The following is a 57,671-nucleotide window of genomic DNA, read 5'->3' on the forward strand; positions in this document are numbered from 1 at the left end:
TTGGGATGCTCCGAGAACGGATTTAATTCAATCTGTTCAATTTGATGATAAAGAGCGTATGATCGCGTTTTGTCAAGCGATTCAATATGCATCCCCTATTAATTCGCACTTTACACCGTATCCGAATTATATGCCTGGTTATGAAGATGATGTGATTATGGCTGCGGGTACGTTTATTCAAGGTGCGAGTATTGAGTTATCGGCAGATGGTCCGATTCGTCCGCCATATGTTGCTTATGTGCAAGGTGGTTTAACATATTCTCATGTTAAGATTGCGATTTGTTCTGCAATTGATGCGCTAATTGAAAAAAACTTATTAACGATTTCTTGAGGGGAAGCTGTCGATTTTTTCGGCAGCTTTTTTAGTTTGTTTTTCGATTTTAAAAAAGAATAAAAAATTTACAAAAAAATCATGTAAGAAAAGCTAACATGTATTGACATCAAACATAACATAATATAAAATGAGAAACAGTTAAGGCGAAGGAGGAACTGAAACAATGAAAGAAGATAGACGTTCTGCCCCGCTGTTTCCTATTGGAATTGTAATGGATTTAACACAACTATCTGCTCGTCAAATTCGCTACTATGAAGAACACAATTTGATTTCTCCAACCCGTACAAAGGGAAATCGTAGATTGTTTTCATTTAACGATGTAGATAAGTTGTTGGAAATTAAAGACTTGTTAGATCAAGGGCTAAACATGGCTGGTGTTAAACAAGTATTACAAATGAAAGAAAATCAAACAGAAGCAGTGAAAACAAAAGAAGAAACAAAAGAAATTTCAAAAGCTGAGCTTCGTAGAATTCTTCGAGATGAATTGCAACATACTGGTCGATTCAATCGAACTTCATTACGACAAGGTGATATTTCGAGGTTTTTTCACTAAGGGTTACTGATTCTGAAGGTGATTAGAGGGATTAAGGAGGAATTTATAATGGCAAAGTATACGAAAGAAGATATTTTTCGTTTAGCGAAAGAAGAGAATGTAAAATACATCCGCTTGCAGTTTACAGATCTTTTAGGAACAATTAAAAACGTAGAAATTCCAGTAAGCCAATTAACAAAAGCATTAGATAACAAAATGATGTTTGATGGATCTTCAATCGAAGGATTCGTACGTATTGAGGAGTCCGATATGTATTTATATCCAGATTTAGATACTTGGGTAATCTTCCCTTGGACTGCTGAAAAAGGGAAAGTCGCTCGTTTAATTTGTGATATCTATAATGCTGATGGAACTCCGTTTGAAGGGGACCCGCGTAATAACTTAAAACGTGTCCTAAAAGAAATGGAAGCGTTAGGTTTTACAGACTTTAATCTTGGACCAGAGCCAGAATTCTTCCTATTTAAAGTTGATGAAAAAGGGAATCCAACATTAGAACTGAATGATAATGGTGGATACTTCGACCTTGCGCCGATGGATTTAGGGGAAAACTGTCGTCGTGATATCGTTCTTGAACTTGAAGAAATGGGATTTGAAATTGAAGCATCTCACCATGAAGTTGCGCCAGGACAACACGAAATTGATTTTAAATATGCAAGCGCAATCCGTTCATGTGATGACATTCAAACATTTAAACTTGTTGTAAAAACAATTGCTCGTAAACACGGTTTACACGCGACCTTTATGCCAAAACCACTATTTGGAGTAAATGGTTCTGGTATGCACTGCAACTTATCATTATTTAAAAATGGAGAAAACGTATTTTACGATCAAAACGGTGACTTACAATTAAGTGATGATGCACGTCATTTTATTGCAGGTATTTTAAAACACGCGCCAGCATTTACAGCGGTAGCAAATCCAACGGTAAACTCTTACAAACGTTTAGTACCTGGATATGAAGCACCTTGTTACGTAGCATGGTCTGCACAAAACCGTAGCCCATTAGTGCGTATTCCGGCATCTCGTGGTATAAGTACACGTGTTGAAGTGCGTAGTGTTGACCCAGCTGCAAATCCATATCTAGTAATGGCAACATTATTAGCAGCAGGCCTTGACGGAATTAAAAATAAATTAACTCCGCCAGCTGCAGTAGACCGCAACATCTATGTAATGACAAAAGAAGAGCGTGAAGAAGCAGGTATCGTTGACTTACCAGCAACATTAGCGCAAGCATTACTTACACTACAATCTAACGAAGTGATATGTAAAGCGTTAGGAGAACACTTACTCGAACACTTCATCGAAGCGAAAGAGATTGAATGGGATATGTTCCGCACGCAAGTTCACCAATGGGAACGCGATCAATATATGTCTCTTTACTAATATTTAAAAAATAAAAAACGCGGTTTCTGTACAATAAGGAACCGCGTTTTTTATTGATTTGCAACCATTGACTATCTGAAGATGCTTTTCCGAGAGTTTTTACTGCTTCTTCTTGTGCTCCAGGTAAAATATGCGAGTACTTATTTAAAGTAATGAAAACAGCTTTATGACCTAAACGTTCCGATACAATTTTAGGATGTACACCTTGTTTCAATAATAAGGTAGCATGTGTATGACGTAGATCATGAAAACGAATCACTTTTAATCCAGACTTCTCAATATATGTTTTAAAGTTTACATGGAATTGTGAACGAAATACTAAATTGCCTAATTGAGAGCAGACAACAAAATCTAAATTGCGATAAGCTTGTCCGGCTTTTAATTTTTCTTAGTTTATACGCAATTTATGTTTTTGTAGTGCTTCTATAGTTCCATTGTCAATTGGAATTAGACGTTTAGAGTTTTTGGCTTTTTGTATCTAAAATTAATTTACAGTCGTGAGATAATGATTGATTGAAATCGTCTTGTTTTTGAAATCAATGTCTTGCCAACGAAGACCTAAGATTTCTCCCATACGCATGCCTATAGTGATTGCTAATACATAAGCAATGTGATATCGTGATTTTTGAGATACGTTTATAAAGGGCTTCACCTCTTCCTCATCCCACACTTGGAATGAGATTTTTTCTTTTCTTGGACTTTCTACCATTCTTGCAGGGGTAAATGGAATCAGTTTAAATTTTATGGCTTGATTTAAGGCTGTACTTAGAACTGTATGAACTAAATGAATCGTATTTGCAGCCATAACTTCACTTAATTTGCTATAGAATCGTTGAATGTGCATAGCGTTCGATTTTTCGAGCTTTATTTCACCTGAATGAGGAATTAAGTGATTTTTTATAATTCCTTTATACTCATCATAGGTACTTTTCTTTACATTAATTTTTTTAGCTTCAATCCATTCATTTAAAAAGGTTTTTACTGTAACTTTAGATGGTTGAATGAAAGTCCCCTCATTCGATTCAGTAATTTTTTTCGCAACATCTGCTTGAGCTTCTTTTTTCGTTTTATATCCCGAAAATCATTTCTATCTTCTTTTACCTGTCTCCGGATCTGGCCTGATATCGACAACAATGCACCATTTTGTTCCTCTTTTTTGAATATGTCCTTTCACTTTAAACACTCCTTCATTATGATTTGAATCTTGTGTAAGTCAGTTGTAATTTTTTCGCTATAAAACTACATTTTGGACATATCAGCGATGAGTTTATAACAAAGGCGTTATTTTATAGCAATGTGAAAAGAGCACACAGAAAATGTGTACTCATAACAATATAAATTATTTTAAGGACCATGATATATCATCAAGGGCTTTATAAATATAACTATACATGTGGTAAAAGAGATACTTTGGATTGTATTTTTGTTTCCAGTTCATAATAATTACCTTTCATACAAATAGTTTAATTATATTATACAGTTGTTAATTTGAATGTTAAGAAAACTAGATGTAAATTAAGGTGAATTTAAACAAAATTCTTATTTTATTAAGAAACAAGGAATGGTAGATAAATGAATACATGAATGCTTGGATGTTAGTGGTGTAAAAGCAAAAGAACCCTTTATAAAAAGGATTCTTTTGGCAGTTAACTTAACAATCATAATCATAATCATAATCATGGTCGTGTCTATGGCAATATTCATTGCAATGATTGTTCTGATCATTACAGCAAATACAAAAGGTTTTTTTGATAAATAAGCTCAAAAAACCAGGTTGAGAACTAGAGGTTGAGACGGTGAGGCTTTCAAAATTTTCAACTTGAAAAAATCTTGTAGCTCCTGTAGGTATAGTCACGGTAATGGGTGAATTAGTATTTCTTGATCGAATGGTTACGGTCATAGGAAGTTCCTTTTCAGGTACTAATAGCTGAAGGAAAGTTGAATTTGGATTTTCGGAAAAATCTTCAAAAATAGTTTGAGCGGCTCCAGGTAATATTGTAATGGTTAATGGGATATTACCAGTTAAATTTTCTCTAAAACCGGCTATAGTGTGAGTATCGATAAAGCAATTATTGGTTGATTGAAATGAATGGGAAATTTTTTGGTTTTTATAATACTTTTTACCATCTTTATAAAAGTAATCAGCCATATTTATGTTACTCTCCTTTCTTTGAGATATCTATATAGAGTATTCATTAGAAAGGAGAAAGGCTTATACAGAAAAATAAAATCCGCTTTATCAATTTGAACTAAAACGCTATTAAGTTGAAAGAGTGTAGATATGAAGACAGAAATTGATCTCCAAAATATCGATACAGCTATTCAGGCTTTATTAGAGATTAAAAAGGAATACATGAAAGTAAAGGGATTCAATAAAGAAGCTAAATACTATAAATACAACATGTTAGAATCAAACATTCATTTAATCATTAATCACTTTGATAAGTCACGAAAACTTTGGAATTGCAAATACGGAAAACACGAGCCTTACTTCGGAAACTTGCTTAAACGATTTTCGAATTTAGAGAATCTCAATCACTATATAAAAGAAATGAAACTGTTACGAGAAAGAGGGGGATGAAATGCATCCTAAAAGACGAGATAATCAAGATCGTTATTTACGGGCTGCTCAAGTAAAAGGATTTATTAAAAAGACAGCAGATAATAAAGGATTGACTAAAGAGCAAGTGCATCAAAGATTGACAACAAATTACAAAAAGATGTTCAAAATTGAGGTTCTTACGCACTTTTGGTGAAGGAATACAAGAAATGGTATAGTAAGATAAAAAGGAGTATTCCATTTTATGTATATTGTTATTCCTTCATTTGAAGGTATTGAACTTATGTCTTCGTTTCAAGCGACCCACACTCATGTTTATATCCTAAAATCCATCTGTAAATCATGCCCCTGCCCTTCTTGTGGAAAGATTTCATCACGAGTACATAGTCGTTATACACGTTTTGTTCAAGACTTAGCTATTCAACAAACATCTATTCACTTACAATTACAAGTAAAGAAATTCTTTTGTGATAGTCCAGCATGCTCGACACGGATATTTACCGAGCGATTCGCGTGGCTTCAATCATATCAACGAAAAACGAATCGCTTGCAAGAAATTTTACAGAAAATTGTTCTATCCATAAACTGTACAACTGCATCTAAAGTGACGGAATCACTAGGATTTCAAACAAGTCATGATACACTTCTTCGCTTACTCTATAAAATGGAGCCGTCTACGTACCAAAACTTATTTAACATTGGAATTGATGATTTTGCTTTTAAAAAACGCAATCGCTAGTCTCTCGATCACATCTCTTACGGTCTATATGGAGTGAGGTGGAATATGAAGAGTGGAAAAATAGCATACCAGAAATATTTCGAACAGAGTTTCCTAAGTTGAAAAAAGTTCATCGCATGATTCAAGATTTCCCATCTATTGTTCGTGAAAAACGAGCTAAAGGCTTAGCAAATTGGCTTATAACATATAAAGATATTCCATTTCCTGCTATTCGAACGTTTATAAATTATGTGGAGAAAGATATAAAAGCAATTACTGCAGCATGTTCTCTTTCATTTAGTAACGGCATAACAGAAGGACATATTAATCGACTTAAAACAATCAAACGAATGATGTATGGACGTGCGAGTAGCAAACTATTAACACAAAGAGTGTTAATAACTTTGTAGGAAAACATCCAAATCTCTTTACATGGGGACATATAGATCCTCACCAAAAGTGCGTAAGAACCACTTTAGTTTAGCGGTTACACCTTTATACCCCTTGGCTTGTAATTCTTTAAAAATTCTAGTTCCGATTCATCCTTTACCCACATATTCTCGAACGATTTCTTCAAATGGCGCGATTAACTTATCTTCTTTTTCTTTTCTTTGATAAGTAGGGAATTTCTCTGCCTTTAATGCTTTTCTTACTGTATTTCTTGAAACACTTAATAATTTGGTAATAGATCGAATGGAATGTCCTTCTTGTTTTAATGCTCGAATGGTTGTCCACTTTTCGATTGTAATCATCCCCTTACTTGCAACTCCTCTCATTTTGCTATGAGAGAATTGTATTTTCTGTTTTAGAGGTGGGTCAATTTTCGTTGCGAAAAGTGGATCAGTTTTCATTGTAAATCTACAACTAGCTGATGATGCACACTGCCATCGCAAACTACCGAGGGATATGGGAGGAACTGACGAGTTCAATAACCTAATTATTGTACATGAATTTGTTCACAGACTGATACACGCCACAAATGAAGAGATGATTAGAAAATATATGATAATACTTCAATTGAACGATAAACAATTGAAGAAAATAAACAAGCTCCGTAAAGTTTGTAATCTAGTTGTTTTAGTATAAAAGGATAAGATGGGACGCTGTATGCGATGAAAGTCGCACGTACAGTGTTAAGCGGGGGAAAAGATGGAGATAACTTCAAAGTCTTACCTATCGCAACTAATTGAAAGAGCAGGTCTTGAACAAAGATTGCTCAAGACCTGCTTTTAATATACACGTTTAACTGTTAATAAATGGTGAAAACTGGTCGGCATATTTAGTAGGTGTAAATTATAAAAAGGATCTTCCATTAGTATTTCTTGGACAGCGACCTCATCATCTGAGTTAACTAAAATAACGCCACCTATTCTAGGATCACGTCGTCCAGAAAAAATGAAGCTGTTCCTTTTGTAATGTTTATCTAAGAAATCTACATGCTCTTGCAGAAAATTTTCAACGACATTTAATGGTTTCACATACTTTAAAAGAACTATAAACATAGCTTCATCACCCTTCTAGGTATATCTTTATATATATATATTCATTATACACCTAAAATTTTGAAAAGTATTTTAGTAAACTAAAAAAATCTATTCTTTTTACTTTTATGATTAAACGGTATGAATTTATTTCAAAACTATTGCAAGAGAAATCTTAATAAAATCCTTATTTTGGAGAAGGTGAGGTGAAGGGCTTGGAATTGTTTTTATGGATAATTATCTTCATTTTACTTGGTCACATTGTTTGTATAAATCTTGATTTAAAGCACTTAGAAAAGCGTTTAGATAATTATAATCAAATAATGGATATATAGAATCAAAAGATTGATGAAACGTGGAGGTATATTAATAAACTTTAACCAAAACGCTATTTTGTAGAATAAGATAGTTATGGAAGAGTTAGAAAAGAGAAATCCCTTGACGAGTCTATCAAAGGATTTCTTGTTTACAGAAGTGTATGACTATCAAGGTGTAGTGAATGTGATAGTTCCTGATGAATCAGAGGAACGTATAGAGTCCACCTTTTTTACATACAGCATATAAGTTCCTACGGGAGCTGGCTTATTAGTTGTAAAAGTAAATGAACCAGTACCTTTAAACGTACCAGAACCGAAGATAGTAGAAGAACCATCTGGTTCCATTTTTAAGAAGGCGTACGTTATTCTTTTACCATCAACTGTTTTTTGATCAACATTAAAAGTGATATGTCCTGCATTATTCACATAGATGTAACCGAATTGTCTAGGATCAGATAAACTTGAGAAACTATAAGAATATTGTTCTGAGAGTAATGACGATTGTAGTAGCGGTTTAATTTCTAAGGGGTTATGCGCTTGTTGAGGTGACGCGGCGTGTGCCATGCCTCCAGGTAATAAAATCCCAGTCGCTAATGCTCCAATAGCTAATTTTTTTAACATAAATACATCTCCTATTCTATATTGGTTATCTATCAATTTAGTAATATAACCTAATTGACATACTAAATAATACCAATTAAGAAAAGGAAATGCTGTCATATTTTGTAAGTTGATGGAAATTTTTAAAGAATATGACGAAAATATGAACAAAAATTTCATTTTGTACAGATTAGAAGATTATTCAATAGATAAAGAACAGCTAGCACAAGTTCATCGCTGATCTTCAAATGGACTTTAACGCGGCGTGTATTTGTTTGGAGGAACATGGGGGTATGTGTATGCGAGATAAGATTATAAAAGCAGCCCCCTTATGAACTGCACCCTCTAAATTTGTTTGTATGACTTCATAAACAGTTTGGAGATTAGGATATTTTTCGAAACAACGCTCTCAATCCCTTCTTTCTGAGGTATTCAGATGATTGGGATGAATCCAAAACCATCTGACAAGACGTTTTCTAGCTATTTGATAGGTAGGAGATGGGTGATTCGCATGTTTCTGTGTGCGCCTTATCCCTCCAACAAGTGTGCACACAGCCGAAAAGGTGCCGTTATCCGCCTTCTTACGGATAAGTGGATCAATCGTTTTAAGTGTTTTTCCCTCTTTTTCAAGACGCATAATAGATTCAAGACACCCTTGAGCTGGACTGATGCGCCAACGATTGGTAGTAGGTGGAGTCATCATTTTCATGTATTTTTTAATCGTTCTCCAATTTAAATGATATTCTTTCGTTAGGGAATTGATAGATTTCCCGGAGCGATGGGCTTTCTTTATTTCTTGAATCAAGTCCCACTTTCGTTTCTGGCGTATGAGTTTTATTTTTTCTGCTTTTGTTAACGCTGTTTCAATGGAAATAGATGAAGTTTCATTCCAAGTAATAGTAGAAGGAACGGCTGACAAGAGGAACGTATCTAAATGTTTCCTAGCATTTTTAATAAAATACCAGCGATCATATACTTGAAGAATAGAAGAACTTGCGTCAGAAATTCCTTGACGAAAACTTGTAAAACCATCGTAACTCACGACTTGAATGTGAGGAGGTTGTTTCAACCATTCCGCTAGTGTTTCAGGTGAACGATTCGGTAATAGCGCTAATGGTCTATGATAACGTAGATCACAAATAAGTGTCCCATACTGGACTTAACCAAGAGATAGGGTACATCATGGTTTACTCCTTTTCTTTTATTATATCAATGTAGTACACAAAAGAGCAATTCACCAAAAGTCCGTAAGAACCACTTTCATTTTGCACTAAACAGGATTTTATAAGGACTCTAAAAATTTTATCTGGACAATAAAAAAAGTAAATTAGTATCACTAAATAATATAAGATCTGAAAAATATCAAAATTTTCAGTTGAGTATTTGGAATTTTATAATACGGATAATACACTACTCTATTCAATTATAAATAGTTTACTCCACTTACACTGTAATAGGATAGGATTAGACAAAAGTGTGGAACTAAAAGTCAGAACAATAATAAGTAATTACTTAAAATATGTTATCAATAATAACAACCTTTAATGGATTGTATCGCTATTTACCCATACTATTTTCGTAGTTCAGCCATATTGCGTATTTAGCATTTCAAGATTCTTATAAAACCCACAGAGTCATTGTAATTGTCTCTGTAGGTTTTATGTATTGGCTCAAATCCTTTTGAGAGGAATTATCTTTGTATATTAATTTTAATTTTTTGTTTTTTTTATTTTCAACACCCTATGCGACTTTTTATTTGTTGTAGTTGTATGGTAGCTTTTTCTCTAGCACGACTTGCCCCTTTGTGTAAAATACTTTGCAAGAAGTCTAAATTCTCTATGTACATATGATACTTCTTACGTGGCTGTTCCAGCTCCCGATTTACTACATCAAACACCTCTTGTTTAACCTGTCCCCACCCTATGCCAGTTTGATAGTGCTCTTTCATTTTTTCTATTTCTTCTGATGTGGCGAACTCTTTGTATAATGCAAATAACGGTGAAGTAGTATGGTCTTTGGGTTCTGTTGGTAGTGTAGAATCTGTCTTAATTTTAAATATGAGTTTTTTCAATTTGGATGGGTCTTCAAATAATGGAATCACATTTCCGTAACTTTTACTCATCTTCCTACCATCTAGGCCAGGAAGCATTTCTGTATTTTCCTGTATTATATATTCTGGAAGAGAGAACGTTTCTCCATATGTATGATTGAAGTATGAGGCTATATCTCTTGCTATTTCTACATGTTGAATTTGATCTTTTCCTACAGGGACAAAATTAGATTGAAACATTAATATATCAGAAGCCATAAGGATGGGATATGTATACAATCCCATGTTAATTCCATGATCAATATCTATGCCTTCTTCTCGATTTTTGTTAATCTTACCTTTATAGGCATGGGCGCGATTCATTAATCCTTTTGGTGTTAGGCAAGATAAAATCCAATGCAACTCCAAAATCTCTGGTATGTCGGATTGGCGATAAAAAATTACATTTTCAGGGTCTAGACCAAGGGCCAACCAAGCAGCTGCAATTTCATATGTAAAGTTTCGGAAATATTCTGAATTCTGAATAGCATTTAATGCATGGTAGTCTGCTATAAAATACATTCCCTGTAGATTTGAATTCTTTGCCATTTCTAATGCTGGTTTAATCGCTCCAATATAGTTTCCAAGGTGGGGATGGCCTGTCGGTTTAATTCCTGTTAATACAATAGGTTTATTCATATCGTTTACCTCCCAAGTGTAAAAAAGTAAAATAAAAAAGGATTCCTTATCCAAAGAAGAACGAGAGATCCCATAGTACCACCCTCATTAGTTGTACAAAACAAATCGCTTTGTGCATTCTAAAATACAGTTTCTTTTTTGTAAAGGAGGAATAATTCGTCAAATCTTTTTTCTATAGTTTCAGATTGAGGTTCTATAGCCCGTTCCACAACTTTACGCACACTGATTTTTAGCAACTATCATCTCCCTAAAGTGCTACAAATATGTACTATTCTCTATTCATTATATATAAGAATACCTCTTTCTTTACATTTTAACTATATTTTCAAAAAATTCAATCTATATTATATAGATTTAGATTTCTGGAGGCTTTGTTACAAAGTTTCTTAACAGATAAAAAGTTGGTATGAGTGGTTAGCATTGTATTTAAGCATTCATTATAATTGCCAGTATGAAATATCATAAATAATGAAGGATAATGTTAAAGAATTGATTGAATATGGCGAACGGATTCCACACTACCATAAGGATTTCCTTATAATTTTATTTTGGAGTCACAGAAGCGGTTGCATTTCCCTGGCGAATTGGTTTTTCTTCCAAATTGGATTATAGGAGGAAGCAATGAAATATGCACCGTTCATTCCTTACTATGAATCTGAAATATACAAAAATAAAATTGATTACTACAAAGATTTAGAAATGTAACTCTTGAAACTAAGTAAGGATACCATAAAACTTGTACGCAACCCTTATAAAAGAGCTGTAAGCTCATTTTTAATCCTTTATGACAACCCTTACGCCTCGAAACAGTGGGAACAGATTAGAGAATATTTTTATAATGATAAAAATGATTCGAAAGGAATTTCATTTAAGCAATTTTTATATTATGTCAAAGATATGGATCCGAAGTCCAGTCAGTTAGATCAACATGTTTCACAACAATATATAGAGAGGGAAGAAAAGGTTATCAAACAAAATATAAAATTAGAGAATTTTAATACAATAGTTCCAAAGTTGGAGAAAGAATATAGATTACTTTCTTCTGATATATCACTCCTTACAAACTCCAATCACCATAGGGCACATCAAATGATTTATAAAGGAAACTATGCAGATGATGATAGTACAAACCAACACTTCCCTTCATTACCAACCTATCGAAGTTTTTATGATGAAGAAGCTCTAAACCTTGTTTCAGAAATATTTACTGATGATTTTGAAGCATATGGATATAAGAAGAATGAAATTAATTTTTAACTCATATGCTTATACTCCCACTATGCATAGAGTCCCTTTAAAAAACAATCACTATTAAAAGCCAGCGGTATGGAAGGGGAATTATCATGAGTATTTCTATTATAATGATGGGTTTCATTATAGGAGGATTGGTTGGAGTAACAGGGATAGGCGGAGCTGCATTACTGACTCCATTTCTTCTAACACTAGGTATAAGTCCTTCTGTAGCTGTTGGAACGGATTTAGTATATAATTCTATCACTAAAATGTTTGGAATATCCCAACACTGGAAACAGAAGACCATCAATTTTAGATTAGTAAAATATCTAGCTGTTGGGAGTATCCCTAGTGCGGTTATCGCAGTGGTAACAATTCATGTCTTACCAATTGTTCATTATAATCGAGAGGGAATTATAAAATATATATTAGGTTATGTTTTAATTATTGCGGCAATTTCTATTTTTATAAAAATATTTTTCTATAATGAATCTAGGCAAAATTATTTTCAAAAACAGACTATGAAACAAAAAAAGAACCTAACAGTTATTATTGGCGCAATACTCGGTTTTATCGTGGGGCTTACTTCTGTTGGATCAGGCTCTTTATTCGCTATTGCAATGATATATTTATATCGACTGGAACCATCCGAATTAGTGGGAACGGATATTACACATGCGTTTTTATTAGTGACGGTTGCAAGCATACTAAATATGAATTTAGGAAACGTAGATTATCTTTTATTAATTCACCTACTCATTGGTTCTATCCCAGGTGTCATACTTGGGAGTAAATTCTCCACTAAGATCCCCGTTAAACTTCTTCAAATATTTTTAGCTATCATTATTGGTGTTAGTGGACTAAAGTTAGTTATCGCTTATTAAAAATATTTTATGTTTTTGCTATATAAGAATGGAGGTTCAAAATGAATCATACAGAACTATATAATTTTATACTCAAGCAAGGGCGTATACCTCATTTTCATAAAGATTTTCCCCTAATCTTATTTTGGAGCCAAAAAAGTGGTTGTACCTCGCTAGCGCACTGGTTTTTTTATCAAATGAATTTATTTAAAGAAGCGATAAAATACAACTCGTTCATTCATAACTATGAGCATGAAGTATATAAGAACTCTACACATTATTTAATACGATTAGCTAATGGCTTACAAACTAAAGAGAAAAATACGTACAAACTAGTAAGAAATCCTTATAGAAGAGCAGTAAGTTCTTTTGTTGCTCTGATTCCACCACCAAATATTGAGAATCCTGCATGGAAGCCCATTCGCCTATTCCTGTACGGTGACGAAACCTGCAATAAGCCAATTTCCTTTAAGCTATTTCTGTATTATTTAAAAGCACACATGACCCAATTAGATCAAATGGATTCTCACTTTACCCAACAATACATACAAGGGGAAGAGGAATTTGTTACAAACTATATTTATCTAGAAAATTTCAACACAGAGATTTCAAAACTAGAAGAGGAATATAAATTGAAAAAATCACCATTAGATCTATTATCAAAATCTTGGCATTATCAAGGTAGTAAGATGATTTACAAAGGAGTTTATGCAGAAGCTGATATTACCAAGCCTCTTTTTCCACGATTACCTACTTATGATAGTTTTTATGACGCAGAAACTATTCAGTTGGTTCAAGAGATATTTGAAAAAGACTTTAAGATGTATCATTATGATTTAAATTCTTTTTCTTAAAATAAAAGTGTTCCAAGCCTCTGATTCTATTCAGTGTGTTTGGTTAAAACTGATATGACGATTTTTATGATGCGCAATTAAATTGTAAATGGAGTAATCCGGTATTAGAAAGGGGAATTATTAATTTAAGAAATGCATTTTATGACAAGCTTAAAACGAAACATTCACTCGATATACATCACTTAGATGATGAAGTAATTGAACGGGGATCTTCTATAAAGAAGCCATTAATGTATAGTGTAGATGAAATCCGATCTACAGTTAGTGCGCTGCATCAAATATTGATAGAAGCTGTAAAATTAGTGAATTAAAAAAGTACTATGAGGAACATGTTGAGTCATTGAACAGGGATGAAAATTATATAAATTGGAAGTCAATAAAATACTATGAGTTTTTACTTACTACCTTGACGGATGAGAAAGATATAAAAACAGTGATCAGCCCTTTGTATCTTTTAAATGATTTGAAAAACATATTTTCCTATTTAATGTCAAATAAAAAAGTAGAAGATACGAAAAAGAATATACTGAAGACATTAGAATTAGAAGAGTTTGATTTAAAAAAAGTATATAATAGGGATATTTTTGGATTGAGGGCGTGATTTGAAGTGCTTAATAAAGATGAAAATACGGAAAGAATTTAACATTCTAATAACCATCTATCACTAAAAATGATAGGTGGTTATTGTCTTTCTAAGAAAATGATTAAACACATATTTTATGTAAAGTAACAATAAAATCGTTCAATTAACAATAATGTAAATATGTAACGGTTAAAGAATACATCAAAATTTATATAATCCAGCAGAATATATAGCTGCCAATTGGACAGGAGCAACTAGCCAACGTTTCTATCAAATATTTAATGAAGCAAAGCCCATGATGTTGAATATTCTTCAAGAACTAGATGGGCTGTCCCCCTTATTGATGATTATCAAATACCTAGTCCAGACGAAAAAATTGATTTTTTATCTGCTGGACCTGATGAAAAGTCTATGTCATATGAAGACTTTCAACATTGTATAAACAAAGCAATTGATCACTATAAAGCACAATGATTTACGTACAGCTAGCAACAAGGGCTCTATTCGCTAAGAAAAGAGCTGGTGAGGTATTTACAGGGTTTACAAGTGTTCACGAAACCTGAGCGACTTGTCATTACTTCTGGATCACAACAAGCGTTACATATATTATCAAATATTCCGTTCCCAAATAGAAAGAAAAAATATTAATTGAACAGCTAACATATTTTGGCATGATAGACACCTTACAACTAAATTAATGTGAGATACTAGGAATAGACTTAACGATGGATTAGATTTCGAACGGCTAGAATCTCTATTCTGAAACAATGACATAAAATTCTTTTATATCGTACCAAGATTCCATAATCCACTTGGTCATCACTATTCAAATAAAGAGAAGAAAAGAATCGTAACTCTTGCAGAGAAATATGATGTATACATTGTTGAAGATGATTACTTAGCAGAATTAGATGTTGATTCTAAAGCAGATCCTTTGTTTACTTATGAACCTAATGAAAGAAATATATATTAAGAGCTTTTCAAAGGCATTTTTGTCAGGATTACGCATTGCTACGGTTGTACTTCCTGAAACAATGATCCATTCCGTTGTAAGTTACAAATTCGACACTGATTTTAATACATCGGCACTTTCACAAGGGGCATTAGAAATTTATTTAAAAAGAGGTATGTTTAACTATCATTTAGAAAAAGTAAAACAATTGTATACAAACAAAATGAAGATGCTAATAAATGCTTGTTCAACATACTTACCGAAATGTATATCATTTACAAAACCCAAGAGGGGTTTTTATATGACCATTTTCTTACCTTCATAAATAGATGTAGATAAATTGATTTATCTATTGCAAGAAAGGTATATCTATGTCGATAATGCTTCTAGAATGTATATAGATAGAAAGAAACAGAAAGCAATCCGATTAAGCATTTCACAAGTAGATGAAAAGAAAATAGAACTTGGTATCCAACAAATAGCAACTTGTATAATGGAATTGTATGAGAAAAATAATTATAATTCGGTATCATTTAAGCCTTATCTTTAAACTATCATCTTTATAAAGCGAACTCCCCCCATAGATGTTAGAAACGCCTAACTACTACAGGGGGATTTTTACAACCAAGCTTTTTTTAGAAGTTCTACACCAATCTGAATTTTATCGTAAGAAAGATTACCAAAGCCCAGTTTAATAATTGGTTTTTTGGATGTGTTTTTTATAAAGTAGAGCGTGGTCGGATACACTTTAACACCATACAAATGGGCTTGTTGAATTAACCATTCTTCTGAACGGTTCAAATGGACTTTAATTAATAAATACAAACCCGACTGTTCACCAATAATAGATACATTCTCATTGAAATGTTCTTTTAATACTGATACTAAGTGGTGCATCTTCTTTTTATAAACAATACGCATTCGTTTAATATGACTGTTCCATTCTCCTTCTTCCATAAATTTGGCCATGGTAAATTGGCTAAGAATAGAAGTGGTACTTTCGAAATGAAGAAATTGATTTTTGTAACGATTTAAAATTGGCTGTGGCAATACCATATAACTCATGCGTATACCCGGAAGAAATGCCTTTGAGAAATTCCCTAGATAAATTACCCTTGTAGAATCAATAGAAGCAAGAGCTGGAAATGGTTGTTGCGTGTAGCGAAATTCACTATCATAATCGTCTTCAATAATATATCCTTGCTTTTTTTTCGCCCAATAAATTAATGAATGTCGTTGCTGAATAGGCATACTTACCCCATAGGGACTATGATGAGAAGGCGCTACATAAATTAATCGTGATTTCATATGTTCTAATTGTGAAAAATCAGCACCTGTTTCATAAACTGGTAAAGTTTCAAGAGCAAAACGATTTAATTTAAAAGCTTCTCTAGCACCATCATAACCGGGGTCCTCAACTATAACGCTTTGAAAATCATCCTTAAGTATTTGTCCAAGATATATAAGCATTTGCTGGGTACTTCCCCCAATAATAATGGCATTCGGTTCAGTTTTCACACCACGAGATTGGAATAAGTATGTGGATATTTGTTCACGCAGGCATGTCTCCCCAAAGGGTTCCCCGTATTGAAAAGTTTCCTGTAAAGTTAACACCTTATTAGAAATTCTGCGCCATATTTTTAATGGGAAGTTTACTTGATCTACTGCACCAGCCTTAAAGTCAATAAAAGAAGATAGTAACGATTCTTGTTTCTTTTTATCATAATGGATTAACGTTTCTTGAGATAAAAAAGGTTCAATTTCATTTGCAAAATAACCTTTTCTTCCTTCTCCACGAATGTAGCCTTCAGCTACAAGTTGATCATAAGCCATTAAAGTCGTATTACGGCTCACTTGAAGAGATTCTGCAAGTTGTCGAATCGACGGCAATTGTTCCCCAGCGGATATATCCCCTCGTTCAATAAATACTTTAAACTGCTCATAGATCTGTATATATTTTGGGGAATCGCCTTTAAAAGCAAAAATAGTATTTTTCATTTCCTGACTCCTTTGACATGTATATTTATTAAAAATTGTACCTTTTTATATGTCAGTTTGTATATTACTATCTTTATCAAAGGTTGTTATAATTGTGAACCGCTTGCCTGTTGTACTAAAAAATTTATATACAAATTGAAAGGAGATTTTTTATGTACATTCCTAAAATATTTAAAATGAAAGAACTAAAAGTTGCTTACGATGTAATACATAAAAACAGCTTTGCAACATTAGTTTCAATGCATGAAGATATACCTTTTGCAACACATCTACCACTACTTTTAAATAAAGAGAACACTTATTTATATGGTCATTTTGCTCTTCAGAACCCTCAGTGGAAAGATATTGAAAATAAATCAGTTTTAGCTATTTTTCATGGGCCGCATTGTTATATTTCTCCCTCTTGGTACGAGACCAACCAAGCAGTACCCACATGGAATTATGTGACTGTTCATGTCTATGGAGAATTCGAATTTATTGAAAATGAACATGAATTAATGGATTCCTTACATGACATGGTATTGAAGTATGAAGCTCCTAATAGTTCATATAAATTAAAAGATCTAGACACTACTTATCTCTCCGGGATGAACAAAGGTATTCAAGGATTCAAAATTAAAATTATCAAAATTGAGGGAAAAGAAAAGTTGAGTCAAAACCAACCATTACACAGACGAGAATTAATTGTTAATCAACTAGAAAAAATATCAAATGAAGATGAGCAAAATATTTCCTTTTTAATGAAGGAGAATTTAAAAAAGTAATCGTAATCTTATTGTTTTGATTTCCAATTCCAATTCTTTCAGCTGGAGGAATATTTATAAATATTTTTATTTCATATCAAAATGCAAATAGTAAAGGAGTAAAAAATGAAAAATCCTTTTGGTTCTTTTAGTGTTGCAATGGTTACGCCATTTTCTACTGATGGTAATCTGCATTTAGAAGGTATCCCATCATTAATTAATTATTATAAGAATTACAATGTACCAGCATTGTTAATTAGTTAGTGGTTCTACTGGTGAACAACACTCTATGACTGTTGATGAACGTGTGTCTTTATACGGAAAAGTAAAAAAATACACAAAGCGTAAAGAACAGTTTCAAAATGAAGAGTCAATGGAACGATTCCGAGTCTCGTAATTTGAGCACTATAATCAACGCTTCGCCACGCGTTGCCACATCGGTTTTAATAAGGCACGTGCAGCATTAGTAGCGATGTTTGAGGAACTTGAAGCGTAAAATCAAACCTTCAAATACAGTTATTTTTGTATCAAAAGTGACGTTTTATCTGAAAAGGTTAAAAAGTCATTTACACAAAAACATTGATGGTACCTAAAAAATTCAAATAGAAAATAAAAAGGAGATAATATAATAACAACAATTCAAAATAAAAAAAGAAACATATAAAATTCCAGAAGAGGACGCAGAATTACTGAAAATTATGTCACATCTAGTAAGGATACAAATTGTAGAAGAATTAATGCGTCATAAAATCTGCAATGTAACACAGTTAACTGAACTATTACACATACCTCAATCTACTGTTTTGCAGCATTTATCAAAAATGAAAGGGAAGATCCTAAGCGGTTTAGAGATGTACTATCGTATCCAGAATTTCAAAGTTTGTCAGTTTGGAAAATTATTCCCGGAAATTTTAAAGTTTTTGCACCAGAACCAGTTCACAAGTGCAAGGGAACATTATAACAAAGCCGAGGAACTATTGAATCATATTCCGGATGAAATTGAACATGGTGAATTTTATTTTAAATTATCAACTTTCGATTACAAACGAATCTGAAACGTCATTTTTTTTGAAATGGAAACTTTTTGTGTTGAAAATCATATATACTTTGTTTTCCAACACATCCAATTGAAAAGTCTGTAAAAAAAGTTGCACCAATGATTTTCACTACCCATTGCCATGTGTTTTCCTGTAAAAAATGGTGCGAAACATAGAGACATACCCATGTCCAAATAATGATCCAGATTTCATATTCATCATAATTTCTTTGTTCTAACATTTGTTCATGGAACGGATATACTTGGAGAAATAAAAAGGCTATCAGCAAAACTGACAGCCCAATTCCGAACATGATTATTCTTTATCACCTCATTTTTATTCACTTAAACCTCTTTATAGCGTTTCTGTAACAATTGTTGTACACGTGCCGCATACATTCTAAAATAAGGAATGTTTTGTGCGGCAACCTTTCCAAAATCCATTTGCATTAATGTTTCTTCTAACAGTGTATACTCTAATTTTAAGAATGTATCCCAAAATGCCATTCTTTCTGCATATTTCTACAAGAAAGAATTTTATGAATACAATTTTATTTTTGGAGCTTTAAAATAAAGTCGCGACGTTTATAATAAGGTTTGACTGAAAATTTTAAGTTGATATACAGGGGTTTTTCTTGTTCAATAAACGGTTATATCTTGAATAAAGGGATTGTTAAAGTTTCTAAAATTTGGAATAATTATTATGAGAGGTAGTTTGGTAGAATAATCATTTCATAAAAAAGAGAAGTTAACTTTTTAAATATTATCAACTTTATATAATCAACAATAAGAGGTACGCCTCTCTGATAATAATGTATCTCATATTAAATACAAAAATCATAAATGAGGTCATCGAATTATGAATGGACAAAATTTGAAGCGTAAAGAGCTAGATAAGGTATTAGATTTCTTAGAACAAAATAGGCTATTTAGCGGGGTGATATTATTATCTGAGGAAGGTAAAGCATTTTACAAGAGAGCAATTGGCAAGAGAAATAATTCAAGTCAACAGTCTCTTGATGCAGTATTCGAAATTGCCTCGATTTCGAAGAGCTTTACAGCAATGGCAATTATGATACTAATTGAGGAGAAAAAACTAGAGCTAGATGATAATCTTAAAAAGTTTTTCCCTTTTCTTTCTTATGAAAACATTACTATTAAAAATCTGTTAAATCACACTTCTGGACTTCCAGATTACATGGAATGGTTTGAAAATCCAGCTAACTGGAATCCTAATAGAATTGCAACGAATAAAGATATAGTTGAATTTTTGAAAGTTGAGAAGCCAGAAGTGTTATTTCATGTGAATGAAAAGTGGGAGTATTGTAATACTGGTTATGTATTACTTGCAGAAATCATAGAAATGGTTGCTAAAATGGGGTACGGAGAGTTTTTACAGAAAAGAATATTTACACCTTTAAATATGTTCAATACATCAACACATTCACAATTTTTAAATAACGACATTGAAAATTTTTCGTTAGGTTTTATCTATGATTGGGAACAGGACTTGTATAGGCTTCCAAATGAAATGGAAGAACACAAGTATGTTTACTTCTTCGATGGTGTTAAAGGTGATGGAGGTATAAAGTCCAACGTAGATGATATGCTGAAATGGGAGCGTGCTATTTATCATAATGACCTAGTATCAGAACAAACCAAGGAAAGTATTATAGATTCAGTTTTCATTAAAGGAGAAGCTGCGAATGGATATTGTCCATGTTTGCATGAAAATTCCGGGGGATATGGACTTGGTTGGAAAATAGAAAACCATCCTCAATATAAGAAGATTATTCTTCACGATGGATATTGGGCAGGTTATTATTCAGTTTTAATTAGTTATAAGGATAGTAACAAAGCTATAGTAATGTTAAATAACCTAGACTTTACGAATAACGAGTTAAACAAGATACCATATTTGTTAACTCTTACTTTAGAAAAGATTTTATTCGGTGAAAAAGTAGGGTTACAAGAGTTTGAGCAGCTAATAATGTCAAATCGTTAGAATAAGCAATTGGGATTATTTCGTTAAAGCGAAATTTGATTCTTTTAATGGAGCAATGATTATAAAAAATGTCAAAATCTTTTTAAAACATCTTTTTTCTTCCTGTTAGCCTATTAATATTATAAGTGGTTCTGGTGCAAAAACTTTAAAATACCTGGAAGTAATCTTCTAAACTTGGATATACTGAGACTAGTACTCTAAAACAGGACATGATAATCAGTATGGAAAAGCAAAATCTATTCAAGTGGAACAAGATCATCGTTTCATTAAAGAAGCCTGTGCGTTCTATGTTGGGATTCAAGTCATATGAAACAGCCAATTCTATATTGAGTGGCATTGAAGTGATGCATATGAGGAAAAAGGGACAACTTCACCAACGGGTGAAGTCTGTCCAAAATGAAGTAAAATTCATACATAAGTTGTTTGGAGTTGCATCATAATCTGTAATGGAACAGACCATGTAGGTTCTATGTCTTCATCAAATAGTTTTTGCACCAGAATCAAAAATAGAGAAATCCGAATTGAAGCTAGTTATGTCCCAGCCTCTTTAAGGTGTGTGTGTATTATCATTGAAACCTAATGTTTCTTTTAAGGCTTCAGTAAGCAATTTTGATTGATTGATGTTTTTATTTACAGCTTCTTTGTCGATCCATTCTGGGATAGTTAATGTTTTCTTTTTCAATTTAACATTGTCGGTCGTTCTATACGGTGGCATTCTGACATCGACTAATAAAACATACTCATTATCGTTTAAATCTGTTATACCTGTTATATGGGTTGGCGAAGGGATAGGGGTATTATCTTCTTCCATTATTGATAAAGAACCACCTAATACATCTCTAGCCATTTTTAAGGCTTCTTCTTGACTAAAACCGTTTGTAATAACATTTGGCAGATCGGGAAATGTTACTAAAATTTCTTTATTATCAAGAAATTTAAAGACAGCAGGGAATGCATAATAATCTTTTTTCATTTGTGTTTCCTCCATTAGTTTTATGAATTTAAAATTAATATATAATATTTATTAGCGTTCATTTTATAAGCAGGGGGGCTATTTCAGCTCGGTTTGTTTCAAGATTTCTTGTGTAAGTCCAACGTCTAAATCTTTACGGGGATGTGGAACGGAGATTTTTTTATAAATATTATAACACGTATTTTTATGCGTGCAAACGACAGTGGACAGTTTCCTTGTGTTTTTTATAAAATGCTAAGAAACTACATAAAAAGTACGGTTATAGAAATGTTGAATCGAGTATTTAGTATGGACTGCTTGGAAGGTATGAAAATAATTAAGAATAAATCAATTGATATGATTTTGTGTAACTTGCCTTACGGAACTACTGCATGCAACTGGGGTGGAATTATTCCATTTGAACCATTGTGGGAATAATATGAACGCATCATAAAAGACAACAGGGCTCTCCTTTTAACAGCAAGTCAACCATTTATGGCGAAGTTAATTGCTTCAAATCTTAAATTGTTCCGTTATGAATGGAGTTGAAAAATTTGATGATGGCGTAAAAAAATTCAAGATATCAGTGGAGTTACGCGTTACTAAACTATGTAGCGATGCGATTGGTTTTTCTGCAGGTGCATTTCGTTTTTTTGCCAACCTTGGAAGGATGTTTGAGATGGCATCTATCATGCCTTTTAAGCCATCTGAAATATCCTTTACATCACGCGATCTTTGCGTTCTTCTAAAAGCTCTTGCCAGTTATACGCTGATTCAGTTGGCGCAATCGTGTACGCAAGCACTTCTTTTGATCCGTTTTCACAAATACCAACAGCGATATAAATAGCTTCTTTTGACACCGTTTCACGACGTAATGTGATATAGGTTGCATCTACCTACACCGCATATATAGCGAGTAGGTAAAGGATGTTGATGAAACGTTTTAACTTGTTTAGAAACAGATTTTGTCATATTTGAAATCGTTTGAGGTGTGTAATGATGACGGTACATGTTCTCGATTAAATGTGCGATTTCTGTCATTGTAATTTCTTTTCTATCCCATTTGTATTTGATTTTCCGTGACTTAACGGTATTAACACTGACCTTATATTTTTCAACCAGATCCAATTTGCATACTTCCTCCTTACGGTAATTTCTTTATAAAATAAAAAAGCAGCGAATTCGCTACTTTAAATTCGTTTTATCCCCAAGAGAAATAATAGGTATATTCTCCTGTTATACTTTCATTAATTCCAATAATCTGAGTAAATCTCACATACTCCGCACCTTGCAGAAAATACATTACAATCATCATTGGCACTCGTGACCACATAAATTGATAAAACGCTTCTACTCTCTGCTTGGTTGAAACAATTAAATCATCCACAGGTCCAATATGCCATCTGGAAGTTCTAACTGAAGTAAAAGGAAGGTCTTTCCCATTAACAACTATTCTGGCCATACTTTGAGTTATATCCACATCAAGTCCTCCGCCATTACATAAAGTTGATTTCATACTCATATTTTTATAAATATTCTTGACTGTAATAAATGTTTAATGTAATCACCTTTTTTTTGCTTTTATTCAAAAAACTTTGCACTTTTTTGTACTTAACAGAATCGTATTTCAAAAAATCCATAACGAAAATGAATTTGTGCAGGGAAATGAATAATATATTCACAATCACTGCCTATAACGAAATTTGCGTCAACTGGCATGCCCTGAAAGGAAAAACTAGTTATTTCTTTGTTTTGATGTTATCTTTTGGTCTTCCATTCCTTTTTGTTTGGCATGCTAGCTCGTCGTGTGGGGGTGAAACTCTATGGTTTGGGGGAGTGAATAAAAAAGGAATATTAGAGAGTGTTGAAAAATTTCTGGGAGTGGAGAGAAGTTTGAACGGTTTGTAATGTATATAGGAGATTAAATGATAAATGTAAATCATATTCTTGAAAAAGTAAATCGAATTTCAAAGGATTCTAATTTAAAAATGAAGAATTTTTTTATGGTAAGTAGATTCGCTGGAGACAACCAAAAGGCCACTTTATAACATTCATATTATCCACCCGTATGGCTATGAGCATATTGTACAATTTTGTCCTCGCTAAGCGCTTTCTGTGTATTAGTTACATGGCTAGAATTAAACGCAAATGTGAATGCAGCTGTTAATCCAATTAAGCTAAAAATTACTTTTTTCATTTTAAAGCCTTCTTTTCAAAGTTTTGTTCTTTTGCTAGATGGCTAAGATAAAAATAGTTACTTGCTTTTGAACAGTTATTGTCTTGATGGAATAAAACCACTAATTCTTTAGCCGATTCTTGTACATATTCATGTAGGTCTTCTCTATCAAAATACGAGATTTCTGTTTTCATTGCCTTTTTGAATTCGTCAGCAATTCCTTTTTGATTTAATTTTTCTGAAATTAGAAAGTGATGTTCATGCTTTCAGTGCCGTCGGGAATCCCCCAAGTCGCTTTTACATTCCTTAGCGTACAAAAATCAGGGTTTTCACTTTCTAGAAAATGTCTTAACGTGGGTTTTATGTCGTGTGGTTGGTGGGATCCCATGAACCAGTTATTATTCAAATTGCCTTCTTTCTAAACGATCAACAGCCTTACGTTTTTTATCTTTATTAATATTTGTATAGATACTAGTAACCTCGACTGAGGTATGACCAAGTTGATCACATAGCAATACTAAATCCTTGTTTTCTTTATAGTGATTCGTAGCATATTATGGCGTAATTTATGGGACGGCGTTTCTCCTCAAATGCACTTGTATATTTCATCTCGTTACTAACATACACTTTTTTCTTTCACACTCCCCTTGAGTAAAATAAAAAACTACATGGAAAGATCAGCCTTTATATAAACATATACTCAAGTAGAACTTCCATAGTTGAGTTCTTCTAAGTGTTAAGGCGATTAGTGAGTGCACAAAATGGACATTTGAATAGGTAATGCTTTCTTAAAATAACCTTAGTTAAACTATAGGTTTAATAATACATAGAAAATGGATGCTATTATTTTCTAAAAACTTAAACCAAGTTTCGTTTAGAAAAGGGGGATATGAAAAATGTTTCAGAAGCTCAAGTTTTATTTAATGAGCATATTAATTAGTTCAATACTAGGTGGAATGATTATAGGCGCTAATTTCTTGGTCCATAACATTTATAATTTAATTGCAAGTAAAGAATATCATTTTAATATGTGGTCTTCTATTATTATATTTAATGTCGTATTTATTTTGAGTTTCTCGTACATGTTGAAGAAGGGGACGGATATACTTGTTAATGATTAAACCAATAGCAATTCTCGTAGGCGCTACCGTAATCTGGGTGGAGTCTTATTTGTTGTTAAGGAAAAAAAGAACAGTTCCGAAACGAAAAAGCAATGGATCGCTTCTTAAGTCGCGCAAATTTCATAACTTAAAGTGTAAGTTATGAAATTTGCGCATGGGGAGGGCTAGCTCTCCCAATAAAATCAATCTCTAGTAAGTACCGGAACTTCGAGGTATGAATTTTAATTTTAAACATATACATGTATAGAGTTTATTTCTATGGACAAGGAGTGAGTGGGGTGAACAGGGTAGGGAAGGTTGATTTTGTTTCTGGATTTGTACCGAGTCATAATCAGGGGTCTGTAGATTATACATCTGTAGATGTAGGGCATGTACATCAATGTTTAGATGTATCTTCTCCCCCAATTCAAACGCAGGATAGACATGTACATTATACAGAAGGTTATGTTGTATTTGAGGATGGGCATACTCATTACTATAAAGCGTACTCAGGGCCGGCGATTCCAGTTGGAAATGGAATGCATGTTCATTATTATGATTTTTATACAACAGAAGATAATGGTCATAAGCATCGTAAGCCTGCTCCGGGTAATAAATAATTAAGGAACGCTTGCTGAGGTGTGAACGTTTTAAAACAATATATTTGGAAGTTTTTAAGTGGATGTTGAAAGGTATAGGAAATCATAATCTTTCATATATATCATGTTGGAATGGTGTTTTTAGGGGATAGGGGGGATTTTTATGACGAACGAGGAACAACAATCGATTCCTGGTCATTTTGTTATGGATACGCAGAGGGCGATGTTACTTCCGCCAGAATTGAAAGCTGCACCTTCTGAATCATTAACAGAACAATTATTTATTGAGAGATCGTTAACTGAAAATCGCTTTTGGCTAAGGATTATGAAGGAGCACGCACTTTTTCTTGGTGAAGGATTTAACCGAAAAGACACTAACTTAATTCAACAGGTGGATCAATTTTTTCATCTTTTTGATCGACATTTACAAAAAGCGTTTTCTATCCCTCAAACTGTTCAAGCAGTCAGGCAATTAAATGAAGAAAGTATCCAGCTCGTTTATGCATTTCGTAATTATAAAAGAAATCTTTTAATTTTAATTATTAATTGTAAAGTAAGTGGGTTTAACTTTCCGTTATTAGTAGATCATATTGCGCGAGAAGCAGAGTATTTTATACGAACACTTCAGAAATTTAATGAAGGGAAAATGGATCCAATTCAAGATGCGATCATTAGTGAAAATGTATTTTGGTTAAGAATTATGATGGAACATTCTCGTTTTATTGCCTCATTACTTGATCAATCAGAACGAAATTTAGTTCATACTGCTTTAAAATTTGGTGATGATTTCGAAGTTCTTCTTAGTCAAGCTAGAGATGTAGAATCAATGTTATATCAGAAACAACCAACATACCCCATTATCGGAAAGATGAATAAAGATAGTGAAAACGCTACAGTTGAATTGAGAAATTTCAAAAAAGCAGGATTGGAACTTATTCAAACATGTCAAATTCGCAATGTAATTAATCCACTATTAGCGGATCATGTTGTAAGGGAGGCGGAGCATTTCTTATTTATGATTCATGTGTTAGAAGAAAGGTTGAAGCAAAAACAGGTGCAACAGTCGATGGGATGAGGGGTATACCAGTATGAACGATATATAGTAAGAAATATATTTATCAGGAGTTTTTCAAAACATGAAATTTTTAATATACAGTTACGAATAGTATTTTTAGTGAAAAACGGTAAGTCCTTCATTAAGGAATTATCGTTTTTTTTTTTTTTTTGAGGTGTTCTTTCGACCTATAATAATGGTCATGCAATATTCCTGTAAAATAGTCAACAGTACCTTGTAATAAATAGTAGTAAATGGTATATTATGGTTAGTGTAAGTACCTTGCATTAATTAGTACTGATAAAAAGGAGGATTGTCTTTGAACGTCCAGTTTAAGAAAGGTGTGCTGGAGCTTTGTGTACTGGCACTTGTTAAAAGAAAAGATTGTTATGGGTATGAACTTGTTCAAGAGATTTCTAATAAATTTTTAATATCAGAAGGTTCCGTTTATCCGTTGTTACGCCGATTAACGAAAGAAGGGTATTTTCAAACATATTTAAAAGAATCAACGGAAGGACCACCGCGTAAATATTATCAATTAACAGATCAAGGAGAAGAACAACTACATTTACTTGTAACGGAATGGCGTGATTTCGCTAAAGGGGTACAGGAAATTATTGAAGGGGTGTAATGATATGAATCAAGAGCAATTTCTTCAGGAATTATCAACACATCTTAGAAAGCTACCAGAAGAAGAAAGAAGAGATATTCTATATGACTATGAGGAACATTTTCGATTTGGGTTAGAGGAAGGGAAGACAGAAGCAGAAATTATAAAGGGACTTGGCTCGCCAAAAGCGATTGCAAAAGAGATGTTAGCCTTATATCGTTTTGATGAGATGAAAAAAGATCCGTCTGCATCAAATATAACAAGAGCTGTTACGTCGGTAGTTGGGCTTAGTTTATTAAACTTCATTATTGTATTAGGACCTTTAATTACAATTGTAAGTTTTATATTCTCACTGTGGATTGGAGGGATTTCCTCCGTTATAGCACCATTCCTAGTCGTGATTAAGATACTAACTGGCACTTTTTTATGGCTTGATATATTTGTTTCTATTACATTTTTTGGGATTGGATTATTAGTATGTATCGGTGCTTACTACTGTACAAAATGGTTTAAAAATCTTTGTATACGTTACGTCAATTGGAATCTCAAAATGATTAGAGGGGAAAAATAAGATGAAAAAAATAATGTTAGTAGCCATTGTTTGTATTGTAGTTGGCATTATTGGTATATCACAAACATATTCGGAGATGGTAGATGCGGCGGAGCAGAAAGAAACGGAAAAAGTTATAAAAAATGAGGCAATTAAAAATGTAGATATTGAATTAGATGCTGGAGATATTGTGATTCAAAAAGGAAAGGATTCTTCTTTCTATGTGAAACAGTCAGGAAATATTGAAAAACAAAGAGTGAGTGTTAATGAAGAAGGAGATGTTTTGGGAATAAAAGGGGAAACAAAAGAAGGATTTTTATTTGACTTTTCATTTTTATCTTCGGGGTTTAAAGCAACAAAGCTAACGGTTGTTGTTCCTGAGCGTACTTATCAAGAAATAAAAATGAAATCATCTGCAGGTGAGATTACAATAAGTGAGGTGAAGAGTGAACGTGTAGAAGCCTTAACTCTTGCTGGAGATGTTGCAATGGAGCGAGTGTCAGCAAAAACAGTAGAAGGCTCTTCAAAAGCAGGAGAAGTGGAAATAAACAGAACGAACGGTAAAGTCGTTGCCAAAACAGCTAGGGGAGATGTAAAGGTTATGGATCATGATGCAAAATACGATTTAGAAGCAAATTCAGAAGCGGGAGACATAGATATTCGTTTACTTGAGAAGCCTCAGAATGCAGTTGTGAGCGGTAAGACGTATGCAGGAGAAGTAGAAATTTTTCAAACAGAGGACAGGAATGTTACATTTGGCGATGGTAGTGTGAAAATCACAGGAAAAACAGCTGCGGGAGATGTTAGCATTCAAGTGAATTAAACATAGACAAGTGAAGATCATTTTCGTTTTATATAATGGAAAGGAAAGAACGTTAAAACGCGACTGTTCATGCAAAGTACAGATTTTTAAGGAAGATGCCAGAGACGTCACATTTAGAAATGACGGTGTGCAAATTGAGAGGAAAACAGCTATGGACGATGGTATAATTAACGTACATTAAAAAATAGACCATTTTGGTCTATTTTTTAATGTAGGTCACGATATACACCAATTACTTTTCCGATAACAGAAACGGTATTTAAAATAATTGGTTCTAAAGAAGAGTTTTCTGGTTGTAGACGGAAGTGATCTTTTTCTTTATAAAAGCGTTTAACTGTGGCTTCATTATCTTCTGTTAGAGCGACGACAATCTCACCATTGTTTGCGGAATGTTGCTGACGAACAACAACTAAATCTCCATCAAAAATACCAGCTTCAATCATACTATCTCCAGATATTCGTAGCATGAATACTTGATCAGCTCCAGCAATGATACTTGCAGGGAGTGGGAAATGTTCTTCCACACTTTCTACAGCTGTAATCGGTAATCCAGCTGTAACTTTTCCGACAATTGGTACTTGAACAACAGATTGTGTACCAATTTCGATTCTTTCTTCTCCTAAAATTTCAATCGCTCTCGGTTTCGTTGGATCGCGTCGAATATATCCTTTCTCTTCTAGACGTGATAAATGTCCGTGCACTGTAGAACTAGAAGCAAGGCCGACTGCTTGACCAATTTCACGTACGGAAGGCGGGTAACCTTTTTCCTGTACTTTCAGTTTAATGAAGTCGAGAATGTCTTGCTGGCGTTTTGTTAACTTTTCCATTTTTTAACACCTCGTTTTTTCGTTTTTCTTATTCATAAGTATACCATGTGAAAAAACATTCTACAAACATAAGTTCGAACATGTAAGAGATTTATGCTAAACTAATAAAAAAATCAAAAAGAGGAAGTGGGTTTTAAATGAATGCAATCATTTATGCTCGTGTAAGTACAACGAAAGAGGCACAAGAAACATCATTGGCACGTCAAAAAGATGAATTGTTGCATTTAGCTGAGCGATATCAAATGAATGTTATAAAGGTGGTTGAAGAACAAGCAAGTGGTTACACGATTGAACGTGAAGGAATATTGGAAATATTAGATATAATACGGGACGAGCAAATTGAGGTACTTCTTATTCAAGATGAAACAAGGCTTGGCAGAGGAAATGCGAAGATTGCTTTAATGCATTGCTTATATAAAGATGGAGTAAAAGTGTATACGCATACACATAACGGTGAATTGCAGCTGTCTGATTCTGATTCAATGGTACTTGATATTATTAGTATCGTGGAAGAGTATCAAAGGAAAATTCATAACTTAAAGATTAAACGTGGCATGAAAAGAGCGGTAGAAAGAGGATTTCGACCGGAGAAAAACTTGAAAAACCGACACTTGAGTACGGGGCGTGAGAAAAAAGAAGTGCCGATTGAAGAGATTGTTCGTTTGCGCCGCAATGAATTAACTTTTGAAGAGATTGCTGCGACACTTCGTGGATTTGGATATGATGTTTCTAAAGCTACTGTGCATCGCAGGTATGTGGAATATACGAAGCAATTGCTTGATAAACAAGACTAACTATTGTATGATAATAATCAGTTTTTAGTAGAAAGGGGATTCGAGATGCTAAGTCACGAACTCATTGAACGCATTAACTTCTTAGCGAGGAAAGCGAAGAATGAAGGTTTAACTGAAGAAGAACAACGGGAACGTCAATCGCTCCGTGAACAATATTTAAAAGGATTTCGCCAAAACATGTTAAACGAATTAAAAGGAATTAAAATCGTGAATGAAGAGGGGAAAGATATTACCCCAGCGAAATTAAAAGCGTTAAAAAAGAAAAATAATGTCAAGCTAAATTAAAAGATGGGACAAGCCCATCTTTTTTATTTTCATAGAAATATATAGTGGTGTAGTTTCTTTAGATCTTCATTTTATTACCGTCCAGTTCTGATTGAGAGTTGCTTCAACCACTTTTCTTTTCAATATATAGTTTGCAATGATTTCAGACATATCAATCGGTATGTCTTTTATAACCGGTTTATTTTGATACATAAAGTAGTTCCCGCCACCGCTTGCCCGGTAATTATTCATAACAACATCATACTCATCCGTAAGAGAAAGAGGCTTTCCTTTGTAATGTAGGGAAACAACTCTTTCTCCAACTGGTTTTGAAATGTTTAGTATGTATGAAATACCTTCCCACATATCATAATTATAATGTTGTGGCTTTGGCTTGATATAGGCAGGGGTTACAACAATCTCTCCGGTTTCATTCAATGAGAAATATTCAGCAGATCGTTCAAGCGCTTCCAGAATATTTTGTCCTGTAATGCGAATGACTTTTAATGTGTTTGGATAAATGTAATTAGAAACAATATCGCGCATTGTAATCTCATTTGGGAATCCGGGAGATGCATTGTGAAATAAACTTGTACAAGAAATATCAACTTCAGCTACGTCCATTTGTACTTTATTGATAAATTCGATAAAAGGATGATCCTGTAAACGAACTTGCATCGGATCATGAACTTTCATATCGCCAACAATTGTACCAATTGGTTGATCAAGCCATTTTTGCGTTCGCTCTTCATAGTCAGATACGAGTGAAAGTAACGTATGATCTGCCGGAACATCTTCTACAGATAGCAGTTCAGAACGACATGTTTTGATGGTCCACCGACTATTATTTTGTTCCAATTCTATTTGAACTTTCCCTAATGAATGGCCATTACATCCAGGTTGTAACACAGTTACACCATTTATTGTTTCGTTTTCGATGAAGCGGTGTTGATGACCAGTTAGTAAGATATCGATTCCCTCTATTTCATGACACATGGCAAAACCTTGATTTTCCCCTGTTAAAGTTTCCGTTGGTGCGCCGGACTGTAAATCTCTTTCAAATCCACCGTGATAAGCTACAACTAATACATCAGGTGCTTCATGCTTATAAATAAAAGAAACCCATTTTTTTGTTGTTTCTAATGCGTCTTCAAACTGTAAATCTTGAATATGATGCGGTTGCTCCCAATTTGGAATGTAATGTGTTGTAACTCCTAAAATAGCGATTTTTATATTTGGTTCGATATGCTTGATCAAATAAGGCTTCCCAAAATAAGGTTTTTTTGTTCTTTTATCTAAAATATTTGCACAGAGATAAGGCATATTAGCATGTGAAACGGCTTTATTTAGTATGTCCATTCCGTAATTAAACTCGTGATTTCCAATAATGGCTGCATCATAGTGGATGTAGTTAGCAAGTATTGTCATCGGATTATCTTTATCACTTTCGTAAGTGGCATAGTGGTAAGTAAACGGTGTCCCTTGAATGAAGTCACCGTTGTCAATTACGATGACATGTTTATGCTGTGAACGCTCCTGCTGGATACGTGTTGCGATTTTTGCTAATCCAATTTCTGCGCTTTCGTTATTTCGGTAATGAAGTGGATAAACGGTTCCATGTATATCGCTTGTAAGTAGAATATTGACTTGTACAGTATGATGTTCTTTCAATCTCAATCATCCTTTTATATTATTTATACATTTATCATAACAAATAAATATAAATACGATTGTATATAATGTTTAGAATGTGTAAAGATTCTGTAAATAATACTTTGTGTTAGGAATTTTATGGTATATTTCTACGTGTTTACAGCTCGTCATTTTATGAATAAGAAAATGGAGGATTTCACATGTTAAAAAAAGTTTTCATGATGGGGGCGACGGCCATACTAGCAGCCAGTCTACTAAGTGGTTGTGGGACAAAGGAATCAAGTGCAACGAAGAGTGAAGAGAAGAAAAAAGGATATGTACCGAAAACATTAAATGTTCAGTTTGTTCCTTCACAAAATGCAGATACGTTAGAGGCGAAAGCAAAGCCGCTTGAAAAGTTGTTAAGTGATAAGCTCAATATTCCTGTTAAAGTTAGCGTTTCCACGAATTACAATACGATTGTCGAAGCGATGGCATCTAAACAGGTAGATGTAGGCTTTTTACCACCAACTGCCTACGTGTTGGCACATGAGAAGAAAGCAGCCAATGTCATATTACAGGCGCAACGATTTGGAGTAGACGATGAAACAGGTCAACCTACAAAAGATTTAGTAGACTTTTATAAATCTGAGTTTGTCGTGAAGAAAGAGTCAAATATTAATAGTATTAAAGATTTGAAAGGGAAAAAAATCGGATATCAAGATGTTACATCTTCTGCGGGATATGTTTGGCCAGCTGCAGTTTTAATGAAGGAAGAGATTGACCCATTAAAAGATGTGAAACCAGTTACATTAAAGGGACATGATCAGTCTATTATTGCTCTTTTAAACGGTGATGTTGACGCGGCAGTTGTATTCCAAGATGCTCGTAATATTGTTAAAAAGGATTATCCAGATGTATTTGATAAGACAAAAATTATAAAGTTCACTGAAAAAATTCCAAACGATACAATTGCGGTGCGTTCTGATTTAGATGCAGAATGGAGCAAAAAGCTGCAAGATGCCTTTATTGAAATTGGAAAAGATGAAGAAGGGCATAAAATTATAAAGGAAGTCTATTCACATGAAGGATATGTTAAGTCTGATGACAGTAAATTTGATATCGTTCGTGAATACGGAAAGAAAGTAAAAACACAGTAACTGAATAGGTGAACTGCCAATGTTGAATGGCCGACTAACGAAGCTGTAACGTAGTTTTTGTTAGTTAGCCGTTTTTCTGTTTCGTAAAACAAGTAGAAAGTAGGTAAGAAGTGTGATTGAGTTTCGAAATGTTTCGAAAATATATCCGAATGGTACAAGAGGTTTAAATAAGATCAACATAAAAATTCATAAAGGCGAATTTATTGTTATGGTTGGGTTGTCTGGTGCAGGGAAATCGACGCTCCTTCGTTCTATTAATAGGCTGCATGAAATTACAGAAGGTGAAATTATCATTGATGGACAATCGATTACGAAGGCGAAAGGAAAAGAATTACGACATATGCGCCGGGATATCGGAATGATTTTTCAAAATTTTAATCTCGTAAAACGGTCTACCGTGTTGAAAAATGTGTTGGCTGGACGCGTTGGGTACCATTCAACATTGCGTACCGTATTGGGACTGTTTCCGAAAGAAGATGTAGAACTTGCATTTCGAGCGTTAGAGCGGGTGAACATTTTAGAAAAGGCATATATGCGTGCTGATGAGTTATCAGGAGGACAACAGCAACGCGTTTCAATTGCGCGAGCCTTGGCACAAGAAGCAAAAATTATTTTAGCTGATGAACCAGTTGCGTCGCTAGATCCCCTGACTACAAAACAAGTGATGGATGATTTGAAGCAGATCAATAAAGAGTTTGGGATTACTACAATTGTAAATTTACATTCGATTGAATTAGCGAGGGAATATGCTACGCGGATTATCGGGTTGCATGCAGGGGAAATCGTATTTGACGGGACGGTAGAGGAAGCGACAGATGAAACATTTGCTGAAATTTATGGATCTTCTATTGAGCGGCATGAATTGCTAGGAGTGGCGGCGAAATGAGAGATGTAACAATGACTCATACAAAAAACATTCCGAAGCCGCCGAAGAAGTTAAAGCACATATTCACAGTGACTTTAATGATTGTATTACTTTGGAGTAGCGGCATACAAGTGAATGCATCATTTATGAAGCTTATAACAGGCTGGCCGAATATGATCGATTTATTAAAGGAAATGGTACCTCCAGATTGGAGCTACTTTCAAGTCATTACGACTGCTATTTTAGAAACAATTCGCATGGCGATTATTGGTACAACTTTCGGAGCTATTCTATCTATTCCACTTGCTGTATTAGCAGCCAATAATGTGTTTACAACTGCTCTTTTATATGGCCCAGCTCGGTTTGTGCTAAATTTTATTCGGACGATACCAGATTTATTATTAGCAGCCATCTTTGTTGCGATTTTTGGAATTGGTCCGCTTCCGGGAATTTTCGCTCTTATCTTTTTTTCAGTTGGAATCATTGCTAAATTATTGTACGAATCGATTGAAGCAATTGATCTAGGTCCGTTAGAAGCGATGACAGCTGTAGGAGCGAATAAAATGCAATGGATTGTATATGGAGTGATGCCACAAGTAATGGCGCAATTTGTTTCCTATGTATTATATACGTTTGAAGTAAATGTGCGAGCAGCAGCTGTTTTAGGCTTAGTTGGTGCGGGCGGTATCGGATTATATTATGACCGTACACTTGGTTTTTTACAGTATCAACAAACGTCTTCTATTATTATTTATACACTTATTGTTGTGTTGTTAATTGATTATATAAGTACAGTATTACGGGAGAAATTATGATGAACAAACCTACAGTGATTGTGCCAAAACCGAAGCAAATGAGTTTATATCGTTGGATGATCTTTATTGCATTGATGCTCTTATATATATGGGCATTTTCAGGAATACCTGTTGAGGGGATAAAAGATACAGCGGGACAAATTACAAAAGCGATTTTATCTGGGATCGTGAATCCAGATTGGACATATGTCTCTTTACCAGGTGGTGAAGATTTATTGCATGGTTTAGTGGATACATTAGCAATTGCCATATTAGGTACGTTTGTGTCTGCTTTTCTTTCTATCCCATTTGCATTTTGGGCAGCTAAAAATATGAATGCAGGGAAAGGAATGTCATCAATAGGAAAGTTTGTGCTTAGTTTTATTCGTACATTCCCTGAATTAGTTATGGCACTGCTATTTATAAAAGCAGTGGGACCAGGGTCTTTCGCAGGTGTTTTAGCATTAGGATTACATTCTATCGGTATGCTAGGGAAGTTGTACGCAGAGGGAATTGAAAATATAGAGAAGGGACCTATTGAAGCCTTGGTGACGAATGGAGCAAATCGTTTTCAAATCCTTTGGTATGCGGTATGGCCACAAGTATTACCCGACTTTTTATCTTATACGCTCTATCGTTTTGAGATTAATGTCCGATCTGCGGCGATTTTAGGTGTTATTGGGGCGGGCGGAATAGGTACACCACTTATTTTTGCATTAAGCTCAAGAAATTGGCCGAGGGTAGGAATCATTTTACTTGGAATTATTATTATGGTAATTATTGTTGATTTTCTTTCAAGTTCAATAAGAAAACGAATTGTATAGCAGTCGGATATGTATTGTTTCAGTATGCAGAAACAATACATATTTTTATAGGGGAAGAGGTAGGTGAAAAGATAAAAAATGAAGCAATAAGATATTTGTGTATAAATATACGGATAATTTATTTTATTTTTAATATAAAAACAAGGAAAAAGTATGACAGATTGAATGCCCATACATTCAAAGGATTGCGTTGTTTTTTTATAAAAAACAAAAAAACATCAACATATTTGTCGATACATGTTGTATAATCTTGCGTGGGAAGCTATCATATAAATGTATAAAACGTTTACTAATATAAGCGAAGGGAAGAATAGCATGTCACATTCAATCGAACAACTTTCTATCAACACGATTCGCACATTATCCATTGATGCGATTGAAAAAGCAAACTCTGGTCATCCAGGAATGCCAATGGGGGCAGCACCAATGGCTTATACATTATGGACTAAGTTTATGAAACATAATCCAAATAATCCAACTTGGTTTAACCGCGATCGTTTCGTATTATCTGCAGGTCATGGTTCTATGCTGTTATACAGCTTACTTCATCTATCTGGTTATGATGTAACAATGGATGATTTAAAGAACTTCCGTCAATGGGGAAGTAAAACACCAGGACATCCAGAATTCGGTCATACACCAGGTGTAGACGCAACAACTGGTCCACTTGGACAAGGTATTTCAACTGCTGTTGGGATGGCGATGGCAGAAAGACATTTAGCAGCGAAATATAATCGTGATGCATACAATGTTGTAGATCATTATACATACGCAATTTGCGGTGATGGTGATTTAATGGAAGGCGTGTCTGCTGAAGCATCTTCGTTAGCAGCACATTTAGGCTTAGGACGACTAGTTGTATTATATGATTCCAATGATATCTCATTAGATGGTGATTTAAATCGTTCATTCTCTGAAAGTGTAGAAGATCGCTATAAAGCATACGGATGGCAAGTAATCCGCGTTGAGGATGGCAATGATATTGAAGCAATTGCAAACGCAATTGAAAGCGCGAAAGCTGACGAAAAACGCCCAACGCTAATTGAAGTAAGAACAACAATTGGTTTCGGTTCTCCAAACAAATCAGGAAAATCAGCTTCGCATGGTTCTCCGCTTGGTAAAGATGAAACAAAATTAACAAAAGAAGCATACGCTTGGACTGCACAAGAAGATTTCCACGTACCAGCAGAAGTATATGAAAACTTCCGTAAAACAGTGCAAGATGTTGGTGAAAGAGCACAAGCTGAATGGAACACAATGTTCGGTGAATATGCAAAAGCATACCCAGAATTAGCAAATGAATTACAAATGGCGATGAAAGGTCTGCTTCCAGAAGGCTGGGAACAAAATCTACCAACTTATGAAGTAGGATCAAAAACAGCAACTCGTTCTTCTTCAGGTGCTGTTATTAATGCAATTGCAGAAGCTGTACCATCATTCTTCGGTGGATCTGCAGACCTTGCTGGTTCTAACAAAACATATATGAATAACGAGAAAGATTTTACAAGAGCTGATTACAGCGGTAAAAACATTTGGTATGGTGTACGTGAGTTCGCAATGGGTGCAGCAATGAACGGTATCGCACTTCATGGCGGTTTAAAAACTTACGGTGGTACATTCTTCGTATTCTCTGATTACTTACGCCCAGCAATTCGTCTTGCGGCATTAATGCAATTACCTGTGACATATGTATTCACGCATGATAGTATCGCTGTTGGTGAAGATGGTCCAACACATGAACCAATCGAACAATTAGCAGCTCTTCGTGCGATGCCGAATGTTTCTGTTATCCGTCCAGCTGATGGTAACGAATCTGTAGCGGCTTGGAGATTAGCTTTAGAATCTACAAAAACACCAACGGCATTAATTTTAACTCGTCAAGATCTTCCTACATTAGAAGGTGCAAAAGAAGATACTTATGAGAAAGTGTCAAAAGGTGCATATGTAATTTCTGCAAGCAAGAAAGAAACAGCTGATGTCATCTTACTTGCAACTGGATCTGAAGTAAGCTTAGCAATTGAAGCGCAAAAAGCGTTGGCGGCAGATGGTATAGATGCATCTGTTGTCAGCATGCCATCTATGGATCGTTTTGAAGCACAATCTGCTGAATACAAAGAATCAGTATTACCAAAAGCAGTAACAAAACGTTTCGCAATCGAAATGGGTGCTACATTCGGATGGCATCGTTACGTTGGTCTTGAAGGCGACATATTAGGTATCGATATGTTTGGTGCATCTGCTCCTGGTGAAAAGATTATGGAAGAGTACGGATTCACTGTAGAAAACGTTGTACGTAAAGTGAAAGAAATGCTTTAATAGCTTTGAAAAATCTCTCCGATATGGAGAGGTTTTTCTATGTAAATGACTGAATTCGACAGAAAAAGTTTTTTCTTTTTCCGTAGTCAGACAATCATTGCACATATTCTTCTATATAATGTAGAGAAAAAGATTGTCCAGATCGGGAGGAGAAAAATGAAAACGTATGAATTGTATTTAATTCAAGAAGATATTGCGAAGACATACTTTGGTCGTGAATCTTTGCTTTTTGATTTATTTGTTCGATTTTCAGAATCTGAATCCCTTTCGGAAAAAAAAGTACTATATAAGCAGATGATGTATATTACGATGCCTTTACAAGTCATAAAAATTCATCATAAATTAGAACAAGCTTTACACCATTTAGGGAAATATAATAGAACATATCATACACATATGCTGTATACAGGAACGGAATACGGAGAAATAATGGTGAAACCACAGTACATTCGAATGAATACCTCTGGAAATGTTTCAATGGAGACAACTTTTTTTGAGGTGCTCAGAAAATGTGAATTAACATTTTTAGCAATGGATTATGAAAATAAGAAGTATGGTTGGCTAAATCCTCTCAAGCAAGCACGAACATATGTATAAAAAATGTCGAATATCATCTTGTCTTATTGAAAAGGTTTTAGTACACTGTAAGGTAGACAACATGAAGGAGGAAAATATATGCCAATTTGGTCAGGTATTCTAGTTGGTGTAGTAGCATTACTAGCAGGCGTAGCGTTAGGTTTTTTTATCGCTCGTAAATATATGATGAACTACTTACAAAAAAATCCACCAATTAATGAACAAATGTTAAAAATGATGATGATGCAAATGGGACAAAAACCGTCTCAAAAGAAAATTAATCAAATGATGAGCGCGATGAACAAGCAAATGAAATAAGCGCGAAAAGGACATCCGGCACGGATGTCCTTTTCATTTGAAGGTACTAATTTTAAAAACTTTTAAAAATTCTGTATTTTTGATAAACTGAACACATCGCTTATTTTAAGAGAGGAGGATAACATGAAAGTATTTTTTAAGTTAGCTTGGTTTTTTAAACAAGAAAAGCGAGCGTACATAACGGGAATTATTTTATTATTTGGAGTAGCATTATTAGAGCTTGTGGCACCAAAAGTAATTGGAATTATTGTTGATGAGATTAATAATCAAACATTAACTGCCGAAAAGTTATTACAATGGGTTGGGCTTTTAATCATTGTTGGAATTACAATGTATATATTACGTTATATATGGCGTATTATGATTTTCGGTTCTTCTTTAAAATTAGCACGTCAATTGAGGAGTAGGTTATATGAACACTTTACAAATATGAGCCCTTCGTTTTATCAATCGCATCGTACAGGTGATTTAATGGCTCATGCGACAAATGATATTCAAGCGATTCAACAAACAGCTGGCTCTGGTGTATTGACACTTGTTGACTCTCTAGCTGTAGGAGGGTGTGTATTAATGGCAATGGGGTTTACGATTAGCTGGAAGTTAACGTTAATTAGCCTCCTTCCTATGCCAATTGTAGCAATTTCTACAAATTATTATGGTACATTGTTACATAGACGATTTCATAAAGCACAACAAGCATTTTCGGAAATTAACGATAAAGTACAAGAAAGTATGAGTGGGGTGAAGGTAATTCGCTCACTTGGTCAAGAAAAAGAAGACTTACAAGCATTTCGAAAAAAGTCAGAAGATGTAGTATATAAAAATATGTTAGTTGCTCGTATTGACTCATTGTTTGATCCAACAATTGCCCTTATTGTTGGTTTTTCATTTCTAATCGCAGTTTGTTACGGATCACTTTTAGTTGTGCGGGGAGAATTGACAGTAGGTGGGTTAATTACTTTTACAACATATTTAGGAACTCTCGTTTGGCCGATGTTAGCGTTTGGTTGGCTTTTTAATATTATGGAACGCGGGCGAGCGTCATATGATCGCGTTGAAAAAATTTTATCTCAAACTTCAGCTGTCGTGAATAAAGAGGATGCAATACAGCGTGTAGCGAGCGGTGATGTATCATTTGCAATCGATACATTTTCTTATAAGAAAAATGAAGTGTTGAATTTGAAAGATATTCATTTTGAATTGAAAAAGGGAGAAACATTAGGCGTTGTTGGCCGAACAGGTGCGGGAAAAACGACGTTATTAAAATGTCTGATTAGAGAGTATGATCATTTTAATGGTGAATTAAAAATTGGAAATCAAGATATTCGCAATATGACACTTCATAGTGTTAGGGCAGCTATTTCTTATGTTCCGCAAGACCATTTCTTATTTTCAACAAGCATAGGAGAAAATATTGCATTTGGAAAAACAAATGCGTCATATAAGGAAATTGTGCGTGCTGCTGAAATTGCATGTATTCATGATGATATTGTTCAATTTCCTGAAGGGTATGATACAGTAGTAGGGGAAAGAGGAGTTTCTTTATCAGGTGGGCAAAAACAGCGAATTTCTATTGCGCGTGCATTATTAACAGATGCTGAAATTTTAATTTTAGATGATTGTTTATCTGCGGTAGATGCCAAGACTGAGGAAAACATTTTAACAGCTTTAAAACGAGAAAGAGCACAAAAAACAACGATTATAACAGCACATCGGTTAAGTGCGATTCAACATGCCGATCTTATTCTTGTTATAGATGAAGGAAAGATTGTAGAGAGAGGGACGCATGAACAATTGATGAAGCAAACGGGGTGGTATAAAGAGATGTATGAAAGTCAACAGTTAGAGGCGCTAGTTGAGAAAGGAGGCATATAATGGCTGAGAAAAAGAGAAGTGACTTATGGCGATTACTTTCTTATATGAAACCATATAAAGGGTTGTTATCACTAGCGTTTCTATTTTTAGTTGGTGCAACGGTTACTGAAATGATGGGGCCATTTTTAATTAAACAATTTCTAGATGAACACTTAGTTCCACGTAATTTTGAACAATCGGCATTAATAACGTTATTTGTTATATATATGGTCGCCCATTTATTAAAAGTTTTATTTACGTATTTAAACCTATTGTACTTTCAAAATATTGCATTTAAAATTGTGCAAGATATGCGTGTAGAAGTATATGAACATGTGCAAAAGCTGTCGCTAAGTTTTTTTGATCGTACCCCAATTGGGACACTTGTATCGCGCATAACGAATGATACAGAAGCAATTAAAGATTTTTATGTGAGTGTATTATCGACGTTTGTGAAAAATATTGTATTTTTAATTGGAATATTAGTAGCAATGTTTTTGCTGGATGTAAAACTAGCTTTATGTTCTCTTATCATGATTCCAATTATGGTGACGATTATGGCAGTATATCGCCGGAAAAGTTCAGCTTTTTATTTAGAATTACGCAGTCAACTTAGTATTTTAAATGCGAAGTTAAATGAATCGATTCAAGGTATGAATATTGTGCAAGTATTCCGGCAAGAAAGACGGATGAGAAAAGAGTTTGAAGAGATAAATGGTAAGCATTATAATGCTGGTCGCCGAACGTTAAAGTTAGATGCATTGCTTTTACGTCCAGCAACAGATCTTGTGCACATTATGGCAATTGCATTCGTACTTGCATTGTTTGGGATTCATGCATTGAATAGTCCTGTTGAAGTTGGAGTATTATATGCTTTTGTTAACTATATTCACCGTTTCTTTCAACCTGTAAATGAAATGATGATGAAGCTTTCGTTCTTTCAACAAGCACTCGTTTCATCTTCCCGTGTGTTTCATTTAATGGATGAAAATGATTTGGCACCCGTTCAACAAGGGAATGAAAAGCCACAAGTGCATGAAGGGGAAATTGAGTTTCAAAATGTTACTTTTTCTTATGATGGGAAGCGAGATGTGTTAAAGAATGTGTCGTTTCATGTGAAGCCTGGACAAACGGTTGCTTTTGTTGGGCACACTGGTAGTGGAAAAAGTACCATTATGAACTTATTGATGAGATTTTATCACATTAAGTCAGGAAATATTCGAATAGATGGTGTAAATTTAGAAGAATTTGAGGAACAGGAAATTCGACAAAAGATTGGTCTTGTTTTGCAAGATGCATTTTTATTTGTTGGAAATGTGAAGCAAAATATTCGTATGTATGATGAAAGTATTACGGATGAAGAAGTAGAAGCAGCAGCCCGCTTTGTTCAAGCGAATACGTTTATTGAAAAGTTGCCAGAGCAGTATCATACAGAAGTAGTGGAACGGGGTACGGCTTTCTCGAGTGGGCAAAGACAATTGATTGCTTTCGCAAGAACAATTGCAACGAATCCGAAAGTACTTGTATTAGATGAAGCGACAGCAAATATTGATACGGAAACAGAAGAAGCAATTCAAACAGCATTGCAGCGTATGCGTAAAGGAAGAACTACAATTGCGATTGCGCACCGATTGTCCACGATCCAAGATGCCGATCAAATATTTGTAATGCATGAAGGAGAAATTGTCGAACGAGGAACACATCAAGAACTGCTAAGTAAGCAAGGACTCTACTATAATATGTATTTGCTTCAGAATAAAGGAAGTCTGCAAAAAGCCTTGTAGTAGCAAGGCTTTTTGCAATTTTATCCCGCTATTTTAGGGCAGTAAGACTCCCGCCTCAAGATTCAGGGAGAAGCAAGGAAGATAGGTGGGAGTAGGGCTGCCCGTAACAGCTCGATTGGTGAGGGTTCATAATCAGTGGGGATGAAGAAAACCCCCACTGATTAAAGTTTCACTTTATAGTATAATAGGATAAAAATATTTTAGAATCAGAATCTGATAAGGAATAAAGGAGAGGGAAAATGGAATATGTGCTTATATGTGTCATTTTGGCTTTATTAGCTGTAGCATTTGTATTGTTTTATAAAAATAAACAGCTAGAATCTGAGAAGCAACAAGTGGATTTTGAAAAAGCACAAGTTATAGAAAACTATCAAGGGGAGATTGCTGCTACAGTTGAAAATTATGAACAGCAGCAAGAAACGATAAAAAATATAGAAAAACAAAAATACAATGATTTAAAAGTGAAAGCAGCTCGTGAAATTGAAAATATGCGAATGATGAAGAGCGAACTCACAATGCAACATAGTAAAGAGCGCAGTGAAATGCAGCAGAAACATAATCATGAAGTACAAATATTACAAAATTTTATTGCAGATTTAAAGGTGTATTCAAAAAATGTAGCGGAAATACATACGCATGAACTATTACATAACATGAAACAACAATTTATTCAGCAGGAAATTGTAAAAGAAAATGAGATATACATGATTCCAAATATATTTTTGCCGAAAATATCAAGCAGAACAAAAAGGAAGATGAAAAATCGCCGTATTCATCATGTGTTGTTATTAAGAACAGGCATATATGTGATTGAAACAGTAGAATGTAAAGGAAGAATCATACACGGTTTAACAAAAGATAATGCAGGGATCTTTTCATTTATGGTTGATGAAATAGGAAAGTATCAATATGAGCATAATCAAGAAGAAACGTTCATTTTTATAAAAGAAGAGCAAACGGGAACTTTGAAAGTAGTAAATGAAGGCAATGTTGTTTATAAGATACAATATCTTTCGGAAAGTTTATATGAGTATTTAAAAGAGAAAAATGCAGAAATTATAAAAGAAGAAGTAAAGCCGGTTATATATTTTGAGAATGAGAGAAATCAATATGAAATAATAGACTGTTCTCATGAACGAGTCCCAAGATTGAAAGATAGAGAACAATTTATTATGTATTTTAAAAATGTGCTGTTAAATGAAAAAGTGTTATATACTGCAAAAGAATTACAAGAAATAAAAACCGTGATAGAACAGATAGACAAGGTGATTGCTCAAAAATGATGCCATAAAGGAGACGCGTTATTGAAAACATATATGAAACCTTTATTATGGGGAACATTGTATTTATATACTTTTTTCTACTTATTCATTTACCTAGCTTTTATATGCATAATTGTTATAGCTCATTCATCCTATAGTATAGTGAGTGTTTTAGCGGTATCAATTCCATTTATAATTTTGCTTTTGTTTCGGCGGGTGATGTTTAAACTTGCTTTAAGTGATGAGCAAGAAATATATCGTAAGAAACTGAAAAGTATTACAGTTGTTGGTGCGGCATTATTTACTGTATGTATCATACAACTAGGGGTTAATGAATATCAGTCGAGGTTTCACCAAGAAACATGGTTAAAAAATGATGGCAAACGAGTGTATATGATAGATGATTTACTAGCGAAACATAAACTAGTTGGAACATCCAAGGAAGAGGTTATCACGTTATTGGGTACACCAACAGAAATAAGACAATTTGAAACTGTCCATCAAATGATATATTATTTAGGAACTGAAGGAGGATTTATCCCGATTGATAGTGAATGTCTCATTTTATATTTAAATCATAATGATAGGATAATAGATTATAGAATTGAAACGGACTAAAATAGCGGAATATAAAAAACAGAAGGTATGTTGGCACCTTCTGTTTTTTTACAGTTTTCATATATGTACAATAACGATAAATGATGTCGAATCTTATCTATACGAATAAGAAAAAAGTCGTTATAATTTAAGGTAGTTAAGTAATTTAGTAGGTTGCTAAAATATAATTGTATGAGAAAAGGAGGCGTAAGAACACGAAATGTTGTTGGACATAACGTGTTAAGAAGTAGAATGAAAAAAGGACTTTATAATGTTTTCGCAATGTCAATTGCATTGCAGGTGGTAATGATTCCAAGTGATTCTTTTGCAGCACCGTTAGAAAAAACGATAGAGTTATCAACAGATGAGCAAGCGTTGAAAAGTATTGAGAATCATATGAAATATGAAGATGGACGTGGTGATAGTCAAGAAGCTAATAGTGAAGTACAAGGGGATTTTCTGGTACATATAAAAAAAGAAACGTCAATATATGAATCATCGGACTTAAAGGAATGGACTGGGAAGAATTTTTCTAAGCAAGTGGTGAAAGCTTCAAAGAGAAAAGGAAATGCTTATTACATTCAAACACGAAATGAAGCAGGGTGGATACAACATATAGATAATCATGTTGAAGTTCGAAATATTTATCCATTATCGAATAAGAGACTCGTTATTCATGAAGAAACTGCTCTGTATTCTTCACCTTTCGATTCATTTCAAGAAGAAAGTACATTACAACCTCAAACAGTTGTAGCGATTGGACAAGCGGGAGATTGGTTCCAAGTTGAAACAAATGAAGGGAAGAAGTGGATTCATTCCTCAAATGTAGCGTTTGAAGGGACAAAAGCATCCCTTATTCAAAATAACGAGATGCCAACTCATAAAAAACGTGAGGCAGGTCTATATTATGCAGCACCGTCTGCTTTAAAAATAGGATCTATTTATGGGGTACCATTTACAGAATGGATTGTCCCAAAAGGAAATGATAATATTCGTCCTGGTTATGCAATGGATCCAAAGTATATTACCATTCATGAAACGGATAATTATAGCGTTGGCGCAGGGGCTAGAAATCATGCTCAATATTTATATAATCAAGCAACAGGGGATACAGATCGCTCAGCATCTTGGCATTTTACAGTGGATGATAAAGAGATTTATCAGCATCTTCCGTTAAATGAAAATGGTTGGCATGCAGGAGATGGATCCAATGGAACAGGTAATAGACAATCCATTGCGATTGAGATTGCTGTAAATCAAGATGGGAATTACGATAAAGCGGTAGAAAATGCTCGGAAATTAACAGCTTATTTGATGGGAGAGTTACACATTCCTATAGAAAATGTGAAAAAACACCAATATTGGAGTGGGAAAATTTGTCCCGCAATTATGATTCAACGCGGTGCGTGGAATGCTTTCTTACAAGGTGCAAAAAGTTACTATGATGAAAATCATCAAGATGATATTACAGGTGGATGGTATGAACAAGATATTCGCGAATTAGCTGCGAAAGGAATTATGGTTGGGGATGGAAATGGTTCCTATTGGCCAAATCGTCTTGTGACGCGCGGAGAATTTGCAAATTTCATTTCGCGATCATTACAGCTGCCAGAAGGAAGTTCAACGCTTACAGATTTAAGTGAAGCTCATCCATCATTAGTAGACGGTATTAATCGTGCAGCAAGTGCAGGAATTATTAATGGTCGAGGAGACAATACGTTTGATCCAAATGATACAATTAAACGTGATGAAGTTGTCATTATGATTGATCGTGCTTTACAGTATAAAGGTATCACAGGAACTTTAGTTGAAGTACCATTTTCTGATCAAAACTTAGCATATGACAAGCAAGCATTAAAACGTGTCTATGGATTAGGAATTGTAAAAGGAAATGAAAATAATGAATTTATGCCAAAAGGAACAGCTACTCGTGGCGAATCAGCAGCATTTATAAATAGAATGTTACATGTAATAGAGGGGTAATAAGCAAAAAGTACTCACGTTTGTGGGTACTTTTTCTTTTTCAATATATCTGAAACAGGAATTGCATATTTTGTATGGAATAAGGAATAAAAGTGGAGTGAATCTAATATATTTAGATGATTTGTTCTACTTTTCATGAAAATCATAATGGATTTTAGAACAAGAATGAAAAGGAGGTAAGACGGTGGGAAAAATACCGACTGAAGTCCTGAGTAAAGAATTGATGGAAAGAGAAGGGATTATATCTATTACCGTAAGAGAATTTGAAAAAATCGAGGTAGCAGGGGTTGTCGTATCTGGGCCAGCTCTTATTTTAATTAATCAAGACTAGCTGTACATATTATGAGTAAAAGCATCCGTATAGGATGCTTTTTCGTTTGCAGGAAAAGAATTTTATTAGATAATAGAGCTACTGGAGGGAAAAAAGTGGCTATTATTCTTACAATGTTTGCAATGGGGATTTTATTAGGGTTTGTTGGAGCTGGTGGAGCAGGGTTTATAATTGGAGTTTTAACTCTTATATTCCAAGTGCCCATTCATATAGCTCTTGCAACTTCGCTAACAGCAATGGCATTTACAACACTTTCAGGTGTAGTAAGTCATTATAGAGAGGGGAATGTTTCTTTAAAAATAGGAGGGGTTGTAGGAATATTTGGGGCGATTGGATCGTATGTTGGCTCTCAGTTTGGGGCAGTAATTCCAGCGCAGCTTCTTCATTGGTTTACTGCTAGTATGCTATTTTTATCAGCCATATGTATGTGTATTCGATTACTCTATTTCCACAATCAATCGAAAATGAATCATGAAAAAGGATTATCTATCACTATATTAGTGAAAAGTATGTTACTAGGTTTAGTAACTGGAAGTTTAGCGGGTGCTTTTGGGATAGGATCAGCACCATTTATTCAACTAGGATTAATGGTATTATTAGGTTTAACAATTCAGCAATCGGTTGGAACGACAATGCTCATTATTCTTCCAATTGCAATTGGAGGTGGGATTGGTTATAGTTCAGCCGGATATTTAAATTATGTATTATTGGTACAAGTTTTAATAGGAACGATGTTAGGTGCCTATTTAGGAGCGAAATTTACTAACTTTGCTCCACGTATTGTTTTGAAACTGTCTATGATTATGACACCGATTGCAGCAGGATGTCTGCTGTTAGTAGAATAGGATTTGGGTCTTATTGCCTTTACATAAAAGAGATAAGGAATTGTGGAACATATATAACAAGCTATTAATATGTTTTACATATGAATTATGTAAGTAATTCATATTTCAAATATAAAGGGATTTGCTATAATATAATGAGTGTAACGTTCGAGTATTCGACGTATTACTAGTATTATATCCCTATCCCTTTTCTAAAAATGCGAACAAGTTTTGCCCTATTCTATTTCATTTCTCAATGAATAGAAATATATTGTTCGATGACCATTATAGAACGTACATAATGGTGAAATCCCGATCCTTAAAGAGGATGCCCCTAATCTTCATATGAAAATATGATCGGAAGTAGAAAGCTGCCCTATTTAGGTCAGCTTTTTTTTTGATATGCACTATATTCTTCAGTAATTTCTGTTTGTAATAGAAGAGATTTCCCAAAGCGGCGTTTACATTCATTCGTTACTTTCTCAATGGCGAGAGTATGAGAAGTAGCAGATACCGTAACCGTTGTCCTTCTCGATGTTCGATTTTGTTCACAAAAGACACATTCCACAACATATTTAGAAATCATATTTTCATCCTTTCTTATGAATGATTAGGAATGAATTGTCTTGGAAGTTGATATAACCTTTCGATGTAAAATGTATTTCCCCTCTATTTCTGAGGGGAAAATGTAGGGGAAAGACTTTATTTTTCTTATAACTTTTGAATATTGAGATGGAACCAAGTGAAACTTTAATCAGTGTGGGCTCCATCCCCCGTTTGATTAATCGGGCTTGTTACTTCCCTAAAATAGAGAAGAAGAGTAAGGGGGGAATACTCCGAGCCCATTACAGTTTCATAACGGGCTGGGATCTATTATTTTTCTATTACGTTATAAACTTTTTGAGTGTTTTCGCTTTCGAAGTTATTATTCTTTCTTATTTTCATGTAATAGTATGTGTAACAAAAGATAATAAATGGGATTGTGCAGTAGATTCCTAATCTTTGATTCGGGATGAAGAGTAAGCTAACTAATATAATTCCATACAGTCCGAACCCTAGAATTGGTATAACGGGATACAATGGAGTTTTAAACTTCAAATCTGTTAATTTCCCGCCATTTGCTACATATTGTTTGCGGAAAAGAAGCTGGGAAGCACAGATAGACATCCAAACAATAATAGTTATGACTCCAGAAATGGAAATTAACCATAAGTACACTGTTTCAGCAGCTACAACACTTGTGAGTAAAGATAATCCGGAAATAGATATTGTCATGATGAGGGCATATAGTGGGATACCTCTAGATGATAATTTCTGTAAAAATGCCGGGGCCATACCATTTTTTGATAGGGACCAAAGCATTCGAGTTGCGGCATACAGACCTGAATTTGCAACAGAAAGAACCGCAGTAAGGATAACGAAATTCATTATATCAGCTGCATACGGAATACCTATACGATCAAACACAGCAACAAAAGGACTTTTCGTTAATCCAGCTTCTTGCCAAGGGATTAAAGCGACTAGAACGAAAATTGCTAAAACAAAGAAAAACATTGTCCGCCATATAATATTTCTAATAGAACGCGGTAATGTTTTTGCAGGATTTTCACTTTCACCAGCTGCAATCCCAACAAGTTCTGTACCTTGAAAAGAATAATTTACAGTAACCATTGTTAATAAAATGGCACCAATACCATTTGGAAATAGGCCGCCATGCTCGATAAAGTTAGAAAGCAGCGGGGCAGGTTCATTTCCTTTCAACTCAATAATGCCCAACATAGCTGCGCCTCCAAGAATAATAAAAGCTACAATAGCGGATACTTTAATACTTGAAAACCAAAATTCAGTTTCAGCATAACTACGAGCAGATAGGGCATTTATCGTAAAGATTGTGACACCAAATATGAGGCACCATACCCATACAGGAATACCTGGAAGCCAGCGTTGCATTGTAATACCTGCAGTTGTAAATTCGAGTCCAGTCGTATTTGCCCAGCTTAACCAATATAGCCAACCAATTGTAAAGCCGGTGGCTGGGTTTATAAATTGTGTTGCATATTCTTGAAAAGATCCAGAAACGGGCATTGCTACAGCAAGTTCACCGAGACATAGCATAACAAAGTACATTAACAATCCGCCTGCAATAAAAGCAAGTACAGCCCCACCAGGTCCAGCTTGACTAATAATAAAGCCAGATCCATTAAATAATCCGGTTCCAATTACACCTCCAAGTGCAATCATAAATAGATGTCGGCTTTTCATCGTGCGTTTTAATTCATGATTTTGTTTATTGAGTTCTGTCATATTCTTCCTCACTTCCCCATGTAATAGATTCAAATACAATTTTCTGTATAGTGGAATATATTTCATCATACGGAATATAGTTTTAATTTTCAGATAATTATAGTGAAAAGTCAATCTTTTTATTTTTTTGAAAATTAAATAATTTGTTTGATTTCTTGAGAAGATTTTGTTAAATTGGTAGATAATTAAGGTTAGTTAGATATTATGAGTGAAGTTGAGGAGCATGCCTGTGCAATCTATTGATCGAGCAATCAGTATTATAAAACTATTGTATTCAGAAAATGATAAGGAACATTGGGCTATTTCTGATATAGCTGATAGAACACATCTGCCAGTTAGTACAGTGCATAGAATATTAAATTCTTTAATGGAACATGGATTAGTTACACAGATTCCGGAAACGAAGCATTATACAATCGGACCGATGTGGATGGAAGTAGGTCTACGGCAATTAGAAAAAGTAGACTATCGATCTGTCGCAAGAGAAGTAATGAAACGCTTAGCATATAAAGTGGAAGAAAGCGTATACTTAAATATTCCAAATGGGACACATTCTATTATTATTGAGAGAATAGATAGTCCTTTAAAGATTCGTGTTATCGATAATTTAGGAGAACAAATTCCACTTTCCATCGGTGCTGCTAATAAAACGATACTTGCGAATATGAAAACAAATGAGGTAGAACATATTGTAGATCAGCTATTGCCTTCTATATCAGAGCAAAAACAACGGCTATTTGATCAGCTTACTGTGATAAGAAGAGAAGGATATGCGGTAAGTTATGGTGAGAAGACAGAAGGAACCGCATCAATTGCTGCACCCATTATAGGTTTTAATCATAAAGTGGTAGGAGCAATCAGTATTGGATTAATTAGTGAACGGATTAATGAGGAGCGATTGGCTTTTCTTGTTAATCAGGTTATAAATGCTGCGAATGAAATATCAATAAAAATCGGCGGAACAGGAAAGGAATAGGGGAATATTCTGTCGTTTTTTATTCATATATTGGAATTGATTTTCATAATACGGAAAACAGGAGGATATATATGGCAAAATGGCAGACAAAAGAAGAGTTAGTACAATTATTGAGTAATCTTGTTGAAATTCCTAGTATTACTGGATCAAAAGCTGAAACGGTATTACCAGACTTTGTTGTTGAACAACTATCTAGTCTATCGTACTTCAAGGAGAATCCTAGTCATTTAGAAAAACATCCAACAGGGGATGGACGCTATTTTATTACAGCTTTAGTAAAGAAAGAAAAACATTTGAAAAATACAATTGTTTTAGTGAGTCACTTTGATGTTGTAGATGTAGAGGACTATGGCATATGGAAAGAATATGCATTTCAACCTCAAAAACTCACATCTATGTTTTATTCACATAAAGATGAAGTGCCACATCCTGTTCAGCAAGATATAGAACAAGGTGATTGGCTATTTGGTAGAGGGATAATGGATATGAAGTGCGGTTTAACTTTGCATATGGCAATGGTTGAACAAGCTTGTGAAGGGAGTTTTGATGGGAATATTCTTTTATTAACTGTCCCAGATGAAGAGGTGAACTCTGTAGGAATGAGAACCGCTGTTCCAAAATTATTAGAGCTTGCAAAAGAACACGATCTTCAGTATAAAGCGGTCCTCAATTCTGAACCAATGTTTACATGTTATCCAGGAGATCAAAATAAATATATTTATACAGGATCTATTGGAAAAGTATTACCTGGTTTTCTTTGTTATGGAAAGGAAACGCATGTAGGAGAACCGTTTGCGGGATTAAATGCGAATTATATGGCTTCATTATTAACTGCGGAATTGGAATTAAATACGGAACTTTGCGATATTGTAGAAGGCGAAGCAAGTCCACCTCCGACAAATTTATTGCAAAGGGATTTAAAAGAAGAGTATTCGGTACAAATTCCTCATCGTGCAGTGACATTGTTTAATTTATTTTTATTAGAAAAAACGATGCCAGATGTTGTTTCGTTGCTATATAAAAAGGCAATGGGAGTAGCGGAGAAAATCGAGGAAACGTATGCGAAACAGGCATATCATTTTTCTAAATATAATCCGTTTATACCGCCCAGTCTAAAAGTGAATGTACTCACTTATGAGGAATTGGTTGCTTATGCCATTGAACAACATGGAAAAGAAGCAATTGATAAAATGCAAGCGATTGTTTTGGAAAATCGCGGGGGAAAAGATGACCGTGCAATTACGATTGAACTTGTGGATAGGTTAGCCATTTTATGTAAAGAAAAAGGGCCAATGATCATACTGTTCTTTGCGCCACCTTACTATCCGGCTGTAAGTTCTCGTAATAATCCATTCATTCAAAGCGCAGTAGCAGAACTAGAAAGTTATGGACATGACCAACATGGAGTTACATTTAAAACTCAAAATTATTTTGGCGGAATTTCTGACTTAAGTTATGTAGGATTACAATATCCAGTTGAAGCAATGACTTCACTTGTAGAAAATATGCCTTTATGGAATAAAGGGTATTCGATTCCACTACAAGAATTAGCAGAGTTTAATGTTCCTGTATTAAATGTTGGACCTGTAGGAAAAGATGCGCACCAGTGGACTGAGCGTTTAGATGTAGATTATGCGTTTGAAACATTATTGGATATGTTACCAGTATGTATTGATAGATTACTCGCTAGGAATCAAATGTCACAAGTATAGTTGAAAAGTAGAAAAAAGCTAGCAATTGTAACACAATTGCTAGCTTGTTCTCATTTTTTAATGTATCCAAGCCAAGAAAAGCGGTACAATGACTAAACTAGCTCCAGCGGTTAAGAGCATAGATAAACTTGCAATGGTACCTTCAACAGGACCGATTTCAAATGCTTTCGATGTTCCTGTGCCATTTGCGCTCGTTCCTAACATAATTCCTTTCGCAATCGCTGTTTTAATGCGGCATAATCTAATAAGAGAAGGGCCTAACAGAGCTCCTGTCAATGCCGTCAATACTACGAATACAGCTGTTAATTGGGACATGCCGCCAATCATTTCTGAAATAGCCATTGCAATCGGTGTTGTTACAATGTGTGGCGCTAAACTATGTTCTAGTGATGCATCAATCTTAAAAGCATTTGCTAACAATGCAGAAGTAATAACTGATAAAAAGGAACCTACAACTACATTAATTAAAATAGCACTTGCATGTTTCTTTAATAAATCAAAATATTTATAAATTGGCCATGCAAAAGCTACAGTTGCTGGTTTTAATAGTTCAGTTAACCAATGACTTCCAGAATTATATGTTTCATACGATGTATCGAATCCTAGTAATAAAGCAATTAAAATGATTGGACAAACGAGTAAAGGAGAAAGTAAACTCCAATTCCAACGTTGATACATTTTTTTAGAAATCCAATATGTGAATAGTGTCAATAGTAAACAAAAAAAGCCAATCATTGTACAGATCCTTTCCGCTTCAATAGCAATTCTGTCAAGATTCCTGTAACAAGAGTTACACAAAGAGTACTAATCATAATAATAAAAATGAGATCGATGCCATATTGTGATAATGTATCTTTGTAGCGGATAACAGCGACAGCAGAAGGAATAAAAAATAAAATGAGTTCTTTTAATAAAAAGTCTGCACCATCTTGAATCCACTCTTTTTTCACTAGGTTAAATTTTAACGAAATTAATAATAGGAAAATGCCGATAATACTTCCTGGGATTGGGAGGTGTACTTGCTTTGCAATCCATTCACCTGTCCAAGCAAAACAAAATAATAATAAAATTTGTCCGCTTAATTTCCACCATTTCATACAGTAACCCCCCTTTCATTTCTTTGCATAAAAATGATAAACAAGAATTCATAATTTCTACTATACGTTCTTTCAAAAAGTTTGTCTAATATATAAATTATATGTTATTAATTTATTATACATATTAATTGAAAAGGGTGTCCAAGATGGAATTACGGCATTTGCAATATTTTATTGTTGTGGCAGAAGAGCTACACTTTGGACGAGCAGCGGCTCGTTTACAAATGACACAGCCACCACTTAGTCAACAAATCCAACAGTTGGAGCAAGAAATGGGAGTTATGTTATTTGAAAGAACGAAGCGGAAAGTTGAGCTTACAGAAGCGGGAGAAATGTTTTTAAAAGAAGTAAAGAAAGCTTTTGATCAAATTGAAAAGGCGGTAGAAGTGGCGCAAAGCGCACAAAGAGGGGAAGTAGGATCTCTTTCGATTGGATTTGTGGGAGCTGCTATATACGATATTTTACCTTCAATTGTAAGAGAATATCGAAAGAAATTTCCAAGGGTATCGGTTGCGCTTCATGAATTATCTACACCGGAGCAAGTGCATGCACTTCATGAAAATCGAATTGATGTCGGCTTTTTACGTCCGCCGATTTCAACGCAATTATTAGAACTTGAACCGATTCAAAAACTACCTTGTACACTATGTTTACCAAAAGCACATCCACTTGCGGAGAAAGAAGAAATTCACATTGAAGATTTGAGAGATGAGTCATTTGTCTTTATCACAAGACCAGTATGGCCTGCACTCTATGACACTATATTGTCATTATGCCGCGGAGTTGGTTTTAGTCCGCGCATTGTTCAAGAGGCAACAGAATACCAAACAGTAATGGGATTAGTAGCAGCAGGAATTGGAATCACTGTTATTCCAGTTTCGGCTAATAAGCTATACAAAACAGAAGTTGTATATAAAGATATATATGATTCTAATTTTGTAGCTGAGATGTCAGTTGCTTACCGAAAAACGAATAGTAGTCCTGAACTATTAGAGTTTTTAAAAATTGCAAGAGATAAAAAACGAATTGAAGTTGAAAATGAGCTGCCCGCAAAAAACTGCTGATTAAAGTTTCACTTTATAAAAGGAAATGGAGCTGTTTCGTAAGTCGAATTTCTGACAACGAGACAGCTTTTTTCATATTTTGTGAATGAATTTCTAGTAAATCAGTCTAAAGGCGTTAAGTGCATACTTAACGCCTTTTCATTATGAGTTTGTCTAGTGCTTCTTCAGCTAGTAAAGCAAAATACTGTGCACTAATTGGTAATGCTTTTTCATCTAAAGTAAAGGAAGGGTGATGCCATTCATGTGTTCCGTTTGTCCCCATAAAGACGAATGAACCTGGAATTTCTTGTTGATAAAACGAGAAATCTTCTCCTGCCATAGAAGGCTTTGGTGAAATAACTTGCAGCCCCATTGTTTGAGCTACATGAGTAGATAGTTCAGTAAGGTATCCATCATTTTGAACGGCGGGGGGGCCAGGATACCAATGCAGTTCCACTTCAACTCCTAGTGCATCAGCAATACCTTTCACAATACGTTCCATTCGCTGTGGGATTTTTTGACGCGTATCAGCTTGAAACGTGCGAACAGTACCTTCTAACGTTGCTTTTTCAGGGATAACATTCCACGTATTTCCTGAGTGAATGTTTGTTACACTTACAACAGCATTATGAAAAGAACTAATATTTCGACTTACAATGGTTTGCAGTGCCATGACGATTTGAGAAGAAGCTACGATAGGATCTACTCCTGCATCAGGTACAGCAGCATGTGTTCCGACGCCTTTAATTGTAATTTGAAACCGATCTACTCCCGCCATAAGTGGACCTTCTTTAATACCAATTGTACCAACTGGTAAGTCGGGCTTATTGTGCATACCAAAAATAGCTTGTACGTTTTGTAAATGCCCCGCTTCGATTACTTTACATGCGCCGTTTCCACTTTCTTCGGCGGCTTGGAATATAAAGCGAACGGTTCCGCGTAATGAAGATTCTTTCTCTTTTAATAAGTAAGCAGCACCAAGGATCGATGCGGTGTGAAAATCGTGTCCGCACGCATGCATTTTATTAGAACTTTTTGATGCGTAAGGTAAGTCGGTTTCTTCTTGAATTGGGAGCGCATCGATATCGGCACGAAGCGCAATGGTTGGGCCGCCTCTATTACCAGAAACTTCTGCGATGACTCCAGTTTTTAAATTTGTGTCCTTTATTGTGATATTCGCTTCCTGTAACAAATTTTTAATGAATTTTGTTGTTTTAAACTCCTCATAAGATAGCTCTGGATATTGATGTAAGTGACGACGAATCAAGATTAATTTCTCTGTTAATTGATTTGTAATAGCGTTCATTTCGTTTGCCCTCTTCCTCACAATATGTAACTTTTGCATTTTGTTCCGTATAAACAAAAGATATACTACAAAATGTAGCATAAATATATATAATTCGAGAAAAGATTAGAACAGTAAAAAGGGATTTCTCATTTTGAGAACCCCCTTTTTACTAAATTATGCAGCAACTTTTTTATGTGTATGATGTTTGCGAGATTTTCCGCGTATTGTGTATGCGATTTGTGGGATTGCGATGCCAATTAAAATAAATGCCACACCAAACCATTGAGAAGCAAGTACCGCCTCTTTTAAAACGAACACGGACATAATGGTTGTAACGGGAAGCTCAGCTGCTCCAAGAATTGTTGCTAACCCAGATCCAATTTTGGGAATGCCAATTGTAAAGGCAATAGATGGAATGACAATACTAAACGTTCCTAGACCTAATCCATATTTCCAAAGGCCTTGTGAAATCGCACCGTTAAAAAGGAATGTTGGTGGGAATACAATCATGACTAAAGTTAATGCACCGGCCATTAATAGAACACCGCGTGGTAATGATGGTACTTCAACCGCCACTTTCCCACTGACAAAGATGTATGTTGCGAATGCAACCGCAGATAATAATCCTAATAAAATTCCTGTTATGTCAAAATCGCCTATGGATTTTTCGACTAATCCGCTCGATAAGAATGTACCCGTTAACAAAAAGATAACCGAAATAACTTTTTCTCTTGATGGCAATGTTTTTGTTGCGATTGCCTCAATAATAATGCCAACCCAAACGAATTGGAATAAAAGGATAATAGCGATGGATGCCGGTACGGTCTGTAATGAAGCGTAATAAAAAATCCCTGTAAAGCTAGCTGAAGTACCAGCGATAAATAAAATGAACATTTGTTTTAACGGGACATGATGTCTCGCAAATAAAAGTGTAATACTCAGTAAAATAAGCCAACCGAATAAATATTGACTACCGACTACTTCCCCAAGTGAAAAGCCTTCCGCGTACGCGAATTTAACAAAGATTGCTAAAACCCCATAGCTACATGCTCCTAATAAAACTAAAAGTGAATAGCGAAGCATAAACAACTCCTCCCATCTATATGAAATTGTTCCTAAACGGACATATATAACTAGATGGAAGTATACAAAATTAAAAATGAAGGGTCAAATGAAAGAAAAGTTCGACATTTTATGGAATAATAATAAAAATATGATATTTATGCATAATCTTTAAATTTATAATAATAAAAGTATTGTAAAATAAGTGTAGAAGTGCATAGAACTATCATTTAAAAAATTTTTTTATAAGAAATAGGTGTATGCATGCGAATGGTTTGTGAAACGTAGAAAGCTTTGTTATGTTATGGGTAACGAGCATCTTAATAATAGAAGGAAAATGAAAACGTTTTATAGAAAAGTGATTGTGCGTAACAATAAT

General features: G+C 34.5%; 57 protein-coding genes and 12 pseudogenes (1 of these 69 only partly in view). 43 read left to right on the forward strand and 26 right to left on the reverse strand.

Translation table 11 applies throughout. The features are described 5' to 3' along the window. The 3 genes from MR056_RS11470 to glnA all read left to right on the forward strand — a co-directional run. On the forward strand, positions 1-331 hold the end of the coding sequence (locus MR056_RS11470) for a methionine gamma-lyase family protein (protein ID WP_012094818.1). The gene continues 941 nt to the left of window position 1, outside the view; the window shows 331 of its 1,272 coding nt (coding positions 942-1,272); its start codon lies off the left edge, out of view; it ends in the stop codon at positions 329-331. A gap of 166 nt (positions 332-497) precedes the next feature. Beyond that, positions 498-887: a transcriptional repressor GlnR gene (glnR, locus tag MR056_RS11475; RefSeq protein ID WP_012094817.1), complete on the forward strand. Its 390-nt coding sequence runs from the start codon at positions 498-500 to the stop codon at positions 885-887. A 48-nt stretch (positions 888-935) separates the two neighbouring features. Then, positions 936-2,270: a type I glutamate--ammonia ligase gene (gene glnA / locus MR056_RS11480; RefSeq protein ID WP_012094816.1), complete on the forward strand. Its 1,335-nt coding sequence runs from the start codon at positions 936-938 to the stop codon at positions 2,268-2,270. Here glnA and MR056_RS22665 read toward each other — a convergent pair. The 4 genes and pseudogenes from MR056_RS22665 to MR056_RS11495 all read right to left on the reverse strand — a co-directional run. After that, positions 2,185-2,613 (reverse strand): annotated as a pseudogene (locus tag MR056_RS22665) (tyrosine-type recombinase/integrase); the annotation flags it as partial. The gene glnA and the pseudogene MR056_RS22665 sit on opposite strands and share 86 nt — an antisense overlap. Positions 2,614-2,754: 141 nt before the next feature. Beyond that, entirely contained in the window at positions 2,755-3,075 is a 321-nt protein-coding gene (locus MR056_RS22875) for a tyrosine-type recombinase/integrase (RefSeq protein WP_472926858.1), read from the reverse strand. Between the two features lie 21 nt (positions 3,076-3,096). Beyond that, positions 3,097-3,300: pseudogene (locus MR056_RS22880) on the reverse strand (N-terminal phage integrase SAM-like domain-containing protein); the annotation flags it as partial. A 621-nt stretch (positions 3,301-3,921) separates the two neighbouring features. Next, a complete protein-coding gene (locus MR056_RS11495) occupies positions 3,922-4,419 on the reverse strand; it encodes a hypothetical protein (protein WP_048723339.1) in 498 nt (165 codons plus the stop codon). Positions 4,420-4,551: 132 nt separating this feature from the next. On the opposite strand from MR056_RS11495, the gene MR056_RS11500 reads away from it, so the two are divergent. The 3 genes and pseudogenes from MR056_RS11500 to MR056_RS22885 all read left to right on the forward strand — a co-directional run bounded on the left by MR056_RS11500 (position 4,552) and on the right by MR056_RS22885 (position 5,958). Beyond that, positions 4,552-4,851, forward strand: a complete 300-nt coding sequence (locus MR056_RS11500) for a hypothetical protein (RefSeq protein WP_048723341.1) — start codon at positions 4,552-4,554, stop codon at positions 4,849-4,851. 1 nt (position 4,852) lies between these two features. Then, positions 4,853-5,026, forward strand: coding sequence for a hypothetical protein (locus MR056_RS11505; protein WP_164468637.1), 174 nt, complete (start codon positions 4,853-4,855; stop codon positions 5,024-5,026). A gap of 48 nt (positions 5,027-5,074) precedes the next feature. Next, positions 5,075-5,958, forward strand: a pseudogene (locus MR056_RS22885) (transposase). 129 nt (positions 5,959-6,087) lie between these two features. Here MR056_RS22885 and MR056_RS11520 read toward each other — a convergent pair. Next, on the reverse strand, positions 6,088-6,399 hold the full coding sequence (locus MR056_RS11520) for a helix-turn-helix domain-containing protein (RefSeq protein ID WP_049759257.1): 312 nt from the start codon (positions 6,397-6,399) through the stop codon (positions 6,088-6,090). Between the two features lie 13 nt (positions 6,400-6,412). On the opposite strand from MR056_RS11520, the pseudogene MR056_RS22425 reads away from it, so the two are divergent. Beyond that, positions 6,413-6,634 (forward strand): annotated as a pseudogene (locus MR056_RS22425) (group II intron reverse transcriptase/maturase); the annotation flags it as partial. A gap of 143 nt (positions 6,635-6,777) precedes the next feature. Here the strand turns inward: MR056_RS22425 and MR056_RS11525 are convergent. From MR056_RS11525 to MR056_RS11540, 4 genes are all read right to left on the reverse strand, one after another. Continuing rightward, entirely contained in the window at positions 6,778-7,050 is a 273-nt protein-coding gene (locus MR056_RS11525) for a YciI family protein (protein WP_235436423.1), read from the reverse strand. Positions 7,051-7,514: 464 nt separating this feature from the next. Then, entirely contained in the window at positions 7,515-7,967 is a 453-nt protein-coding gene (locus tag MR056_RS11530; RefSeq protein WP_087095096.1) for a hypothetical protein, read from the reverse strand. 388 nt (positions 7,968-8,355) lie between these two features. Next, positions 8,356-9,087 carry a transposase gene (locus MR056_RS11535; RefSeq protein WP_048723391.1) on the reverse strand — a complete coding sequence of 244 codons (732 nt, stop codon included), beginning with the start codon at positions 9,085-9,087 and terminating at the stop codon, positions 8,356-8,358. Between the two features lie 591 nt (positions 9,088-9,678). After that, a complete protein-coding gene (locus MR056_RS11540; protein ID WP_048723346.1) occupies positions 9,679-10,674 on the reverse strand; it encodes a tryptophan--tRNA ligase in 996 nt (331 codons plus the stop codon). Between the two features lie 468 nt (positions 10,675-11,142). Between MR056_RS11540 and MR056_RS11545 the strand changes: the two are divergent. The 4 genes and pseudogenes from MR056_RS11545 to MR056_RS11560 all read left to right on the forward strand — a co-directional run. Continuing rightward, positions 11,143-11,931, forward strand: a pseudogene (locus MR056_RS11545) (sulfotransferase family 2 domain-containing protein). An 86-nt stretch (positions 11,932-12,017) separates the two neighbouring features. Further along, positions 12,018-12,791: a sulfite exporter TauE/SafE family protein gene (locus tag MR056_RS11550; RefSeq protein ID WP_012094809.1), complete on the forward strand. Its 774-nt coding sequence runs from the start codon at positions 12,018-12,020 to the stop codon at positions 12,789-12,791. 41 nt (positions 12,792-12,832) lie between these two features. Then, on the forward strand, positions 12,833-13,624 hold the full coding sequence (locus MR056_RS11555; protein WP_048723347.1) for a sulfotransferase family 2 domain-containing protein: 792 nt from the start codon (positions 12,833-12,835) through the stop codon (positions 13,622-13,624). A gap of 779 nt (positions 13,625-14,403) precedes the next feature. Beyond that, a pseudogene (locus MR056_RS11560) lies at positions 14,404-14,541 on the forward strand (WXG100 family type VII secretion target); the annotation flags it as partial. A gap of 1,236 nt (positions 14,542-15,777) precedes the next feature. On the opposite strand, the gene pdxR reads toward MR056_RS11560, so the two are convergent. Next, complete coding sequence (gene pdxR / locus MR056_RS11565) at positions 15,778-17,157, reverse strand: MocR-like pyridoxine biosynthesis transcription factor PdxR (protein WP_048723352.1); 1,380 nt, start codon at positions 17,155-17,157, stop codon at positions 15,778-15,780. Positions 17,158-17,309: 152 nt separating this feature from the next. Here pdxR and MR056_RS11570 point away from each other — a divergent pair, with 152 nt between their 5' ends. The 4 genes and pseudogenes from MR056_RS11570 to MR056_RS11585 form a co-directional block, all read left to right on the forward strand. Next, the gene (locus MR056_RS11570) at positions 17,310-17,921 is read left to right on the forward strand and encodes an FMN-binding negative transcriptional regulator (RefSeq protein ID WP_048723354.1); all 612 of its coding nucleotides are present in this window, start codon (positions 17,310-17,312) and stop codon (positions 17,919-17,921) included. Positions 17,922-18,026: 105 nt separating this feature from the next. Then, the gene (locus MR056_RS11575) at positions 18,027-18,164 is read left to right on the forward strand and encodes a hypothetical protein (RefSeq protein ID WP_162208215.1); all 138 of its coding nucleotides are present in this window, start codon (positions 18,027-18,029) and stop codon (positions 18,162-18,164) included. A 58-nt stretch (positions 18,165-18,222) separates the two neighbouring features. Continuing rightward, positions 18,223-18,396, forward strand: a pseudogene (locus MR056_RS11580) (IS256 family transposase); the annotation flags it as partial. 202 nt (positions 18,397-18,598) lie between these two features. After that, positions 18,599-18,787: pseudogene (locus tag MR056_RS11585) on the forward strand (ArsR family transcriptional regulator); the annotation flags it as partial. 172 nt (positions 18,788-18,959) lie between these two features. Here MR056_RS11585 and MR056_RS22430 read toward each other — a convergent pair. Then, on the reverse strand, positions 18,960-19,256 hold the full coding sequence (locus tag MR056_RS22430; protein ID WP_087098957.1) for a hypothetical protein: 297 nt from the start codon (positions 19,254-19,256) through the stop codon (positions 18,960-18,962). Positions 19,257-19,281: 25 nt separating this feature from the next. Then, positions 19,282-19,443 (reverse strand): hypothetical protein, encoded by a 162-nt coding sequence (locus MR056_RS11590; RefSeq protein WP_012094800.1) that lies wholly within the window; start codon positions 19,441-19,443, stop codon positions 19,282-19,284. 352 nt (positions 19,444-19,795) lie between these two features. Between MR056_RS11590 and MR056_RS11595 the strand changes: the two genes are divergently transcribed. Next, positions 19,796-20,941 carry a serine hydrolase domain-containing protein gene (locus tag MR056_RS11595; protein ID WP_048723357.1) on the forward strand — a complete coding sequence of 382 codons (1,146 nt, stop codon included), beginning with the start codon at positions 19,796-19,798 and terminating at the stop codon, positions 20,939-20,941. A 244-nt stretch (positions 20,942-21,185) separates the two neighbouring features. Beyond that, positions 21,186-21,381 (forward strand): annotated as a pseudogene (locus MR056_RS11600) (DDE-type integrase/transposase/recombinase); the annotation flags it as partial. Between the two features lie 107 nt (positions 21,382-21,488). On the opposite strand, the gene MR056_RS11605 reads toward MR056_RS11600, so the two are convergent. Then, entirely contained in the window at positions 21,489-21,914 is a 426-nt protein-coding gene (locus MR056_RS11605; protein WP_048723359.1) for a type II toxin-antitoxin system HicB family antitoxin, read from the reverse strand. Between the two features lie 267 nt (positions 21,915-22,181). Between MR056_RS11605 and MR056_RS11610 the strand changes: the two are divergent. Then, positions 22,182-22,436 (forward strand): annotated as a pseudogene (locus MR056_RS11610) (site-specific DNA-methyltransferase); the annotation flags it as partial. A 117-nt stretch (positions 22,437-22,553) separates the two neighbouring features. Here the strand turns inward: MR056_RS11610 and MR056_RS11615 are convergent. The 5 genes and pseudogenes from MR056_RS11615 to MR056_RS11635 all read right to left on the reverse strand — a co-directional run. Further along, a pseudogene (locus tag MR056_RS11615) lies at positions 22,554-23,024 on the reverse strand (transposase); the annotation flags it as partial. 70 nt (positions 23,025-23,094) lie between these two features. Then, positions 23,095-23,415 carry a hypothetical protein gene (locus MR056_RS11620; RefSeq protein WP_048723361.1) on the reverse strand — a complete coding sequence of 107 codons (321 nt, stop codon included), beginning with the start codon at positions 23,413-23,415 and terminating at the stop codon, positions 23,095-23,097. 534 nt (positions 23,416-23,949) lie between these two features. Further along, complete coding sequence (locus MR056_RS11625; RefSeq protein WP_164468638.1) at positions 23,950-24,090, reverse strand: hypothetical protein; 141 nt, start codon at positions 24,088-24,090, stop codon at positions 23,950-23,952. Continuing rightward, the gene (locus MR056_RS11630) at positions 24,087-24,263 is read right to left on the reverse strand and encodes a hypothetical protein (protein ID WP_012094793.1); all 177 of its coding nucleotides are present in this window, start codon (positions 24,261-24,263) and stop codon (positions 24,087-24,089) included. The genes MR056_RS11625 and MR056_RS11630 overlap by 4 nt, the downstream gene beginning before the upstream one ends. 204 nt (positions 24,264-24,467) lie before the next feature. Beyond that, positions 24,468-24,675, reverse strand: a pseudogene (locus MR056_RS11635) (tyrosine-type recombinase/integrase); the annotation flags it as partial. A gap of 290 nt (positions 24,676-24,965) precedes the next feature. On the opposite strand from MR056_RS11635, the gene MR056_RS11640 reads away from it, so the two are divergent. The 6 genes from MR056_RS11640 (at position 24,966) to MR056_RS11665 (ending at position 28,805) form a co-directional block, all read left to right on the forward strand. Then, entirely contained in the window at positions 24,966-25,190 is a 225-nt protein-coding gene (locus MR056_RS11640) for a hypothetical protein (protein WP_041809877.1), read from the forward strand. 278 nt (positions 25,191-25,468) lie between these two features. Further along, on the forward strand, positions 25,469-25,789 hold the full coding sequence (locus MR056_RS11645) for a YmaF family protein (RefSeq protein ID WP_012094791.1): 321 nt from the start codon (positions 25,469-25,471) through the stop codon (positions 25,787-25,789). 142 nt (positions 25,790-25,931) lie between these two features. Next, on the forward strand, positions 25,932-26,843 hold the full coding sequence (locus tag MR056_RS11650; protein ID WP_048723363.1) for a DUF2935 domain-containing protein: 912 nt from the start codon (positions 25,932-25,934) through the stop codon (positions 26,841-26,843). A gap of 298 nt (positions 26,844-27,141) precedes the next feature. Further along, entirely contained in the window at positions 27,142-27,453 is a 312-nt protein-coding gene (locus tag MR056_RS11655; protein ID WP_012094789.1) for a PadR family transcriptional regulator, read from the forward strand. Positions 27,454-27,457: 4 nt separating this feature from the next. Beyond that, the gene (locus tag MR056_RS11660; protein WP_012094788.1) at positions 27,458-28,003 is read left to right on the forward strand and encodes a DUF1700 domain-containing protein; all 546 of its coding nucleotides are present in this window, start codon (positions 27,458-27,460) and stop codon (positions 28,001-28,003) included. 1 nt (position 28,004) lies between these two features. Then, on the forward strand, positions 28,005-28,805 hold the full coding sequence (locus MR056_RS11665; protein WP_048723364.1) for a DUF4097 family beta strand repeat-containing protein: 801 nt from the start codon (positions 28,005-28,007) through the stop codon (positions 28,803-28,805). Positions 28,806-29,011: 206 nt separating this feature from the next. Here MR056_RS11665 and lexA read toward each other — a convergent pair whose 3' ends face one another. Beyond that, entirely contained in the window at positions 29,012-29,632 is a 621-nt protein-coding gene (gene lexA / locus MR056_RS11670) for a transcriptional repressor LexA (RefSeq protein ID WP_048723366.1), read from the reverse strand. A gap of 137 nt (positions 29,633-29,769) precedes the next feature. Here lexA and MR056_RS11675 point away from each other — a divergent pair, with 137 nt between their 5' ends. Together MR056_RS11675 and MR056_RS11680 are read left to right on the forward strand one after the other, a co-directional pair. Further along, positions 29,770-30,426 carry a YneB family resolvase-like protein gene (locus MR056_RS11675; protein WP_048723369.1) on the forward strand — a complete coding sequence of 219 codons (657 nt, stop codon included), beginning with the start codon at positions 29,770-29,772 and terminating at the stop codon, positions 30,424-30,426. Positions 30,427-30,471: 45 nt separating this feature from the next. Continuing rightward, a complete protein-coding gene (locus MR056_RS11680; RefSeq protein WP_012094784.1) occupies positions 30,472-30,711 on the forward strand; it encodes a DUF896 domain-containing protein in 240 nt (79 codons plus the stop codon). 66 nt (positions 30,712-30,777) lie between these two features. On the opposite strand, the gene MR056_RS11685 is transcribed toward MR056_RS11680, so the two are convergent. Beyond that, a complete protein-coding gene (locus MR056_RS11685; protein ID WP_087098953.1) occupies positions 30,778-32,361 on the reverse strand; it encodes a bifunctional metallophosphatase/5'-nucleotidase in 1,584 nt (527 codons plus the stop codon). 182 nt (positions 32,362-32,543) lie between these two features. Between MR056_RS11685 and MR056_RS11690 the strand changes: the two genes are divergently transcribed. The 14 genes from MR056_RS11690 to MR056_RS11755 all read left to right on the forward strand — a co-directional run bounded on the left by MR056_RS11690 (position 32,544) and on the right by MR056_RS11755 (position 47,831). Beyond that, entirely contained in the window at positions 32,544-33,482 is a 939-nt protein-coding gene (locus MR056_RS11690; RefSeq protein ID WP_012094782.1) for a phosphate/phosphite/phosphonate ABC transporter substrate-binding protein, read from the forward strand. A 112-nt stretch (positions 33,483-33,594) separates the two neighbouring features. Continuing rightward, positions 33,595-34,368, forward strand: a complete 774-nt coding sequence (phnC, locus tag MR056_RS11695) for a phosphonate ABC transporter ATP-binding protein (protein WP_048723372.1) — start codon at positions 33,595-33,597, stop codon at positions 34,366-34,368. After that, positions 34,365-35,162, forward strand: a complete 798-nt coding sequence (phnE, locus tag MR056_RS11700) for a phosphonate ABC transporter, permease protein PhnE (protein ID WP_048723373.1) — start codon at positions 34,365-34,367, stop codon at positions 35,160-35,162. The genes phnC and phnE (MR056_RS11700) overlap by 4 nt, the downstream gene beginning before the upstream one ends. Further along, on the forward strand, positions 35,162-35,965 hold the full coding sequence (gene phnE / locus MR056_RS11705) for a phosphonate ABC transporter, permease protein PhnE (RefSeq protein ID WP_048723374.1): 804 nt from the start codon (positions 35,162-35,164) through the stop codon (positions 35,963-35,965). The genes phnE (MR056_RS11700) and phnE (MR056_RS11705) overlap by 1 nt, the downstream gene beginning before the upstream one ends. A gap of 315 nt (positions 35,966-36,280) precedes the next feature. Next, complete coding sequence (tkt, locus tag MR056_RS11710; RefSeq protein ID WP_012094778.1) at positions 36,281-38,281, forward strand: transketolase; 2,001 nt, start codon at positions 36,281-36,283, stop codon at positions 38,279-38,281. A 156-nt stretch (positions 38,282-38,437) separates the two neighbouring features. Next, the gene (gene sirA / locus MR056_RS11715; protein ID WP_012094777.1) at positions 38,438-38,878 is read left to right on the forward strand and encodes a sporulation inhibitor of replication protein SirA; all 441 of its coding nucleotides are present in this window, start codon (positions 38,438-38,440) and stop codon (positions 38,876-38,878) included. A 78-nt stretch (positions 38,879-38,956) separates the two neighbouring features. Beyond that, on the forward strand, positions 38,957-39,175 hold the full coding sequence (locus MR056_RS11720) for a YneF family protein (protein WP_012094776.1): 219 nt from the start codon (positions 38,957-38,959) through the stop codon (positions 39,173-39,175). A gap of 123 nt (positions 39,176-39,298) precedes the next feature. Continuing rightward, entirely contained in the window at positions 39,299-41,050 is a 1,752-nt protein-coding gene (locus MR056_RS11725) for an ABC transporter transmembrane domain-containing protein (RefSeq protein WP_012094775.1), read from the forward strand. Further along, entirely contained in the window at positions 41,050-42,813 is a 1,764-nt protein-coding gene (locus MR056_RS11730; protein ID WP_048723376.1) for an ABC transporter ATP-binding protein, read from the forward strand. The genes MR056_RS11725 and MR056_RS11730 overlap by 1 nt, the downstream gene beginning before the upstream one ends. Positions 42,814-43,052: 239 nt before the next feature. Beyond that, positions 43,053-44,096, forward strand: coding sequence for a chromosome segregation protein (locus MR056_RS11735; RefSeq protein ID WP_012094773.1), 1,044 nt, complete (start codon positions 43,053-43,055; stop codon positions 44,094-44,096). Positions 44,097-44,294: 198 nt separating this feature from the next. Continuing rightward, positions 44,295-44,693 (forward strand): hypothetical protein, encoded by a 399-nt coding sequence (locus MR056_RS11740; protein ID WP_235436424.1) that lies wholly within the window; start codon positions 44,295-44,297, stop codon positions 44,691-44,693. Between the two features lie 231 nt (positions 44,694-44,924). Then, entirely contained in the window at positions 44,925-46,655 is a 1,731-nt protein-coding gene (locus MR056_RS11745; RefSeq protein WP_087098984.1) for an S-layer homology domain-containing protein, read from the forward strand. Positions 46,656-46,839: 184 nt separating this feature from the next. After that, on the forward strand, positions 46,840-46,986 hold the full coding sequence (locus MR056_RS11750; RefSeq protein WP_012094770.1) for a BC1881 family protein: 147 nt from the start codon (positions 46,840-46,842) through the stop codon (positions 46,984-46,986). Between the two features lie 95 nt (positions 46,987-47,081). Further along, a complete protein-coding gene (locus MR056_RS11755) occupies positions 47,082-47,831 on the forward strand; it encodes a sulfite exporter TauE/SafE family protein (RefSeq protein WP_087098949.1) in 750 nt (249 codons plus the stop codon). A gap of 364 nt (positions 47,832-48,195) precedes the next feature. Here MR056_RS11755 and MR056_RS11760 read toward each other — a convergent pair whose 3' ends face one another. Both MR056_RS11760 and MR056_RS11765 read right to left on the reverse strand, forming a co-directional pair. Then, complete coding sequence (locus MR056_RS11760; RefSeq protein ID WP_012094768.1) at positions 48,196-48,396, reverse strand: DUF3903 domain-containing protein; 201 nt, start codon at positions 48,394-48,396, stop codon at positions 48,196-48,198. Positions 48,397-48,683: 287 nt separating this feature from the next. Beyond that, a complete protein-coding gene (locus MR056_RS11765; protein ID WP_087098947.1) occupies positions 48,684-50,114 on the reverse strand; it encodes an amino acid permease in 1,431 nt (476 codons plus the stop codon). A 223-nt stretch (positions 50,115-50,337) separates the two neighbouring features. Here MR056_RS11765 and MR056_RS11770 point away from each other — a divergent pair, with 223 nt between their 5' ends. Next, positions 50,338-51,090: an IclR family transcriptional regulator gene (locus MR056_RS11770; RefSeq protein ID WP_087098945.1), complete on the forward strand. Its 753-nt coding sequence runs from the start codon at positions 50,338-50,340 to the stop codon at positions 51,088-51,090. A 71-nt stretch (positions 51,091-51,161) separates the two neighbouring features. Further along, complete coding sequence (locus tag MR056_RS11775) at positions 51,162-52,802, forward strand: M20/M25/M40 family metallo-hydrolase (RefSeq protein WP_048723383.1); 1,641 nt, start codon at positions 51,162-51,164, stop codon at positions 52,800-52,802. 57 nt (positions 52,803-52,859) lie between these two features. On the opposite strand, the gene MR056_RS11780 is transcribed toward MR056_RS11775, so the two are convergent. Both MR056_RS11780 and MR056_RS11785 read right to left on the reverse strand, forming a co-directional pair. Then, on the reverse strand, positions 52,860-53,537 hold the full coding sequence (locus MR056_RS11780) for an LrgB family protein (RefSeq protein WP_012094764.1): 678 nt from the start codon (positions 53,535-53,537) through the stop codon (positions 52,860-52,862). Then, positions 53,534-53,899 carry a CidA/LrgA family holin-like protein gene (locus MR056_RS11785; RefSeq protein WP_012094763.1) on the reverse strand — a complete coding sequence of 122 codons (366 nt, stop codon included), beginning with the start codon at positions 53,897-53,899 and terminating at the stop codon, positions 53,534-53,536. Before MR056_RS11785 ends, MR056_RS11780 begins: the two co-directional genes overlap by 4 nt. Positions 53,900-54,045: 146 nt before the next feature. Between MR056_RS11785 and alsR the strand changes: the two genes are divergently transcribed. Further along, on the forward strand, positions 54,046-54,963 hold the full coding sequence (gene alsR, locus MR056_RS11790; protein WP_048723385.1) for an acetoin biosynthesis transcriptional regulator AlsR: 918 nt from the start codon (positions 54,046-54,048) through the stop codon (positions 54,961-54,963). 127 nt (positions 54,964-55,090) lie between these two features. On the opposite strand, the gene MR056_RS11795 is transcribed toward alsR, so the two are convergent. Next, positions 55,091-56,248: a M20 peptidase aminoacylase family protein gene (locus MR056_RS11795; RefSeq protein ID WP_087098943.1), complete on the reverse strand. Its 1,158-nt coding sequence runs from the start codon at positions 56,246-56,248 to the stop codon at positions 55,091-55,093. Positions 56,249-56,404: 156 nt separating this feature from the next. Then, positions 56,405-57,313, reverse strand: a complete 909-nt coding sequence (locus MR056_RS11800; protein ID WP_012094760.1) for an EamA family transporter — start codon at positions 57,311-57,313, stop codon at positions 56,405-56,407. Positions 57,314-57,671: the final 358 nt, after the last annotated feature.

Source organism: Bacillus cereus group sp. BfR-BA-01360 (genome assembly GCF_022663595.1).
Lineage (GTDB): Bacteria > Bacillota > Bacilli > Bacillales > Bacillaceae_G > Bacillus_A > Bacillus_A cytotoxicus.

Bases quoted from the DNA above. Each gene is read 5' to 3' on its own strand.
- glnR (WP_012094817.1), top strand. From the start codon at position 498: ATGAAAGAAGATAGACGTTCTGCCCCGCTGTTTCCTATTGGAATTGTA.
- glnA (WP_012094816.1), top strand. From the start codon at position 936: ATGGCAAAGTATACGAAAGAAGATATTTTTCGTTTAGCGAAAGAAGAG.
- MR056_RS22875 (WP_472926858.1), bottom strand. From the start codon at position 3,075: ATGGCTGCAAATACGATTCATTTAGTTCATACAGTTCTAAGTACAGCC.
- MR056_RS11495 (WP_048723339.1), bottom strand. From the start codon at position 4,419: ATGGCTGATTACTTTTATAAAGATGGTAAAAAGTATTATAAAAACCAA.
- MR056_RS11500 (WP_048723341.1), top strand. From the start codon at position 4,552: ATGAAGACAGAAATTGATCTCCAAAATATCGATACAGCTATTCAGGCT.
- MR056_RS11505 (WP_164468637.1), top strand. From the start codon at position 4,853: ATGCATCCTAAAAGACGAGATAATCAAGATCGTTATTTACGGGCTGCT.
- MR056_RS11520 (WP_049759257.1), bottom strand. From the start codon at position 6,399: ATGAAAACTGATCCACTTTTCGCAACGAAAATTGACCCACCTCTAAAA.
- MR056_RS11525 (WP_235436423.1), bottom strand. From the start codon at position 7,050: ATGTTTATAGTTCTTTTAAAGTATGTGAAACCATTAAATGTCGTTGAA.
- MR056_RS11530 (WP_087095096.1), bottom strand. From the start codon at position 7,967: ATGTTAAAAAAATTAGCTATTGGAGCATTAGCGACTGGGATTTTATTA.
- MR056_RS11540 (WP_048723346.1), bottom strand. From the start codon at position 10,674: ATGAATAAACCTATTGTATTAACAGGAATTAAACCGACAGGCCATCCC.
- MR056_RS11550 (WP_012094809.1), top strand. From the start codon at position 12,018: ATGAGTATTTCTATTATAATGATGGGTTTCATTATAGGAGGATTGGTT.
- MR056_RS11555 (WP_048723347.1), top strand. From the start codon at position 12,833: ATGAATCATACAGAACTATATAATTTTATACTCAAGCAAGGGCGTATA.
- pdxR (WP_048723352.1), bottom strand. From the start codon at position 17,157: ATGAAAAATACTATTTTTGCTTTTAAAGGCGATTCCCCAAAATATATA.
- MR056_RS11570 (WP_048723354.1), top strand. From the start codon at position 17,310: ATGTACATTCCTAAAATATTTAAAATGAAAGAACTAAAAGTTGCTTAC.
- MR056_RS11575 (WP_162208215.1), top strand. From the start codon at position 18,027: ATGAAAAATCCTTTTGGTTCTTTTAGTGTTGCAATGGTTACGCCATTT.
- MR056_RS11590 (WP_012094800.1), bottom strand. From the start codon at position 19,443: ATGGCATTTTGGGATACATTCTTAAAATTAGAGTATACACTGTTAGAA.
- MR056_RS11595 (WP_048723357.1), top strand. From the start codon at position 19,796: ATGAATGGACAAAATTTGAAGCGTAAAGAGCTAGATAAGGTATTAGAT.
- MR056_RS11605 (WP_048723359.1), bottom strand. From the start codon at position 21,914: ATGAAAAAAGATTATTATGCATTCCCTGCTGTCTTTAAATTTCTTGAT.
- MR056_RS11620 (WP_048723361.1), bottom strand. From the start codon at position 23,415: ATGAGTATGAAATCAACTTTATGTAATGGCGGAGGACTTGATGTGGAT.
- MR056_RS11625 (WP_164468638.1), bottom strand. From the start codon at position 24,090: ATGAAAAAAGTAATTTTTAGCTTAATTGGATTAACAGCTGCATTCACA.
- MR056_RS11630 (WP_012094793.1), bottom strand. From the start codon at position 24,263: ATGAAAACAGAAATCTCGTATTTTGATAGAGAAGACCTACATGAATAT.
- MR056_RS11640 (WP_041809877.1), top strand. From the start codon at position 24,966: ATGTTTCAGAAGCTCAAGTTTTATTTAATGAGCATATTAATTAGTTCA.
- MR056_RS11650 (WP_048723363.1), top strand. From the start codon at position 25,932: ATGACGAACGAGGAACAACAATCGATTCCTGGTCATTTTGTTATGGAT.
- MR056_RS11660 (WP_012094788.1), top strand. From the start codon at position 27,458: ATGAATCAAGAGCAATTTCTTCAGGAATTATCAACACATCTTAGAAAG.
- MR056_RS11665 (WP_048723364.1), top strand. From the start codon at position 28,005: ATGAAAAAAATAATGTTAGTAGCCATTGTTTGTATTGTAGTTGGCATT.
- lexA (WP_048723366.1), bottom strand. From the start codon at position 29,632: ATGGAAAAGTTAACAAAACGCCAGCAAGACATTCTCGACTTCATTAAA.
- MR056_RS11675 (WP_048723369.1), top strand. From the start codon at position 29,770: ATGAATGCAATCATTTATGCTCGTGTAAGTACAACGAAAGAGGCACAA.
- MR056_RS11680 (WP_012094784.1), top strand. From the start codon at position 30,472: ATGCTAAGTCACGAACTCATTGAACGCATTAACTTCTTAGCGAGGAAA.
- MR056_RS11690 (WP_012094782.1), top strand. From the start codon at position 32,544: ATGTTAAAAAAAGTTTTCATGATGGGGGCGACGGCCATACTAGCAGCC.
- phnE (WP_048723373.1), top strand. From the start codon at position 34,365: ATGAGAGATGTAACAATGACTCATACAAAAAACATTCCGAAGCCGCCG.
- phnE (WP_048723374.1), top strand. From the start codon at position 35,162: ATGAACAAACCTACAGTGATTGTGCCAAAACCGAAGCAAATGAGTTTA.
- tkt (WP_012094778.1), top strand. From the start codon at position 36,281: ATGTCACATTCAATCGAACAACTTTCTATCAACACGATTCGCACATTA.
- sirA (WP_012094777.1), top strand. From the start codon at position 38,438: ATGAAAACGTATGAATTGTATTTAATTCAAGAAGATATTGCGAAGACA.
- MR056_RS11720 (WP_012094776.1), top strand. From the start codon at position 38,957: ATGCCAATTTGGTCAGGTATTCTAGTTGGTGTAGTAGCATTACTAGCA.
- MR056_RS11725 (WP_012094775.1), top strand. From the start codon at position 39,299: ATGAAAGTATTTTTTAAGTTAGCTTGGTTTTTTAAACAAGAAAAGCGA.
- MR056_RS11730 (WP_048723376.1), top strand. From the start codon at position 41,050: ATGGCTGAGAAAAAGAGAAGTGACTTATGGCGATTACTTTCTTATATG.
- MR056_RS11735 (WP_012094773.1), top strand. From the start codon at position 43,053: ATGGAATATGTGCTTATATGTGTCATTTTGGCTTTATTAGCTGTAGCA.
- MR056_RS11740 (WP_235436424.1), top strand. From the start codon at position 44,295: ATGTTTAAACTTGCTTTAAGTGATGAGCAAGAAATATATCGTAAGAAA.
- MR056_RS11745 (WP_087098984.1), top strand. From the start codon at position 44,925: ATGAAAAAAGGACTTTATAATGTTTTCGCAATGTCAATTGCATTGCAG.
- MR056_RS11760 (WP_012094768.1), bottom strand. From the start codon at position 48,396: ATGATTTCTAAATATGTTGTGGAATGTGTCTTTTGTGAACAAAATCGA.
- MR056_RS11765 (WP_087098947.1), bottom strand. From the start codon at position 50,114: ATGACAGAACTCAATAAACAAAATCATGAATTAAAACGCACGATGAAA.
- MR056_RS11770 (WP_087098945.1), top strand. From the start codon at position 50,338: ATGCCTGTGCAATCTATTGATCGAGCAATCAGTATTATAAAACTATTG.
- MR056_RS11775 (WP_048723383.1), top strand. From the start codon at position 51,162: ATGGCAAAATGGCAGACAAAAGAAGAGTTAGTACAATTATTGAGTAAT.
- MR056_RS11780 (WP_012094764.1), bottom strand. From the start codon at position 53,537: ATGATTGGCTTTTTTTGTTTACTATTGACACTATTCACATATTGGATT.
- MR056_RS11785 (WP_012094763.1), bottom strand. From the start codon at position 53,899: ATGAAATGGTGGAAATTAAGCGGACAAATTTTATTATTATTTTGTTTT.
- alsR (WP_048723385.1), top strand. From the start codon at position 54,046: ATGGAATTACGGCATTTGCAATATTTTATTGTTGTGGCAGAAGAGCTA.
- MR056_RS11795 (WP_087098943.1), bottom strand. From the start codon at position 56,248: ATGAACGCTATTACAAATCAATTAACAGAGAAATTAATCTTGATTCGT.
- MR056_RS11800 (WP_012094760.1), bottom strand. From the start codon at position 57,313: ATGCTTCGCTATTCACTTTTAGTTTTATTAGGAGCATGTAGCTATGGG.